Origin of the sequence: Calothrix anomala FACHB-343, assembly GCF_014696435.1 — a bacterium.
GTDB lineage: Bacteria > Cyanobacteriota > Cyanobacteriia > Cyanobacteriales > Nostocaceae > Aulosira > Aulosira anomala_A.
Window position 1 is genome coordinate 1 of record NZ_JACJQG010000068.1, and the last position, 56,661, is coordinate 56,661.

The window sequence follows — 56,661 nt, forward strand, 5'->3', positions numbered from 1 at the left end:
AAATGAATTTATAATCACAATCAAACTAATATATTTTAATCCTTCGCCCAAAAATAACATATTTTGGGCTATTTTTATCAGACTTTTCTTAACATTCAACATTTCTGATGATGGGTATATAATTCTCTAGTCAGTTCTTTCGCCTAAGATTAGATAAAAATAAATTGCTGACTACTGACTCATCATCATTAATAATGAAGGAAAAATCAATTAACTAGACTCGCTTTCTACATTTATTGTATTAGAACCAGATTTGTCGTAGGAGCACGGCATCGACAATCTTTTGGTACATACAATAATTTTACTGGTGCCGTGCCCCTACAGCGTTGTCTAAATTACATAACTACTTATATGGGCTGTTAACAGTCAACAGTCAACTGTCAACAGCCCTCACGATTGATTATGCAACTTAAAAGCAGAATAATTTATTTATTCTTCACCTGACTTTTCGCCTGTTCTAAAGCGATTTCTTTAATTGCTTGATAAGAATTGACATTAGCAGTACCTTCAATGGCTTTAACCGCTAAATCTTGGACTTGTTTAAGCGCAGATTCCAGTTGTTTAGAAAGATTTTGTAGCCGATTATCTTGATTACTGATAGTCTGTTCTAAAGACTGTAATCTCTGTTCATAAAAACGCTTTTGTCCTTCAACTTCCTTATTGTATAAATCTGATTTAACCTTAGCTTGATAGTAAGCAATTCCCTTACCTTCTTCTGTGGCTTTTTTAATTGCGGCTTCTTTCTCTTTAGGAAATGCTTCTACTTTTGCTTTAGACTCTTCAAATTGCTTTTCTCGTTCTGCAATGGTTTTTTCCTTTTCCGCCCAAGCTTTCTCTGTTTCTTGCTGAAATTCTTCTAATTGTTTATTTAGCCCTTTTTGCTGTTGTTCATATTCATCTTGCGTCAACTTTCGCTGAAGTTCTAAATTATATTTATATTCTGCTTCATCTCTTTGGCGAGTTTTCTTGAGATTTTCATCTCGTTCTTTGACTAATCGATGATTTTCATCTTGTTCTTTAAGCCAAGTCTTTCTTTGTTCATCTAACTCTTGAAATAAAACTTCCTTCTGTTGGCTAAATTCTTCTTGATAATTCTTAGAATTATCTTCATAACTAGCAATCAGATTATCCAAAATATCTGCGGTAATTTCTAAATTATGTAGTTGCTTTAATTCTTGGACTTCTTTCTCTACATTTTCTCTAATTTCTCCTAATTTCGATGCTTGTGTCGTTAGCTGTTCAGATAATTCATTTGCCGCACTACCAAAGCCCAATTGAATTTTAGCCAAGCTTTCAATGGTATAATTCATTTTTTGTTGTACAGTAGATGGCTGATTCATAGTAGTTTTTGGTTCTATTTTTGGCTTATCTTTGCTAGGAGATTGGCTAAGAGATTGGTTTTCTTTTAAAGCTTGATTCAGTTGCGTTTTTACAGATGCTGCTTCTTTGGCTAACTCTTCATAAGCCTGAAGAATTTCCGCTTTAGTACTCTTATCAGTTGGTTTTTTCGCTACCACAACAACCCTCCATTATTTACAAAAGCACTTTTCAATTAATTTCTATTTAGCATTAGAACTATCAAAAGCTCTCATCGCTAAGTCTTGAGCCTGTTTTAATGCAGTTTGCAATTGAGTAGTAATACCTTCAATTTGCTCTGTTTGTTTTTTAATTGTTTCTTCTAAAGACTGAATTTTGAGTTCGTAACTCTGTTTGCTAGATTCCCACTCTTTCTCAAACAAATCAGCTTCAACTTTAGCTTTTTGGTTCGTTTCTTTAATGGCTTCTTCTCTGGCTTTCTTAATAGCCTCTTCCAACTCTGTCGGGAAAGCCGCAATTTTTTTCTGGTTTTCTGCAAATAGAGACTGGTTTGCATTCAGGACTTTTTCTCGTTCCGTCCAATTTTTCTCTTTCTGTTGAGTGCTTTCTTGAATTTCTCTTTCCAAATTGCGTTTTCTGGCTTCATAAGCATCTGTAGTTAGCTTTCTTGTAGTTTCTAACTTATATTGATATTCTTCCGTTTCGGTATTGCGTTGTTTCGCTATTAATTCATTGTATGCTTGTAGGGCTTCTTCATATTCTGCTTGTTCTTTTTGCCATTCTTTACGCCTAATGGTAATTTCTTTTTCTAAAGCTTCACGCTTACTAGATATTTCTTGTTCTAAAAACTTTAACTTTTCTTGATGCTCTTGAGTTAAAATATCTAAAGCATCGGCAACAATTCTGATTTGTTGCAGTTCTTGTAAATGCTGAGTTTCAATTTCTATAGCTCGATTTAATTCATCTAATTTAGCGGTTTCTTTTGCTAACTTTTCTGATAGAGAAGTGACAATGCTACCAAATTCTAATTGTAAATCAGCTAAACCTTTAACAATACTATCTACTGTATATGTAGAAGCCGCAGCTAAGATTTCTTGATTTTTTGCCTTTTCTGCTTCCTCTTGTTTCGTAGCTATTTTTAAATCTAATTTTTTTCGTTCGGCGAGAATTTGTTGAAAAGCTTGTACTATCTGTTGTTTGCTGTCTTTGACTGCAACTGTAGTCATACTTCAACTCCTTTCAAGATGGAACAATGTAGCGAGTAGCAAGTCATACCAAAAACTACCCTATGCAGACATCAGAATAGCCTGAAAATAAGGGTTTTCAGCGCAGTGTAAATACTGAAAGGTAGAATCAAAAATCACTTGTTATTTCTTCAAGCGATCTGAAACCTTTCTCTTGCTAGGTAAAGCCTTTTTTACTTTGTAATACTTTAATAGTACTATTGTACTAAATTAAATTTGTTCTTGTCAAGATGCAAATCTAGTTATAGATAAACTTCCAGATATAAATTTACTGCAAACATTCTTGGCAGCATGTAGCGTTAATACTTATAATAAATTGGGTAATGTTACCGATGTAAAGTTTTATAAACTAAGTCAGCAAATGTAGGTTTGCAGCTACATTCAGGCAAGATAATCGATTTAATTGCCATAGCGATCGCAGAACAGACCCAATATTTTGTGATATCAATCAAATGTATACCAGTGAATCAGCCAAGTTTTCTGCCAAAGCAGACATAGGGCAAACTAGCCGCATTCTCATAGTCGAAGATGAAGAACTGATCCGAGAAATGGTAGTAGTAGCCTTGGAGGAAGAAGGCTATGAGGTGGTGACTTCTACAGATGGGCGATCGGCTGTAGAATACCTCAAAAGCTCTGAACCCAACTCAGGGGAAGATTCCTTTGACTTGGTAATCCTTGATTTAATGCTGCCACAGATTAATGGATTAGATATTTGTCGCTTGCTGCGTCATCAAGGTAACCCAGTACCAATTTTGATGATTAGTGCCAAGGGTAGCGAAACTGACCGGGTTCTGGGTTTAGAGGTGGGTGCAGATGATTATCTCACCAAACCCTTTAGTATGCGGGAATTAGTAGCTCGCTGTCGGGCTTTATTGCGTCGTCAACGGTTTAGTACTGTCACCCAACTACCAATTTTAAAGTACAAGGATGTCAGCTTAAATCCCCAAGAGTGTCGCGTACTAGTACGCGGTCAAGAAGTCAATCTTTCTCCCAAGGAGTTTCGCCTTCTGGAACTGTTTATGAGTTACGCGCGCCGAGTCTGGTCGCGGGAACAACTGCTAGATCAAGTCTGGGGGCCAGATTTTGTGGGAGATAGTAAAACTGTTGATGTTCACATCCGTTGGTTGCGGGAAAAATTAGAGTTAGATCCTAGTCGTCCCGAATATATTGTCACTGTCCGAGGATTTGGTTATCGTTTTGGATAAAAGGGGACGATACTTGTTAGTTTTTAGTTGTGATCGAGCAACTAAATAACTTCAATGTTCTTATTGGGATTTTCTCTGGGTTTAGGGTTAGGTATTGGGTTTTGGATGTGGCAACAGGTACAGCTAGAGCATTACCTGAAGCGAATCTTCAAACCTTTAAATTCTCATTATACTGAGGTAGCGCTGCCGTTGATGCCTCGTCTGCGGGAGCAAATTTCCGTGCTAATGCAAAAACGGCAGAATTTACAAGATTCACTAGAAACTTACCAAGAACTACTGAATGTTGCACCATTGGGATATTTGCAGGTAGATGAAGAAAATCAACTGCTGTGGTGCAACAAGCTGGCTAAGGAGATGTTGTATTTGGAGCGGTGGCAACCAGGACAAGTAAGATTGTTACTGGAGTTAGTCCGGTCTTATGAACTTGACCGCTTAATTGAGCAAACTCGCGATTGTCAACAACCAAGGGTGAAAGAGTGGGTGTTTCACCCCTCTTTTGAGAATGCGGCAGCAATGTTAGAAGTAAAGTCTCTGGCTTTACGTGCATCTAGTTTCCCTTTACCTCAGGGACAAGTGGGGGTATTTTTGGAAAATCGCCAACCACTGCTAGATATGAATCAAGCTAGAGAGCGTTCTTTTTCCGATTTAGCGCACGAACTGAGAACACCCTTAACTTCGATTCGTTTGGTTGTGGAAACTTTACAAAACCGCTTAGAACCACCGTTAAATCGTTGGGTTAACCGCCTAATGCAAGAAGTCGATCGCTTGATTAACTTAGTACAAGGTTGGTTAGATCTAACTCAGATGGAAACAGATCCAACCATTCAATTAAATCCGGAAACGGTGGAAGTGCGATCGCTCATTGCTTCTGTTTGGGAAACTTTAGAACCTTTAGCGCAACAACAAAACCTGAATCTGAGCTATTCGGGAATAGAATCTGTTTTCATCAAAGCAGATCGTTCCCGCATATACCAAGTTTTTCTGAATTTGCTAGACAACTGCATTAAATACAGTCTTGCTGACACAACTATTCAAGTTAACGCCAAAATCGTACCAGCAGAAGCTACTGAAATTCACAATTCTACTTCTTCTAGTTTAGAAATCGATATCATCGACGCTGGCGTTGGTTTTTCATCAGCAGATTTACCCCATGTTTTTGAGCGGTTCTACAGAGGGGATAAAGCAAGAGCGCGTAACCAAGTACCAGATTCTCATTCCACACCTACAACTATAGGTAGTGGTTTAGGCTTGGCAATAGTTAAACAAATTATTCTCGCTCACGGTGGTTGGATCAAAGCTATGAATCACCCCGAAACCGGTGGCGCTTGGATACAATTCCAACTACCAGAAGTCATGGCAAATAACTCTAGCCAAGATTATAGTTAAAAAAATAACATCCAGTTTAACAAGATAAGTGTGAACGCTGCCCTTGATAGCCATAATTCCGATGGAAACCAGCTAGCACGCGCTATGCGGCGCTTGGAGCGGGATGTATTACGCATGGGTGCTTTGGTGGAACAATCGTTTCGTCTCAGCCACCAAGCCTTATTTTCCCGCAATCTCACAGCAGCTGAAGCACTTCCGCAATTAGATAAAAAAATCGATCGCTTTTACAGACAGATAGAGTCAGACTGTACAGCGATTATGACAACGCAAGAGCCTACACCACAAGATTTGCGCTGTTTGAGTGCTTTTATGCAATTAGTGCGAGATTTAGAAAGAATTGGGGATTATGCGGAAGATATTGCCGAAATTGCCATTAAAATCTTTCCTTATCCCCCTCATCCATCTTTACCAGAGATTGCAGTTATGTCCCATCACGCGCAAGCGATGTTAGCTACTAGCTTAGTGGCTTTAGCTGATTTAGATGAAGCTGGTGGACGCAGTATTAAGCGTTTGGATGATACTGTTGATAATGCTTATGAACGTCTCTATCAAACTTTAGCGTTTCAAAAAGATGTTCAGGGTGTGGTAGAACCGATTGTGCTGTTAGCTTTAGCTATTCGCTACCTAGAGCGCATGGCAGATCACGCTACTAATATTGGACAAAGAGTGGCATATATTGTGACTGGTCAACATTATTGATTCAAGGTACTAAAATTTAGATTTGGATGGTCAAAACTTTATAGTCAATAGTCAATTTAGCCTTGTTTAGATCTAGCCACAACTAAAAATCAAATATGAAAATTTTGTGAACTAGCATACATTTCACTAAAAGCTTACCTCTTCTTAAACTTGCAAATTTAAAATTAAGGCAACAATAAAAAGTGATACTTTCAAGATTTAAAACTAAAAAGTATCACTTTTTTGATGTTTATTTGATGTTTAGAGGGGAAAGTAAAAAAATGCAGTATAAAACAGGGCTAGCATTATGCTGAAATCAAGCTATTAAATATTTACAAATTAAAGTTTCGAGAGAAAAATTACGCAAAACCTAATTGTATAAAAAACAATGTTATTATACTTAAGCTTTCAGTATAAAAATGTATGGAGCATAACAGATTTCTCTAGGAGGAAATTCAAAAATATTGTCAAACCTCATAATTAAGCCATGATGTAGTCAAAAATATCCTTCAGATATTTCTATGTTTTTCAAATCCCTATAAATTAAAAATGTGATGAGTAAAATATGGCAAACAGTCAAATTTAAATTAAATTACACACCTATAAATAAATTATATATTTTCATAATAGATATGAATTAAAAATCAGCATTAAACATAGATAAAGTCTGATTGTTTTTTAAACTAGAGCAAATTATTGCCTCTACTCTATACAGATAATTAGATATTTAAATATATATATGCTGGGATATCTATAATTTTAGGCTCAAGGATGTAATGCAAGAATGTAATATAAATATTACTTAGCGATCGCACATTTAATTGGAGTTACCTCCAACAACATCAAAGTGTAAGGTTAATTAAATATTCTGCGCAAATTATTGTTGAAAATATGTAAAATTTACCAGTTATCAGTATCTTGTATAAACCAAACTCAGTACCAAAAAATTTTCAGCCTTTATTCCAGTATTTATTCAGTATTTTTACAGTATTCCCCTATCCCTATTCTACTAAACTTACCTCTGAATGTATTTCACAAGTCCTACCACAGAATCTGCTAGTACATTGAATCATGCTCTGATCAATGGACAGTTACCTCAAAGAATATTTGCTCGTGGGGAAATAATTCCCCCACGCAATGAAGTACTTTGGCGCATTGAACAGGGAGCGGTTCGTACTTTAACTTGGAGTGAAGATGGAACATATATTACTCTAGGTTATTGGGGGCCAGGAGATATCATTGGCTATCCCTTATCTAGAGTTAAACCTTATCAAATTGAATCGTTAACTAAAGTAGAAGTCAGTGTTGTTCCACCTCATCTTTGGTCAGAAGATATCGGTGCTTTATTAGCGCATATTCAACAGGCTGAGGAATTACTAAGTATAGTTCATCGTAAACCAATGTCAGTACGCCTGTGGTATTTTCTGTTGTGGTTAAGTGAAAAATTTGGTATTGATGTAGAACAGGGCAAATTGCTCGATCTAAATATCACTCATCAGGAAATAGCAGAAGTTTTAAATACTACAAGGGTGACGATTACAAGACTTTTACAGCAGTTTGAAGAAGAGGGAAAGCTGTTGCGTCAAAAAAGACGAATGATAATTTGTTTACCTCAGAAAATTTTCAAAGAATAGGGTAAAATAATTTTGGTTTATTCGTGAAAACTGCCAACTAACCTTGGTAAAATCATGGATAAATTCATGTAAGTAAATTCCTTAATGAAAAAAATTATTTAGGGAAAATTTACTTAGGACTTAACTAATTTAGGTGTGTGTGAGAGTAAAAGTAATGAAAAAAGCATTGTGGGAGCTAGTAAAGATTGGCCCTTTGGTTGTTGCTGCTACATTTTTGGCTGCTAACAGCACCTTAGCGGGTGAAACCAATGAGAAGGTAACTGGTGTAAGCCAGTTGGCGCAAGACTCTGACAGTATGGGTCAGGTGACATCTGTTTCCCAATTTTCGGATGTACAGCCTACAGATTGGGCATTCCAGGCATTACAATCTCTAGTTGAGCGTTATGGCTGTATTGCAGGTTATCCAAATGGTACTTATCGGGGTAACCGTGCTTTAACCCGTTATGAATTTGCTGCTGGGTTGAATGCTTGTTTAGATCGAGTTAACGAACTGATTGCTACAGCTACAGCTGATTTAGTAACCAAGCAAGATTTAGCGACTTTACAGCGCTTACAAGAAGAATTTTCTGCGGAATTAGCAACTTTGCGCGGTCGTGTTGATTCTTTAGAAGCACGTACTGCCGAATTAGAAGCAAATCAATTCTCTACTACTACCAAGCTACAAGGGGAAGCGATTTTCAACGTTTCTCAAGCTTTTGGTGATACGAGAGCTGACAATGGCGCTAACTTAGAATCTAATACTGTTTTTTCCGATCGCGTTCGCTTAACCTTAAATAGCAGTTTTACAGGGAAAGATCAGTTACAAATCCGGTTACAAGGTCGCAACACGATCTCGAATTCAAGTGTAACTGGTACCAACATGTCCCGTTTGGGCTATGACGGTGGCACTAATAATAGTGTTGAAATTGATAAAATTAACTATGCTTTCAACTTCGGCGATGCAATTAGGGTTAAAGTTGATGCGACTGGTGCTGAGTTGAACGAAAACGTTTATACCTTTAACCCTGACTTTGCTAGTTCTGGTAGAGGTGCGTTATCTCGTTACGGACGTTTCAGCCCTATCTATCGTCAAGGTGGTGACGGTGCTGGTGTAACTGTGAATGTCAATCCTAACGGGCCTTTAACCTTTAGTGCCGCTTACTTAGCACCATCAACCTCCAGAACTACTGCTGGCGTTACTACTAACTTTGGCGCTAGTAATCCTAGTGAAGGGACAGGGTTGTTTAATGGCGATAGTACTATTTTCGGACAGATAGCGTTTAAGCCAAACAAAGCTTTAAATATTGGTTTTTCCTATGCCCGCACTTATCTAGTTGACCCTACTGCAAGTAATTCTGGCTTATTCAAAAGTACAGGTAGTACATTTGCTAACAGGCCCTTTGGAAATGCGCGTACTGAAGCCGACCACTATGGTCTACAAGCTACCTTCCAACCCAGTTCTCAGTTGGCTCTGAGCGGTTGGGTAGGTTACACTAACGCCGATGCTGTAACTGGGCCTAGCAGAAGTGCAGATGCTTGGTATTGGGCTGCTTCACTGGGCGTGAGAGACTTAGGTGCAAAAGGTAACGTTCTCGGTGTAATTTTTGGTCAACCACCAAAAATCACTGGTGGTAGCGGTATTGCTTCTGAAACTGGCACATCCTACCATTTAGAAGGTCTATACAAAGTCAGAGTTTCTGATAATATTCAGGTTACCCCTGGTTTGTTAGTGATTTTCAATCCCGAACACAACGACAATAATAACAGTATCTACGTAGGTACTTTACGTACTACCTTCAGTTTCTAAAGTCGGTAATTAGGTTGTCAAGGGTGGGAAAATCCTGCCCTGACTGACTGATTTTTGAATTTCTATAAATGGCAAGATTTAACCCGCTTCAAGGCGGGTTTTTGTTTGTGTATAAATAGTTATAAAGGATTAATATTTTGTTGACTAGATAGATCGGTTGGCGGGCGATCGCTACTCCAAGCCCACCAAGCACAACTACAGTGACAATTGTAGAATTCTTGCCATTTACGGCGACGGTCTTCTGTAATTACAGGCGATCGCCTATTTAGCCAAACTTCTGTAGCTTCTCGGCTACTGGCTTTGCAGTTAGGACAGCAAAACTGATAAGCATGAATTGCTTTGTTTGTCCATTCAGGCGGAGTAGGAGCGAAAGCGTCCATGTATCTGGGAGATTATCACACATCAAAGGGTAGCATGAAAAGTGATTTTTTTGTCAATGGTCAATGGTCAATAGTCAATGGTCAATAGTCATTTGTCCTCCTTGTCTTCCTTGTCTTACTTGTCCTCCTTCCCTTGTCATTGCTCATTTGCAGGAGATAATCAGATAACCAACTATTTAAGCGAATAATAGATTAATTTTATGGAGCCTATTGTTGAGATTCGCCGTTTATTAGATGTTATGCCGGCTGCGGCTAGAATGCTGACAAAAATAGTTAGCAAACCGGAACAGCCAAGGGTGATTGACGTATCTTTCCCGCTTCCCTGGAATCAAGAACGACCGATATATATTAATTTTGATTTATGGTTTCGTCTGTCGAAATCGCAAAGAGATTTACTACTGTTACAAAAAGTTAGCTGGTTAACAGGGGTGAAGTGGTTTAAACCGGATATTTATCAAGGGGTAGTGCTACTCGGTTTACTGGGTGGTGTAGTGGAATCAGCACAGTCAGATGTGGTAGGTGTAGCTATTGGTTTAGGCTTAAGTGCGATCGCCTGCTTTCGGATTTGGCGTCATAATCAATCTCCAGAGTTAGAATTAACTGCTGATGCTGCTGCAATTCGGATTGCGGGGAGAAGGGGTTATTCTGAAGCTGAAGCAGCAGAGTATTTGTTATCTGCTATCGAAGCTACTGCTAAGATTGAGGGACGTAGTGGGTTAAATTTTAGCGAGTTAATTCGTTGTCAAAATTTACGAGCGATCGCGGGTTTGTCACCTGTGGGTGTACCGGAAAGTTATATCAAGTTGGAATAAGTTGGAATTTGATTTTTATCAATTACTAGAAGATACCATCCAAACTAAAATTCCTAATATTAAATCAACCGGAGGTAGAGGGTAATCTGTCAATTCAATATTCACAGTTTGCCCGGTTAATTTTAGAAATCTCCAATTATTACCGTTGGATACACTTCCATAAATCGTAGAAATAGCTTGCTGATTAGCTTCATTAAATTTCTGAGCCGCAACCATTTCTGCAATACATTGTCCAATTCCCGAATTTAAATCCGCTTTTTTTGCTTCAATAATCACAATTGCAGGTGCTTCTATTTCTAATTGTTCGGGGGAACGGCTAATAATAAAATCACAGATTCCAGTTAATCCAGAAGCAATATCTACAGTAAATTCTGCACCAGAAAAAAGACTAATTTTTCTCTGTAAAATCTTGCGTACTTCTAGCAATACTGGACTGATAATCAACTCAGAACGAGCTTTTTCACTGCCTGTAGCTATTGCCAATGGTAAACTTTCTTCTAAAAAACCACTGAGAATGTTACTAGGAGTAATTGGTTCTATCTCTGGAATAAATTTTTCTCCTTCAATAGTATTCAAGCCAAATGTTTGTTTAACTTTTTTCAGGGTAAATTCGCTATAGGGCATGGGTAATTAAGTCATGGGTGATTCTTATTCAAATTTATAACGACAAAAATTATGATAAATTACTTAGACGCACAAATTACGGTTTGTTTTTCGCTGTCAGCCTTCCCAAGAGTTTGTGTATTAGTAATTACGAATTACCTGAGCTATTTCACATCAGTGACTCGCCAGCTAAGTTTGAGGTTTACCCAAAAATTCCAGATGGTAGCAACTGCGATCGCAATTAGGTTGGCAATGTAGCGGTTGGGAATGAGAAAATTAAATACTAGGTTTAAAATCAGCACATTTAATATCAATCCCGCCAAACAAATTAAATTGAATTTGAGAAAGCGCTTCAAGCGTTGACGCCATTCTTGCTGCTTCATGGAGACATCAGCAAAAGTCCAAGCGTCATTCCATAAAAAATTATTGAAAATGGCAATTTCCCCGGCAATTATTTTACTACGAGTTAAAGGTAAAGCTAAGGTTGTGGGGTCACTCAGTAAATAAAGTATTGCCATATCTACAAATACTCCACTGAGTCCGACTAATCCAAACCGGAGAAATCTACCAAGGGGAAAACCTATGTTTTGACTCAATTGTTCTAATTGTCCTGTAGCTTGGCTAACTCTTCGCCAACCGCCTGTAGTTAGCCGCAAGCGCAGAAGGTGGTGGATATAATCGACATATTGCTTCCATGTCACCTTGCTTTCGCCTTCTTTGCGTTCGCAGAATACATAGCCGACTTCCGCAATTTCATCGACATTTCCCCGTCCAATTACCTCTAGGAGAATTTTATAGCCTACGGGATTGAGAATTGCCCCGGCGATCGCATTTCGCCGTACCATAAAATAACCGCTCATGGGGTCAGAAACTCTTCCCAAGACTCTGGGTAAGATAATTAATCCTAAAACTTGCGCCCCACGGGATAGAAAACGTCTGATAACACTCCAACTGCTGACACCACCGCCTTCTACGTGACGACTGGCTACTGCTAAATCTGCACCCTGTTGGATTTGGGTTAACAATTGTGTTAATACTTCTGGCGGATGCTGTAAATCTCCATCAATAACGCCTAAAATACTACCTCTTGCGACTTGCCAGCCCCGAATTACTGCTGAAGATAGCCCTCGCTCCTGTTTTCGCCGCATTACTTGCAATTGTGGGTATTCTTCTGTTAAAGATTGTGCTACTTCCCAAGTGCGATCGGGACTATCATCATCTACTACAATTAGTTCATATTGTCCAGGAATCGACTCATCTAACAACTGACTCAAAATCTTGACAACTTGATGAATATTGTCACGTTCTTTATAAGTGGGAATTACTAGGGAAAGGATAATATTTTCTTTTGTTATGGATGTAATTTGCGGCGGAAATTCTGGTATTTGTAATTCACCAGTTGGTACGGGTAATAATGACATGGGTTGGCGTTGAATCATTAGTGTAAACTTCCAATGAATTGATTTAGGATTTTCATTATTTTTCTGAATTTAGTTGGCGGTTAAATTATGTTTATATTTTAAATTTTGTTTGCCGGAATCTTCGGGTTGTAAAATTCCCCAACATAAAAGTATAGCAATCCTCTTTGACATATGAACAAAAATTACAAGTTAGATATGTATTTGTAACTCCTTTGCAGATTACTATATGGCAAATAGCTTCATCATGGAATCAATTAATACTATTTTATTTCGGTAATTTCACTAATTCAAGACTATCACCTTGATTCTTATATAAGGAATTAACATCATAATTTTTTTGCATATTTTTTTCTAAATCTGCTGATGGTTTAAACAAAAATATATTTTCTCTCTGCTTGGTAATAACAAGTTGACTAGGCTGCTGTGTTAGTTGAAAATCAGTCTCTGACTTGAGCAGATGTATTAATCCTAAAATAGTAGTGAATTCAGCATCACTAACTATCAGAGGCTCGGCAGTTTTATTAATGATACTTGCTATTTGATGCAAATTTCCATTATTTGCATCTCCTTTATTCCACCACATTGCAGCAGAAGATATAATTACGTTAGATATCACACCATTCGCTAGTAAGAAAATAGTTACTCCTGTCCAGATTTTTTGACTGATTTTTCCTGGTTTATCAATTAGTTTACTAGAAAGCAAGTAAGCAATCATTAATTGAATTCCTAAAAAAGTAGGTATCATATACCTGGGTACTCCTGAACGTCTGCCACCAGATATGACATCAGGTATGATTAGGAATATTGCTGTAGTCAGAGTTAAAGTTAAGATAAACAACCAAGAAGATTTAGGAGTTGAACGACAGAGATAGTCAATTGAATAACCGATTAAAATGAGTAAAGCTAGAGCAAAAGGGAAAATTAAAAAAAATGCTTTTAGCGGTGCTTGCTCGTTAATATTTATCCAATCTATAAAAATCCGAGTTATGTTCAGTATCCACTTCCCCACAAGGGCGGTTAAACTAGTTGATTTTTCAATCCAATCTAATCTTTGGATTCTACCTTCAGCTTTACCTTTGCTAACAATTATCAGCCAAGGTATAAAGATGATAATTGCGGAAATTAAAGATGTGAAATAAGCAATAACCACAGGAGTTAATCGCCAACGCTGCATTAGCCATACATAAATCCCATGTCCGATGGCTATAAATATTGATAGTAAAAAGGTATAGAAGCTGAGAGCTATAGTAATTGTATAAATCACCCAACTCAAAAATGATTTTTTTCTTAAAGCTATCAGGAGAGCATAACTAGAAATTAAAATAGTCAATATCCACAGGCTATATTGTCTAGCTTCCTGAGCATATAAGATATGAAAAGGTGAAATTGCCATTAAAGAAACGGCTATTAAACTTGTCAACGGCAGTGCAAATAACTCTTGGCACAAGTAATATATGCTAACTAAAGATATTAGACTAATTGCAGCAGAAAGACTTCTAATTGCAGCTACAGAATTACCAAATAACTGCGACCAAAACCAAGCAATAACATAATAAAGTGGCGGATGTTGGGGATCTTCTAATGCTAGCCGCTCAATTGTACTGCTTACTCCCTTTTCCTGATTAGGTTGTTGATATTTCTTGAGTTGATTGATACTAATAACTTGACCGTTGTAAACTTGATTTACAACTTCTGAACTTGAATGTCCAGAAAGCCAGAGTGATGTATAAACTTCATCTGACCAATAAACTTTACCATTGAGATTAGTAAATCGAAAATATATTCCGAGTAATAAAACAGTAACTATAATAATTTTGAGCCATCTGGGGTATACCTGCCGACGTTTCTGATGAAGAGTTTCCATGTTTAGGGAGTTTTGAGAACGTCTGTTATTTTAAGTAGGTAATTTAATTTCACCAACCAGTAACTAACTCAACCACAGTACTTGGTCAAAGTAGACAGTAAAATCTACCCTAATATAGATTAAAGATAAATTTTAAATGTAAATTAAGTAACAATTATCACTTATAATTGGTCGCTGAGATCCCTATTCAGATTCCTGGCAAAATAAAAGAAGTAACTTGATTTTCACTCCTGTGAAGCATAAAACTGTTGATGATATTCTCGACCGTGCCTTACTGGGATACGATATATCCCCAGTCGAGGGAGTGGTGTTATTAAAACAAACACAAGAAGACGCGATCGCTCTGATTCAAAATACAGCCGATAAACTCCGCCAGCGTCAAGTTGGTGATGTCGTCACCTACGTCATCAACCGTAATATTAACTTTACTAACATTTGCGAGCAGCATTGTAGTTTTTGTGCATTCCGGCGCGACGATGGGGATAATGGTGCTTACTGGTTAGATTGGGCACAAGTGTTAGAAAAAGCTACAGATGGGGTAAAACGAGGTGCTACAGAAATCTGTATGCAAGGGGGATTGAACCCACAAGCCTTGATTAATGGCAAATCCCTGCCTTATTATCTCAAATTAGTAGAAACTATTAAGCAGGAGTTTCCCCAGCTACACTTGCACGCTTTCTCGCCCCAAGAAGTACAATTTATCGCCAGACTTGATGGACTGGAATATGCTGATGTGATTGCGGCTTTGCGCGATGCGGGTGTTGGTTCTATGCCAGGAACAGCCGCCGAAGTGTTAGATGATGAAGTGAGACGGGTACTATGTCCCGAAAAAATAGATACAGCAACTTGGTTAGAAATTGTTAGTAAAGCCCATCAATTAGGCTTGCATACCACAAGTACCATGCTGTCAGGACATATTGAGAGCAAAGAACAGCAAATCGCACATTTAGAGAAATTGCGATCGCTACAAATGACAGCCATGAAAAACGGCTATCCAGCAAAAATTACTGAGTTTATTTTATTACCTTTTGTTGGGCAAGAAGCACCCAAACCTCTACGGCGGCGGGTGGGACGCGATCAACCGATTTTAAGTGATAGCTTACTGTTAACTGCTGTAGCGCGGATTTATTTGGGAAATTGGATACCTAACCATCAACCAAGTTGGGTAAAGCTGGGGTTAGATGGAGCGACAACAGCTTTATTGTGGGGTTGTAACGATATTGGCGGCACATTGATGGAAGAACATATTACCTCAATGGCGGGTGCGGTAGGCGGTACATCGATGGAAGCAGAAACCCTGCAAAATGCGATCGCTTCTTTAGATAGACCTTATCAACAAAGAGACACTCTCTATCAAAAACATTGAATTCAGTTGACTGTTGTACAGACAAGGGTTATCGCGTCTCTACTGACTATTGACTGATCCCCCGGATACCAATCCAAGATACTATGGACGTTGATTTATGCATTATTTCAGTACATGCTTATGAAGCGCTATTGGTCGCGTCTGCTTGCCCTGGTTTTAGTTGTAACCATCGGCTTAATGGGCTGTTCTAGCCCTGATAGTTTGACAGGAGATTATCGCCAAGACACCTTAACGGTAATCCAAACTTTAAGAAACGTCTTAGAGTTATCAGATGATTCACCAAGTAAAGCAGCAGTTCAAGCAGAAGCGCGTCAAAAAATAAATGACTTTTCAGCCCGCTACCAAAGAGCTAACTCTGTTTCTGGACTTAGCTCCTTTACTACCATGCGTACAGCCTTAAATTCCCTAGCAGGACATTACAGTTCTTACCCCAATCGTCCTGTACCAGAAAAACTCAAAAATCGTCTAGAACAAGAGTTTAGTCAGGTAGAGGCGGCGCTAAGACGCGGTGCGTAACTGTCAATAAAATACAGTCAGACAATTTTGGATTTTGCGAACAGCTGCAAAATCTAAAAATTGGCACAGTCAAGAGTCTTATTAAATTGGGACTCTTGGCAAATTTGTTTAGCTTAGTAGACTCACTAAACACTTTTTAAATTTTGCATTTTAATTCACCAATAAGAAAATAGCATTTTCTCTGCTATCATCTCCAGCGCCTAGATTTGTTGATGAGGATTAACTTATGTCCTCTACCTGATGCCATAAACGGGTAATATCTTGGATGACAAGCAAATAACTAAAAGTTGGGTAATTACCTGAATCTGTTTTAAAAATCCAATTAATAACAAAATCCGGCAACAGAAATAGGGGTTTGAAAGTCTGGAAAAATAGGCTTCAAAGCCCCTATTTACTCAATAGAGAATTTGACATCCATCAATCTCAGTTATGTAATTGAAAGTTGATGGTCAGACTGCTTGTATAAAAGCTTTTAGCTCAAAAATCTGGAAAAGAGCAATCAATCAAAGATTGTTAAATTCCAGCCTGTGCCCAGCTTTTACAGCAAGTCTACTTTTCCTGCTACCTTGAAGTATGTTTAACCTTCCCTTGAACGTTACGAAATCAAAGTCATTTACCCGAAGCCTCTTAGCTGCGATTTTCACTAGTAGTTTATTGACTCCTTATTTGGGAAATCAACCAGCACAGGCGCAAGTGCAACAATATTGCCAATTATCGCCAAAAGCTGTCAAAGAAAAAGAAAACTTACGTTTGGCAGCACTAAGAGGTAATTCAGAAGCGCAAAAGCGTTACCAGCAGATATTAAAACAACATGCACAGGAAATGCAGGCTTGTCGTAATCGCACCTGGCCGCAAAATCAAGCTATTTGGTTGCGCTTGTATCCTTGTGATATCCAGCCGGGGTTACTCGATCGCATGATGGATCGGATTGTTAACCTGGGCTATAACCAAGTTTATGTGGAAACCTTTTATGATGGGCGGGTATTATTACCAGCCGCCAGTAACCCGACAGCTTGGCCTTCTGTGATTCGCAATCCAGGTGCAGAGAAAGTAGATTTGCTAGCAACGGCAATTCAAAAAGGGCGACAACGGGGTTTAAAAGTTTACTCGTGGATGTATACGATCAATTTTGGCTATAGCTATGCCTTGCGTCGAGATCGAGAAGGAGCGATCGCGCGTAATGGCAAAGGTCAAACTAGCTTGTATGTTGTAGATGTGGGTACTCATGTCTTTATCGACCCCTACAACGAACGAGCAAAACGCGATTACTATCAAATGGTACAGGAAGTACTGCGCCGTCGCCCCGATGGGATTTTATTTGACTATGTACGCTATCCCAGACAAGGGGGAAGCAATTCTATCGCCACCAAAGTTACAGATTTATGGCTATTTACTGCTGCAACTCAAGAAGCTTTATTTCGACGGGCACAAAATAATAAAGGTTTAGATTTAATTCGCCGCTTTTTAGGTAAAGGATATATTACCCCCGCCGATATTTCCGAAGTCGATCAACTTTATCCCCAAGAGGGAGAACCTCTGTGGCAAGGACGAACTGTATCCTCAGCGCAAAAATCCCTAATCAATCCTACTCAAAGACAACCGCTTTTACAATGGGATTTGTGGCAACTCGCTGTTGCTCATGCCATGCAAGGTATCTTAGATTTTGTCGCCTTAGCAACTCATCCCGCCCAAGAATTAAATATTCCCGCCGGGGTGGTATTTTTCCCTGAAGGTAACCAAAGTGTCGGACAAGGCTATGATTCGCGCTTACAGCCTTGGGATAGGTTCCCTAATTCTTTAGAATGGCATCCTATGGCTTACGCGACTTGTGGTGATGTTAGTTGTATTGTGCCGCAAATACAAAGGGTTTTAAGTATGGCGAAACCAGGTACCCAGGTAATTCCGGCTTTAGCTGGTAAATGGGGAGGTTCAATTAGTAATCGTCCATCTTTAGAAGCCCAAATGCAAGCACTGCGACAATTTGCGCCCCAAATCAAAGGGGTAAGCCATTTTGCTTATTCTTGGCAATATCCTGACCATGATAGCGATCGCAAATTATGCCGCGCTCAGTAATTTAAAATAATATTTTTTACATTTTTTACTCTGTTGGGCTGAATACATCAGTTCAACAGCAAATTCTCATACCAATTTAAAAAGACAATGCGACAGATACACAAGCCTAAACCCTGATCCTGTCCGGATTCTTAATTTTGAATTTTGAATTTTGAATTTTGAATTGGTATCAATTACACCAATCTCCTAATTGCGTAGCCAGAAAATAGCGTACATGGTCAACAAATGTAGCCCCCCACTGTCTAGTTCCATGTCCCATCCCCGGAACGACATAACAAGCACCGTCAGGAAATTTTTGGGCACAAGCACGGGTATCTTTAATTCTGACAATGGGGTCGTTAGCACCCACTAAAAAGCGCACTCTACGCGGTAACTGCACTTGCTCAACATAATTCATGGGATTGCAGTTCCAAGCATATTCATCGTGATATTTCAGATTTTTGGCTAACTGTAAAAGCTTGACTACAGGTTGTAAATCTGGCTGTACTCTTTGTAACACTGCTGTTGCTAATCCACCTAGAGGTGAAGCTGCTAAATCTGGTAACAACCCATAACCCCAACTATTAGCAAAGGACTGGAGGTCAGTATGACCAATCGTTCCTAGTAACCTCTCTCCCAAACCTTGAGCGGTAAAGGCGTAACCAGATAGCAAAACACCCATACTCACGCCAAATAAAGCGAGTTTGGAATTACTCAACCCATAGCGATCGCTACAAAATTTACTAATGCTATCAATATTACTAGCTGTATTGCGGAATATACTTAAAAAGAATGCCGTATCAAAGGCAATACCTTGGTTAATTAATGGCTGAATCTCATTTTGTACAACAGCCGTAAAGGTGCGTACTAAACTGCGTTCTCCCGCCAAAGGCGTATCAAATAAAGCAACTGCAATACCCATTTGTGTCAGTGTTGGCACAATAAAAGCATTCCAGCCATAAGGCGCACTCATCCCTTGTAAACCAATAACTAGCGGTGTTTCCCTGGTAGGTCGATGTGGTAAAAAGACAGCTACAGGAAAGCCGCTTAACCGTTCGTCAATCTCCTTTATAGCAGTATAAGGATAAGGCTGATAGAACCAATAGCGATCGCCATTCACACCGTCAAAATTAATTGTATCTGGCCCGTAAATCCGCATATTTTCAATGGCAGAGTGTTGATGGTTAACTGTTGACTGTTGACTGTTGACTGGGAACAGTGAATTATTCTGCCTTAATTGCCTACCCAGGATATAAGTGTTTATAGCCTGCCTAAGCAGACTTTACTAGTGGTTCATCGCATTAATTATGTGGGATAAGTTTCTTCTTCTTTTCTCTTCCTTCGCGGACTTCGCGTCTTTGCGGTTCGTTTTTTTACTCCTCGTAATTAATGCGATGAAACAATAAAAGGGTATTGATTAAGGAAGTGAGATGTTCCCTATCATCACTTTGTTTCCATCCAATTATCACCTGCGCGAACATCTACTAATAACGGCACAGATAACTCAACTGCATTTTCCATCACAGACTTAATTTGTGGTTGCAATTCATCCCATTCTGGCGGCGGAACTTCAAACACTAATTCATCGTGAACTTGTAATAATAACCTCGCCTGATATTTACTCAAAACCTCATGCAATCTCACCATTGCAATTTTGATAATATCTGCACTAGAACCTTGAATTGGTGCATTCGCAGCCGAACGCAGTAAGCCAGCATCGTAAGCACCTAGATTTTTTAATTTACTCAAATCAATCTCTTCTGGATTGCTACCTTTTAATTGACGTAAATTATTGCTGGTAAACTCAAAATACCGCCGACGGCCGAGAATTGTTTCTACATAACCTTTGGCGATCGCTTCTTTTTTTACTCGCTCTAAATATGTAAATACTTGTGCGTAACGTTCGTTAAATCGCTTGATAAATTCATTCGCAATATTTTTATCAACCCCAGTAGAACGGGCAAATTTTAGCGAACCCATACCATAAATTACACCAAAGTTAATCGTTTTGGCTAATCTTCTTTCATCGGCTGTGACATCTTCTTTTTCAAATACTAACTTTGCTGTCACAGTATGAATATCTTCATTTTGCTTATAGGCTTGCACTAAAACGGGTTCTTGGCTTAAATGCGCTAAAATTCTTAACTCAATTTGTGAGTAATCAGCAGCTACCATTAAAAAGTCTGGTTCAGGTAAAAACGCTTTGCGAATTTGACGACTAAAAGCTGTCCGAATAGGAATATTTTGTAAATTGGGATTAGAAGAAGATAACCTGCCAGTTGATGTTGCAGCTTGGTTAAAATCTGTATGTACTCTTTGCGTATCGGGACGTACCAATGCTGGTAATGCATCAACATAAGTAGACTTTAATTTAGATAAAGTCCGGTATTCAATAATCGCATCAACAAAACCAGTTTGGTCAATTTCTTGGAGTTTTTCTAATGTTGCTGCATCTGTAGAGTAACCTGTTTGAATTTTCCGCGAATACTTAGTACTTAACCCTAATTTTTCAAATAAAATATGGCTTAATTGTTTAGGAGAACCTAATTTAAATTTTTCGCCAGCGATTTCTGTCGCTTTTTCTTCCAACTTAGCCAAATCAATTTCTAACTGCTGCGAAAGTTCTTTTAAGTAATCAGAATTAATTCGCACACCTGTATATTCCATTTCCGCTAAAACTGCTTCTAGCGGTTGTTCCACATCTACAAATAGCTGATATAACTCGGTAAATTGTTTTAATTCTTCACGCAGTTTTGCTACTAAGCCAAATGTCGAATAAACATCCATACCGCAGTAATCAGCTACTGTAGGAATGTCTAAATCAGCAATAGTTTTACCTTTAGGAACTAAATCTACATAACTTTTAGCTGTTAAACCCAAATATTTCTGCGCTAAATCGCTTAAATTATGGCTAGCATCGGGATTTAATAAATAACTCGCTAGCATGGTATCAAATACCACCCCTGCCAATTTTATGCCTTGACACCGCAGAACTAAACGGTCAAATTTGGCATTTTGCAAAGATTTGGGATAATCGGTACTTTCTAAAATTGGACGTAATGCTGTTAATACCAAATCTAATTCTAGATTTTTCTCATTTTTGTGCCCAAGGGGAATATAAGCCATTTCATCGATTTTTGTCCCCCAACAGCAACCAATTCCTACTAAAGCTGCGTCTCGTGGTTCTAAATCTGTGGTTTCTGTATCCCAAGCAACGGGTATTTCTGGATTAGTAAATTTTTGTAATAATTTAACTAACTTTGTCAGTTTCGCTTCACTATCAATAATTTGTGGTTGAATTGCAGAAGCTGGCTTTTGTTGTGCTGCGGCTGTATCATCTGCACTAAAAAACCACAAATCTGGATCTTTATCGTCAATATTTGGTTGTGCTGTGGTAGTTTCGGGAACTTCTGCAACTTCTCCGCCAAATTTTTGCTGAAGTTCGTTGATTTGCTTGAGAAAGCGATTAAACTCTAATTTTTCTAAAATTGGTACAAGTAAATCTCTATCGAAACCTTTTAATTTACAATCTTCTAAATTTACTTCTAAAGGCACATCAGTCACAATTTTCGCTAAATATTGCGACTTTTTCGCATCTTCTTCCCCTTCTACCAGTTTTTTCTGAGTTGCGCCTTTAATTTCATCTATTTTTGCATAAATATTCTCTAACGAAGCGTAAGTACTGAGTAACTGAACTGCGGTTTTTTCACCAATACCCTTGACACCAGGAATATTATCTGATTTATCGCCACAAAGAGCTTTAAAATCAACAATTTGTTCTGGTAACACACCCAGCTTTTGTTGAACTTGTTCCGGGCCGAATTCGCTGATACCATTTGTAGATCGCTTCCAGGCATCAGGTGTAAAATTAAGCACAGTGATTTGCTTTTCCAGGTCGATCAGTTGAAATAAATCGCGATCGCCTGTGAGAATTTTCACTTTATACCCAGTCCCTGTTGCAAGCTGTGCTAAAGTACCCAACACATCATCAGCTTCAAAACCAGGAGCCGTAAAAATCGGTAAATTGAACCCTGCAAGCAGTTCATGTAAATTTTTTAAATCTGGGACAAAATCTTCTGGCGTACCGGGGCGATCGGCTTTATAGGTATCATCAGCTTCATGACGGAAAGTAGGTAAACCCAAATCAAAAGCAATAGCCATTGCTTGAGGCTGTTCTGTAGTCATCACTTCCAGCAGACACTTAATAAAGCCAAAACACACGCTGGTAGGAATCCCCGTTTTTGTCCGTAATCCCCCATCTCGTCCCTTAATAAAAGCAAAATAAGAACGGAACGCCAGGGAATGTCCATCTACGAGGATGAAGGTAGGGCGTGTTGCGATTGTAGAAGAAGAAATTTGCGACATAGGCTTATTGTAGCTAGAAGCGGAAAATAGGGGCTAGGGGCTAGGGACTAGGGGCTAGCGGAGAGATATTTTTATATTTAGGTGTAAAATTTTTGCGTGATTAACTAACTTAAAGTTCTCTTTCTCTATTAACGTGCGTCTATTTCTCCTCTGATCTTCTTTCTTGGCGTCTTGGCGTACTTGGCGGTTCATTTTTTCCAAAATTTATCCTAATTCACGAAATTACTGATAAAAATCACTTCCTCTGCTTCCTCTGCATACACAGCGATGGAATATTTTTTTAGTTGGAAGTTCCTAAAACTGCGATCGCTCCCCATTCAACCCTAGAGCCTGTTAACCTCTTACTGGAAGCCAAAAAATTAGGGAATTTATGGATCTAGCAGCTACTACTCATCTACCATCGATGGAAAATCAGGCTCAAGCTTCAGCAGAAATTAAATTACTGGTTTTAGATATCGATGGCACAATTTCCGGTAAATCTAACAAAATCAGTAAACCCGTAAAAAAAGCGATCGCCGCAGCACAAGCAAAAGGAATTCAAATAGCGATCGCCACTGGACGCATGTACCGTTCAGCATTACGCTTTCATCAAGCAATTGGCTCTACATTACCATTAGCAGCATATCAAGGCGCTTGGATTCAAGACCCAGCCACCGACAAAATTCATCGCCATTTAACAGTTCCGCGAGAAATCGCATCCCAGCTACTAGATTATTTTGAACAACCACAACTGCGATCGCTTCTCTCCGTTCACTTCTATATCAACGATCAACTTTACGTGCGAGAGTTAACCCCAGAAACCAAACTCTACGCCAAACGTTCCGGAATTACAGCCATTCCCGTCGGTGATTTACGCCAAGCTTTAGATAACGAACCCACAAAAGTCCTAGCTTTATCTGACGACAGCGAAGTGATTGAGAAAATATTAGGCAATTTACGCCTTCAATACACACCCGCAGAACTTTACCTCACCACCTCTGTTGCTACCTTCTTTGAGGCGACTCACCCTTCTGTCAACAAAGGAACTGCGGTGCGTTACCTCGCCGAAGAATTACTCGGCTTACAAAGCAGTAACGTTATGACTATTGGCGATAACTTCAATGATGTAGAAATGCTAGAATACGCTGGCATTGGTGTAGCTATGGGTAATGCGCCAGCAGATGTCCAGGCTATAGCAAATTGGGTAGCGCCTCCCGTTGAAGCAGACGGAGTTGCAGCCGCAATAGAACAATTTTTACTAACTTGAAAATAGGGGCTAGGGGCTAGAGACTAGGTGTGAGGGGAGAAAGAACTTCATGCCCTCGCCGTGTAATTTATCACATGACCGTCTAGCATGAACAGCTATCTTAAAAATTCACTTAGTACACATTAATTCCTAGCTCATTCTCTGCGTACCTCTGCGCTTCCCTTTGCGCGCCTTTGCGTTAAAAATTTAACCCTCAATAAACCACAACTTTATGCAAAGCTGCACTTAGTCAACATTCTAAAAAATCAGAAAGGACACCGACGACTGGCCGTGTTTCGTCTCGGTGCCCCTGCTGGTTCGCTCCTCACACACCAGATAATATATATCACGTGTTCAATTGAGTCAACACTTGTTATATAAATTTATATTTACTTTCTCAGAGGCTTTACGGAAATGGGGCATTGGTTAACAGTCAACAGTCAACAGTCAACAGTCAACCGTCAACCGTCAACAGCTATTTTTCCCCCTGCTCCCTGCTCCCTGCCCCCTTGCCTCTACTTCCTAGCCCCTTAGAGTTCTAAAGGCGCAACAACCCCAAGTTTTTCCTCTAGCAACATCCTCAATACAGACTGTGTAACCATCACTAATCCCAGTCTGGCCTGAGCTAGTTCCCGCGCCGCGATTTTTACTTTGCCCCAAATGCGGCACTGGCTCCAAAAATTTTCAAAAGCTTGGCTTAAATTCAAAGCAGCTTTTTCCCAGTTCAGTGAACTTTTAACATCATCGCCTTGCAAATCATCGACAACCTGCACTAACTCGCCTATGAGTTGACTTTCCGGCAGATGATAGCAACGCAGTTTTCCATCACTGTTCAGCCAAGGTATCGGGTGAGGAAACAAAACCTGCCATAAAGTTGTCCCTGAACTGCTAAGTGCTTGATTTTGCACTGCCCCCAGTTGAATTAATTCTTCTCGGTGAGCTTGTTGCAATAGCGAGCAGCAACGCGCATGGGCATATTGCACCGTAAATAAGCGCTGGGAATTGTTAATGTTAAGATTTGCTGTTTTCCCGCTCCTTCCTGCTCGCCCTAAATTGCCATCTGTAATATTTTGTAACCAAGCCCCTAAGATTGGCTGAGACAATTCTAAATAAATCCAACCAGGGGGAACAATTGCCACCTGAAAAACGTCGCCACAGGACGCTAATAGGTCGTTAGCGATCGCCTCAGCCATTGCCATCGCTTCATAATTCTGAGATTTTTCTAGCCACAGAGCAATACCAGAAATATATAAAATTCTTTTTTCATCTCTACCTTTATATAGAGGAAATTTCCCTTCTTTTATGCATAAATTTTCTGACTGAGAAGTACAAACACCTAGAGATTTTTCGATTTGGCTGTATATTAACCGCTTAAATGCTGTGTATTTACTCACTAGTACCTGAAAATGCACGTAGTTCTCAATGAAGACAGCCTCATCTCCAAAATGTTGATTCTCTGTCATCTATCTAAAGTTGTAAGTTTCTTCTAGATAAAGAAAAATGAGAGTAGAATAAAATTTGATGAATATTCAATGAATAGAGGGTAAACTTTACTACCATCATTGTACAGTAAGAAGTATAACAAAAGAGTAGGGAGTAAAATGCTTTCTATTCTTTGGATGGCTGGCGCTGTTAGGCGTTAAGCCGGACTCGCCAACACAAAGACACTCCTTGCACCTTTTTTTGTCGTCTTTGTCTTCAGCCGAACGCTCTTTGTTACCTATGCAATCTCCATCCTCTTTTTCCGAGGCTTCTCGTCCGTTTTTAACTTGGCAACGCATTCTTGACTGGGCTCAAGAACACTATCGCTGCCGTACCTTCAGCAAAGATGAGCGCATTCCAGCTCGCCCTGGATTGCTATATTTGGTGCAAAGGGGTGCGATCCGCATGGTAGGAACCGCCCAAGTTAGCGCTACTGCCAGTCAGTTAACCTCTCGTCGCATCAACAGAACTCCAGAAGAAGCTTTCTTGGGTTTTGTGGGTGCAGGACAACCATTTGAAATTGTTGCTCAGTCACCATTCACACTCCAGGCTTACGCTCACGTCGATCAAACTGCGGTGCTGTGGATGTACTGGCACGATTTGGATAACTGGCCTCACTTCCGTCGCGAAGTTATGGACGCCTTTAGATATCAGCACCAACGTAAATTGTTGTGGCTGAGTGCTTTGGGACAACGCCGCACCATTGACCGTCTGTTAGGATTCCTCACTTTGTTAATTGAGGAATATGGCGAGCCAGCAATGAGCGAAACCGATCCCGATGTAATTCGCGGCTATTGTTTGCCCTTCCCCTTGACCCATGCTCAAATTGGTAGTGCAATCGGTTCAACTCGTGTAACCGTCACCCGCTTAATGGGCAAATTACGTCAACGTGGTTTAATTTTGACCCAAGGGGACAATCTCATTTGCTTACCAGCAGAATCGATTAATAGAGCTAGCTAAGGTTAAGTTCAGATCTGCTATCAATAGCAGGTGTCAGCGAATTTGAACAAACATAGTTTGGGCGATCGGTTCCTGCTCCTGCTTAGTAAAAAGTAAGTTGGCATCAGCAACCACAGTTTGCTGCTCGGTTTGACCAGTCTGTTTGACCACCACAAACAGATTGCGTGTAATCGGGAATTTCCGATAGGTAAGCCTCAATGTTCAATGTGTTTCATTTACCAAAACATGCAAATGGGAGAGCAATTGTTTGCGGTAAAGAGCAACGTACTACCTTTGTATTTACCCCAACAGCAAAGGTGAAATTGAGCATTGAGGAATCACCTCTGGGGCAAAAAATTATTAATACAATCAGGACTAACAGCTAATTGCTGTCAGCCTTGGGCATTGGTGGAAACCAATTCCATCAACAATCCAGCAGGCTTAACTAATTAAGATGTCTGGGACAAACATTGCTGCCGCTAGATTTTTATCCAAATCTAGGGGTCACTTTGGTATCGGTAATTATTTAGATTAATTACGATCTCTAACTAGGGTAGGTAAAATCTTACCCATAATATTTTGTGACTTGCTAGTCTCAATCATAAAATTTCTCACTATAGCAATCCCTTTAAGAGTTACAAATACTTATCTCCCTTGTCTCCCTTGTCTCCCTTGTCTCCCTTGTCCCCCTTGTCCCTTTCGTTAATCTATTGCCATATCTATAAAGGGGGATAAGGAGATGCACAATCCTTCATCAAAAAATCTCTAGAAAATAGAATTTTCTAGCCCCTAGATTCTCGGCTTTATGTTCGTGCCAAAATTGTTGCTAAAACACCAGTAATTACAGATGGGGAATTAGCGGAGTCTGACGAATCCGGCTTTAGCGATTAATTCTTGACCTTGGTTAGTTAGTAGCCAGTTGGCATAAGCTTCTCCGGCTAGCTGATCGCTTTGTCCATTTTGTTTAATTATGATAAATAACCGCCTGGTAATTGGGTATTCACCTGTTTGAAAAGCAACTGCATTGATTTGGTTACGCTGTTGCGGACAGTTTTGCAGGGGGACAAAAGGTTGTTTGTAAGGTGGAATCAGTTGATCGGGTTTCCGCCCTAATGGTAAGGGCTTGACACTACATTGCCCAACTATTTCCGGAGCAGAACTATAGTAAATTCCCCCTGGATTTTTTGCTACTTCTCGTAAAGCTTGGGTTGTAGTCGGAATAAATTTGACATTGGAGCCAAATTTTTCTCCTGCCATAATATTTTCATCGAAAAATTCGATGGTACCCCCCTCCTCTAAACGGCGAGAGTAGGCTGTAATTGGTAAATTAGGGCCGTTTACCTGTTTCCAGTTGGTAATTTTACCTATGTAGATATCTTTAAGCTGTGCCAGAGTTAAACCAGGAATTTGTAGATTGGGATGAACTGCGATCGCAATTCCGTCAATCGCTACAGGAATTTCTTTGAGTGTCAACCCCCGTTGTTGTGCCTTTTGAAACTCATCATCTTTCAGTGAGCGAGATGACTGGGAAAAAGATAGTTGGTTCTCCAAAAGCATTTTAATCCCCGTACCCGAACCAGGTGCGCCTGTGGTGGGATTGGTATAACGTAATTGAAACTTCGGCCACAACTGTTGCATTGCTGGCTCGACTTCTTTGCGAATCGGGGCCCAGGTAGTGCTACCCCCATAACTAAACAAGCCGGAAGGAAGATCAATTTTGTGGGTATATGTATCTTGTGATGGGCGAGATTGATTAGGTGTCAAATTATCAATTACACCAGAATTATTGGCTAACCACCAAAAGACACTACCAACCAATCCTAGCGTCACCACCAAAGTTAAAACCAAAACCCCAGTTTCATTAGTTTCGTTTTTTGGCGACATAATTATTATTTTGATTGTTACTTATCCACGCTGGCAATTTTCCATTGTGCGTGTTGTCGGGTTAAGAATTGGTAAAATTAAGTTTACGCAGCGCTCGGTAATTAAAAAATTAATTACTGATTTCTCTGAAGATGCCCCTGTGAAAATTTTCTTAAATTTTACTAAAAACTTGAATTTTGATTTGTTACGCAGAACCAGCTTAAAGAATTAAAGAAAGTAATTTATAAATCAGACGAAATAGAGCCGTTAATGCAATACTTACTAAAGCAGAGACAAATGCTAAGATTAATATCTGTTGAATTCCCAGTTGTGCGCGCAAGAGTGGGATAAAAAAAATAATAGCAAAAGAAATAGCCGAAATAATTAATAAATCTAACTTCTCAATCCATCTTCTTGCTTGAGCGAAAATCAGTATTCCTAAAATAGCAAATGAAATACTTAGGGTAATTATTGGGTTACGGAGCAAACTAAAACAAGCAATACCAATTAACGCCCCTTCAAACCCACTAAAAGCAGCGCCTCCTAACAATTCCCATGTAGAAAAAGCTGGTATAGCTGTTGGTAATTGTGATGTCACACCTATATAACCTGGTGCAGCATTTTGCAGTTTGGGTTTAACCTGCGTAGATGGTATCAAGTGTGGTTGATCGAGCCTTGCTAATGCGTCTAACACTTCTTGGGCTGACTGAAAGCGTTGATTAGCAGCCGGGAGGAGCATTTTGTCTAAAATATCCGCCAAGTGAGGATTAATATTAACTTGGGTGCGCCATTTCCACTGGTTACTGTAGCCATCAAACAGCTTAGTTGCTTCTTGACCAGTAAGTAAAGCGATCGCGGTTACAGCTAAGGCATATAAATCTGTAGATGGGAATACCTGATTGCCTGCTACCTGCTCCGGCGGTGCATAGCCTATAGAATAAATACCTGTAGAAGAAATTGCTGGGGAATTGGTTACTTGCTTCACTGCACCAAAATCTAGCAAAAAAATTTTGCCATCGCGACGGCGCATGATATTAGAAGGTTTGATATCTCTGTGAATAATGCCGCGATTGTGAACAAATTTCAGGACTTTGAGTATTTCTTGCAGTACTTCTAAAATTTCTACTTCCGAAAACTTACCCTTGGTAATTAATTCTTCTTCCAGATTTTGTCCATTAATATATTCTTGGACTAAGTAAAAAAACTGGTCTTGCTGTCCTGGTTGTAAGCTGGGAACTGCGATCGGAAAGAACGCGAACAAGTCAGGAATTTGTTCGTGTTCGTTACCGATTTCTGCCAGAACTTCTGCTTCTCTTTCAAATAGTTGTTGGGCTATTTGCTGTTGATGAAAGCCTAAGTTACCTGTAGGTTGAAACTGCTTCACTACACATTGACGCATTCCAGGAATTCGGCGATCGCGCGCGAGAAATGCGGCTCCAAATCCTCCCCTACCTAAAAGCCTGATGGGAACATAGCGACCATCTAGCATTAATGGCATTCCACAGGTAGTGCAGTATTTTTGCTGGACTGTTTTTAGGGTTGTGTTATCATCTAACTCCGCAAAATAGTTTTGTGGACGGGGACAGCGTGGACGAGTGCAGTAAACTTCCATTTTAGTTATTCGTCAATAGTCCATAGTCAAGAGTCCATCATCAGTAGTCCATCGTACAGCTTGGTTTAAATCAATAACTCCTACCCTAGTATTTTTTTGGAGTCAGTCAATTAGAAACAGGCTGATAACAGACGCAATTAACTGCTTTGTGTAACTAAACTAACTCAAAGCCAAGAATTTTTAGGTGCGTTACTAACCTTGACAAGCAGTAAAGCCAAAAAAGCGCAATAGCTACTATGACTACCGTACCGCAGTCATAGTCTGTTTAACTCATGACATGTGACCCTTGAGGTTAGCTAGTTGCTCATGGGGAAGCCCACAGCACTTGCTTCCTGTCAAGTGACCGCAGCAAGTGATTCCCCAAGACTTTACTAGTACAGCACGGCGTAAATAAACAGACCATTCAAAATCGACAAAACCCTTATTCTGTCTTAATTTTGAATTTTGAATTTTGAATTTTGAATTCCGCCTTGCGGTACTAGCCTGCTCATGACTAAATAACTAGTGATGGGAATTCAATCGTCGTCAGTAATGGCAGGTGCCACTATATCCAGGGTATTGAGCATTAAGTTTTTTTGCGACAATTTTAATACATTATGGTTCCATCCTGGGGTAGCAAACTGGGGAAGAATTTCTTGACTAAAAGCTTCTGCTGCTTTGGAGCGATAGCGATTAGGATTAAAAATCAGCCACAGGGTGCGTTTGACAACTACGCCTTCTATTGGCGCACAGTGCAATACGCCCATTTGTAACTCTTTAGCAATGGCAGAAGTAGAAACAAAAGCCGCCCCTAAACCAGATTGCACGGCATTTTTAATAGCTTCAATGGAATTTAATTCCATTTCGACTTTAAAACGCCGCGTATCGATTTCACAGCGAGCTAGTACTTGGTCTATGACTTTGCGAATAGTTGATTGTGAATCTAAAGTGATGAATTGAAGTTTATAAAGGTCTTCTTTTTGGATAGTGTCGAGCTTACTAAAGGGATGGAAGACGGGTAGAATTAGCACCAGTTCATCTTCAGCATAGGGAATAATTTCTAAAGATTCTGCTAATTCACCAGGAATTTCGCCACCAATGATTGCTAAATCTACTTGTCCGTTAGCGACACTCCAGGCTGTGCGGCGAGTCGAATGGACATGTAATTGTACGGCGACATCGGGATATTTTTGCCGAAACATACCGATCATTTTCGGTAGCAGATAAGTGCCGGTAGTTTGGGAAGCACCGACAATCAAAGTACCGCCTTGGAGATTTTGTAAATCCTCGATCGCGCGACAAGTTTCTTGACAGAGACTGAGAATTTTCTCCCCATAACTCAGTAGTAGGTGTCCGGCTTCGGTTAATTGGGCACGGCGTCCTCCACGGTCAAATAATGGGACATCGAGCTGCCGTTCTAAGTTTTGCACTTGTAAACTGACAGCAGGCTGGGATACGTAAAGACTATCAGCGGCGCGCTTGAAGCTCCCTTCTACAGCGATCGCTTTGAGAATACGTAACTGATCTAAAGTGAAAGGAAGGTCAGACATAGGCTAAACCCACAAACAAGAAAGGAGCGGCTTTGACAAGAAATCAGCATTTCACACCCAGGTTTCTCGGTATGATTAATCGCATCTTAAACTTGGAAGCTTGACTCGGAAAAGACAGTAGTACAACATCTTGACTAAAGTCCCCGTTTAAATACTTTGTGGTATTGGTTGTACTGTACTAAGTTTTCTTTAATTTACTTCACTTACGTATAAGTTATGATGCTGATTTCTTGGTTAACCCCCAGTCATTTTGTCATATTGGGGCTACAGTTAGTTTTTGCGATCGCTCACAGTGGAGGAGCCGCATTGCGTCCTTGGGCAGAAAAACTAATTGGGCCAAGGCTTTACCGAATTTTATTTGCCTTAGTCAGTCTGCCCTTGGCTGTAATCTTAATTATTTACTTTTTTAATCATCGTTATGATGGTTTGCAACTTTGGCAGGTGCAAGATGTAGTCGGTATCCAAATTTTAGTTTGGGTGCTGTCAGCAATTTCTTTTTTATTTTTGTATCCTGCCACATTCAATCTCCTAGAGATTGCGGCGATTCAAAAGCCCCAGGTTCATTTGTATGAAACGGGCATTATTCGCATTACCCGTCATCCGCAAATGGTAGGGCAAATCATTTGGTGTGTTGCCCATACTCTCTGGTTGGGTACCACCTTTACTCTAGTGACCTCAATTGGCTTGGTATTGCATCATTTATTTGGTGTCTGGCACGGGGATCGCCGTCTAGCTCAACGTTATGGCGAAGCCTTTGAAAGCGTGAAACAGCGAACTTCTATTATTCCCTTCGCGGCAATTATTGACGGTCGTCAATCTCTGAAATTGTCAGAATTTCTCCGTCCTGCTTATTTAGGAGTTGCCATTTTTGTGTGTTTACTTTGGTGGTCGCACCCCCTGTTATTATCCGCAACTAGTAAGTTAACATGGTAGTTTTAGGCGATCCCCACTATCAGCAGATACTAATCAAATTGATGAAAATTCCCACTTATCAATTGTTACCAAATCAATGTAGGATAAATTCAAATAGCTACCAGTGGGGGTGCATGTAGTCGGTTTGAGATTTTATGTTATTACTCGCTGCTCAATCATTTTCGCTAGGTATTAAACCTCCTCACGCCAATTACGGCAGGAAGATTTTATCCAGAGTCAATAGTTCAGAGTTAGTGGCTAATAAATCTGCAAGCGCCTGTTTCAGGGCTTAAAGGGAAATTAAGCCACAAAACCACTGACAGATGACTAGCTTAGTTTGCATACCTCAGTAGCAGTGAATACCAACAGTTGAGCATTTCCCAAAGCCAAAGCGATATCTACGGTGGCTTTTTGATCGGTGCCCCAATCAACGCGATCGATTTTTGTCTAAACTATTTGTGCCCACAGAGCGTCTATCGGTGGTCAATGGCTTGCCAATATAATCTGCCGATAGTTAGTTTGATATAAAAACCCTATAAATTTAGAGGCGTCATGGTGTTGTCGGTTAGTGAGCGGACATTTACTCAAGAAGTTTTAGAATCTCCTATTCCGGTTTTAGTGAATTTTGAAGCCCCTTGGTGTGGTTTGTGCCGCATTATCCACCCTTTGTTATTGCAATTTCAGAGCCAATGTGGCGACCAAATTAAATTAGTCACAGTTAACGCTGACCAAAATTTTAAATTGTCTACAACATATCGCCTGAAGTCACTGCCAACTTTACTGTTAATTGAAAATGGCACCATCCAATACCGTCTTGAGAGTTTTCGTGGCAGAGACGACTTACGTTTAGCCTTAGAAGAGATAAAACTTAACTACAACAAGCGTTACTCCTCCTACAGTAGCGCTAAAACAGTGGATGTAGGACGTAAATAACATAAAGAGTGTCAAAAGTCAATACACAAAATTAAGCATTAGATCTCTTGACCATCGATAATTAACTATCAATTTACTAAAGCAAATCTAAAACCAAGCTTAACACCCCACCCAAAGACCCCCTGGTGGGGTATTTTATGCTAAAGGGAGTGTGTCACAATTATTAACAGTTCGACATAGACAGTTGCTTGAGGACGGATAATTGACTGCAATGGAGATTGCTTTAAAGTGAAGATGCGAAGATCGCCGTCGCCTATGACCTAGAACCGCGATTTTTTGCGGCTTCTCCCAAGGAAAACAAGACTGGCGACCAAATCCACAAAAGCAGTGTCTACACACTTGTCTGTCTGTCCCAGTCTGCTGAAGACCTTTGGCAGCGCTGTTCTAACTTAGTCAAGAATCCTAAAAGTAAGCGTCAGTGATGGAAGTAATCTATCAATATGCCTGGCTGATTCCTGTATTGCCTTTGTTTGGGGCAATGCTGGTCGGTCTAGGGTTAATTTCGATAAATCAGGTGACCAATCGCCTACGACAGCTGAACGCTGCGGTAATTATCTCCCTAATGGGAGCAGCGATGGGGCTGTCGTTAACCTTGCTGTGGAGCCAAATTCAAGGACATCCCACCTATGTCCGCACCCTAGAATGGGCAGCAGCAGGGAATTTTCATTTGAGTATGGGCTACACAATCGACCACCTCACAGCCGTGATGCTGGTGATTGTTACTACCGTAGCTTTCTTGGTCATGGTTTATACCGATGGCTATATGTCCCATGACCCAGGCTACGTCAGGTTTTATGCCTATCTGAGTTTGTTTGGTTCCTCGATGTTGGGTCTGGTAGTCAGTTCCAACCTCGTGCAAGTTTACGTATTCTGGGAATTAGTAGGGATGTGCTCCTACTTGCTGGTCGGCTTTTGGTACGATCGCAAGTCAGCAGCAGATGCAGCCCAAAAAGCATTTGTGACTAACCGTGTAGGAGACTTCGGTCTCTTACTTGGTATTTTGGGGCTATTTTGGGCAACAGGCAGCTTTGATTTTGGTGTAATGGGCGATCGCCTAGCTGAACTTGTACAATCAGGTTCTATCAGCAATTTCCTGGCTGTGCTGTTTGCGATTTTAGTGTTCCTGGGCCCGGTGGCAAAATCCGCTCAGTTTCCTCTCCATGTCTGGCTACCAGATGCGATGGAAGGCCCTACCCCCATTTCCGCCTTAATCCACGCGGCGACAATGGTGGCGGCTGGGGTGTTCTTAATCGCCCGCATGTACCCCGTTTTTGAACATGTCCCCGCCGCCATGAACGTCATTGCCTTTACTGGGGCATTTACGGCGTTTTTAGGGGCAACAATTGCCATTACCCAAAATGACATCAAAAAGGGTTTAGCTTACTCCACGATCTCCCAGTTAGGCTACATGGTGATGGCTATGGGCGTAGGTTCCTATAGCGCCGGCTTATTCCACCTAATGACCCACGCCTATTTCAAGGCGATGCTATTCTTGGGTTCTGGTTCAGTAATTCACGGGATGGAAGGAGTCGTCGGTCACGACCCCGCATTAGCCCAGGATATGCGCTTAATGGGTGGATTGCGGAAGTATATGCCAGTTACCGGGATTACCTTCTTAATCGGTTGCTTGGCAATTTCTGGTATCCCTCCCTTCGCTGGTTTCTGGTCAAAAGACGAAATTCTCGGCAAGGCTTTTGAAGCTAACCCATTTTTGTGGTTAATTGGCTGGTTAACTGCCGGTATTACCGCCTTTTACATGTTTAGAATGTATTTCTCGACATTTGAAGGTAAATTCCGGGGCACTGACGAGAAAATCAAAGACAAGCTGAAAAAAGCTTCGACAATTATCCTGGAATTAGAATCCGGGGAACCAGCGCCGACCTTTGGCCCTGGGGCGATGAAGAAAGGCGAATTAGCTGCAACTGGCGGTCATCACGGTGACTCCCACGGTCATCACAGCGATACTCCCCATGAATCGCCTTGGACAATGACTCTACCTTTGGCAGTTTTAGCCGTACCTTCGATTTTGATTGGTTTAGTCGGCACACCATACGCCAATTACTTTGAGGAATTTATTTTCCCACCCACAGAAACTTTGAGTGAAGTCCTGGAAAAAGCCGCCGAGTTTAACCCGACGGAATTTTACATTATGGCAGGGGCTTCTGTAGGTATTTCCTTGATCGGGATTACCTTGGCTTCCTTAATGTATTTGCGCGGTAAAATTGACCCAGCTGCGATCGCGGCGAAAATCAAACCACTTTATGAGCTTTCCCTCAACAAGTGGTATTTTGATGACATTTACCATCGCGTCTTCGTCATGGGCTTGCGTCGCATCGCCAGACAAGTTATGGAAGTTGACTTCCGCGTCGTTGATGGTGCTGTTAACCTCACAGGCTTCTTCACCCTTGTGAGTGGCGAAGGACTGAAATATCTAGAAAACGGTCGCGCTCAATTCTATGCCTTAATTATCTTTGGGGCTGTTTTGGGTTTGGTGATTTTCTTCGGAATTACCTAATTTCAGTGCTGAGTCATAGAGATTAACTTTGATAGCTCAGTGTCTACTAAATCTGGAAATAGTGTGTTTAATAGAGATGAAGGCGGGCTAATCCATTTACCTACCTTCATCTTTCTTCATTTTTGTTAAATCAACCTAACAAGGGAGACTTAATCGCGAAAAAGCTGCTACTTAATAGCTAGTGACTTTTTGCCCAACATGATTTTGATTGCAGGCGAATGGCGGTCAGCAACCCCCAACTAAAAGTTGAGTGGCTCTCAGGCGAAAGTCAACAAGCCCTAGCTGACCAGACTAAGTTCTTAACTGAACTACGTTATTGGCAAGAGTTAAAGACCTACCCTGGAATGCGTAGCCAGTTCCAGGCTCTAGAACTGGGGGATTAAACAGGTGTATGGGTGAAGCCAGTGTCTCTCGGATAGTACCGACCAATAACATTGTCGAGGCTAACTTTACTGGAGTAGCAAGGCTTTCTCCGGCATACAGGAGAGTTGGATAAGCACTACTCCTCTGCTTGTCCAACCCCTTTTGGGGACGCTCTTTAAAAGAGGCGTGTCGTGTTTCATCCGTGTTCTAAAAATGCACGGTTTCCGCACTCCCGGAGGATTGTAGATGAATACAGCTAACTTCCCGTGGCTGACGACGATTATCTTGTTACCGATAGCCGCGTCGCTACTGATTCCCATCATCCCTGATAAGGACGGCAAAACCATACGCTGGTACGCCTTAATTGTGGGATTGATTGATTTTGCACTGATTGTTTACACTTTTTACACTGGGTATGACTTCTCCAACCCCGATTTGCAGTTGGTGGAGAGTTACGCCTGGGTACCGCAACTAGACTTGAAATGGTCGGTAGGGGCAGATGGCTTATCTATGCCCCTAATTATTTTGACCGGATTTATCACCACCTTGGCGACTTTAGCAGCTTGGCCTGTGACTCTTAAACCCAGGCTATTTTACTTTTTGCTGCTGGCGATGTATGGCGGTCAAATCGCCGTGTTCGCCGTCCAGGATATGCTGTTGTTTTTCCTGGTGTGGGAACTGGAATTGATTCCGGTTTACCTATTGCTGGCGATTTGGGGTGGTAAAAAACGCCAATATGCAGCCACCAAATTTATTTTGTATACAGCTGGCGGTTCGCTGTTTATCTTGCTAGGCGCTTTGACAATGGCCTTTTATGGCGATACAGTCACATTTGATATGCGATCGCTCGCTGCAAAAGACATCGCCCTGAATTTCCAACTTTTACTGTATGCTGGCTTCTTGATTGCCTACGCTGTTAAGTTGCCCATCATTCCCCTGCACACCTGGCTACCAGATGCCCACGGTGAAGCAACAGCGCCCGTACACATGTTACTGGCAGGTATTCTGCTGAAAATGGGCGGTTACGCCTTAATTCGCATGAATGCCCAAATGCTACCCGATGCCCATGCTTATTTTGCGCCGGTGTTAGTGATTTTGGGGGTAGTAAATATCATCTACGCCGCTTTAACATCCTTTGCCCAGCGCAACTTGAAGCGGAAAATTGCTTACTCCTCAATTTCTCACATGGGCTTTGTCACCATTGGTATCGCCTCCTTCACCGATTTGGGATTAAGTGGGGCAGTATTACAAATGGTGTCTCACGGTTTAATTGGGGCGAGTTTATTCTTCCTTGTCGGTGCAACTTATGACCGCACACACACCCTGATGTTAGATGAAATGGGTGGTGTAGGTAAGAGAATGCAGAAGATTTTCGCCATGTTTACCGCCTGTTCAATGGCTTCTTTAGCATTGCCTGGAATGAGCGGTTTCGTAGCAGAATTAATGGTGTTTGTAGGCTTTGCTACCAGCGATGCATATAGCTCTACATTTAAAGTCATCGTGGTATTCTTGATGGCAGTTGGGGTAATTTTAACTCCAATTTATTTGCTTTCAATGTTACGTGAAATTTTCTACGGTCAAGAGAACGAAGAATTAGTTTCTCACCAAGCATTGATTGATGCTGAACCGCGCGAAGTCTTTATCATTGCTTGTTTGTTAGTGCCAATTATTGGTATTGGTTTCTATCCCAAGCTGTTAACTCAAATGTATGACTCTACAACCGTGCAGTTAACAGCAAGGTTGCGCGATTCAGTGCCAACATTAGCACAGCAAAAAGAAGCACCAAAAGTTTCGTTAGTTGCGCCGGAAATTGGTAATTAGAAATAGATTAATAGTTGATATGACTATTAATTTGAAGACGGGTATAAAACCCGTCTTTTTTGTTATTTGTCAATTCATAATTCATAATTTAATAAAACTACTTAAGATTCCTAAAATTTTACCTACATCATTGAGAAAATATTCATTTAAATCAATCTCAATTATTTTCCCAGTAAGCCGGATAAATTTCCAATTAGTTCCTGTAGTGACACTACCATAAATAGTGTCAATTTCATTGCCTTTTTGTTGATTAAATAATTGTGCAGCAATCATTTCTGCTATGCATTGCCCTAAACCAGATTGAATATTATCATTTTTAGCTTCTACTAAAGCCATAACTGGTGCTTTAATGATTATTTGTTCTGGAGATTGACTAATAATATAATCACAAAATCCTGTTAATCCTTTTTCTGGACTAACATTAAATTCTCTCCCAGAAAATAAACTGATTTTATTTTGAAATATTTCTTTTAATTCTACTAGTATTGGTGTCAAAATTAATTCAGAACGTGATTTTTCAGTACCAATAGCTAACGCCAAGGGTATATACTTCTTAAGTGTTTGTGCTAAAAAACTGCTGTATTCTACAGGGGGTGTATCAGCAAAAATCCCTACAGATTCTTGAATAGTGATGTCAAAAGTAGTTTCTATAGTTTCTAAACTGAATTGACTGTATGACATTTGACAATCTTTTTATAAAATTAGATATTACTGCTATAGGAATCCTAAATTATTTGTGAAATTTACTAATTCTCATTTTTCCCTCTTGTCCTTGGCGTACTTGGCGTCTTCTCTGCGAGACGCTGCGCGTTCACGTAGTGTCTCGTAGAGAAGGCGGTTCATTAAAAAAATATTTTCACAACTTAGATGAGATTGCTATATCTAGCTTAATTTTAACGAAAACATCAAATTGACTGAAGATATCAACAATAAAATTTTGGCTGTTTTACAAGCCTTACTAAATTTTGTTGGCAACAATCTATTTAGAGTCAGCATTTACCATAACGATTATGTTAAACTACAACCCGTTACACTGTTTACCATCTTCCGAAGAATTACCCAACTCTGATGACAATCCTGTGGATAATCAATTACAGCATCTCATTTCGGCATTGCTCGAAAATACCTTGGCGATAAACTGGTCAGAACGTTGGGATTGGTTTTTTGGGGTGAATATGGGTATTTATTATGACCCTAAGCAGCCAGCCCTTGTCCCTCATGGATTTCTTAGCTTGGGAGTGAAGCGCGTTGTTGATGAAAGTTTACGCTTAAGTTATGTTTTATGGGAAGAAGAGCGATCGCCAATTTTGGTTTTAGAAGTTGTCTCCCAAATTCATCAAGGAGAATACAGCAGTAAAAAAGAATTTTATGCGCAAAAATTAGGCGTTTTATACTACGTTATTTACAATCCTTTCCGTCGCAAGAAGCCAGCTTTGGAAGTTTATCAACTTGTAGACGGTGAATATTTATTAATGTCTGGTAGTCCTGTTTGGTTACCACAAATCGGTTTAGGAATTGGGCGAGAAAGGGGAATTTATCAAGGAATTGTACGAGAGTGGTTGTACTGGTATGACGAAAAAGGGGAAAAATTACTCACACCAGATGAACGCATTCAAGAAGCAGAAGAACAAGCCAATTTTCAAGCACAGCAACGGTTAGTAGCAGAGCAACAGGTGCTATTATTAACAGCGAGATTGAAAGATTTAGGTATAGAGCCAGAAATTTAATTTAAAATTGGCATTATTTGCTGTTAATTGGCTGGATGATGCGGGAATTATAGCAGTAAAGGAAACGATCGCTAAACGGCGCAATTTATCCAAAATTGCTGCCAAATTCTCTTTACCAAAACATCATCACAGCTATGAAAGTAAAATTAGGGTTTGGTTCTATTCCTAAACCTCAGTATGTTTTTGTCAGCAAAGAAAATGACTATTGTTGGTATATGTTATCTGATGAGCAAAAACAAATACCAATTTATGACAAAGCATTAACTGGGTTAATTACAGGAATAGAAGTTAATAAGAAAGTGGAAACTTCTTATGGAGAAGCTGAAAAAACTGATTTGCATATTTTGGCGGATAAGCCTTATATTGTCAGGTCAGGAAGCGAATCTTATTTTTCCAAAAGTTTGTTACTTTCACTTGATGTTTTGACTTATGAACAGTTAATTAAACCACTGACTATTGCTGTTAGTCCTGGAGAAAAAACCATTGTATTTTGTACAATTTATAATCCCGTCACTTTTCGTTCTGTAGGCGTGAGTTGGGATGGACATCGAGAAATAGATTGGCAAGCTTTAGGGCAAAAAGTTAGTCTGAAAATTAATAATTTGCAACATAAAAATAAACAGCATCAGGAAATATCTAATAATATAGATATGTCAGAAATTCGTGCGAGTTTTATTGCTCAAAGCGATCTATATTTAGACCAATTAAATTGGTCACCAGAGCAGGGAAGAGAATATTTACAGCAGAGATATGGAAAGCGATCGCGTTATCATCTCTCTGATACAGAATTGCTGGAATTTATTGATTTTTTGAGGCTACAATTAACTTAAGGAATGGTTTTCTTTGACCGTGGATATTGTTAAGGGCGGGAAAACCCCGCCCCTACTGTCGCCCTATTTTTTAATTGCTATGAACCTGTATTTGCTAAGGGTTAGGATCATCCAAATCAGCAAGAGCTATCTTGACACAGGCACGAACGCCTTGCCAATCACGTTCAGACAAATGGCCAATTAAAACTAAATTGGCTGAACGGGGTAAAGTAACGATATAACTTCGGAAAATAGACGCAACCCGCAAACCTGCTGCTGACCAATCTTGAAGCGCATAGTCAGTAACTCCCAGTACGCTTGTCTGAGTAGTGATCAGTCCAACAATCACATCAGGGCGAATGGAGTTATAAGTAGTGGACGACAGAACTACAGAAGGACGACGCTTTATACCAGTGACACCTGGAAAATCGACTGTAACTACATCACCAGGATTAAATGTCACTCCGCTATCTCCTCATTGTCAGGAAAAATCGAAGCAGCATATTGTAATGAGAAAGATGCTAAATCCAGCTGATCTTGCTCAGTCCATGTATCACTGTAGTCAATAACAGACAGGTTTTGCTGAACTAGATCGTTAAGAATCATCGTTGCCAAGCGTAAGCGTTCAATTGGTGACAGGTTAGTTATCACTTGGCTATATATTTCTTGAGCATTACTAGACATAATCAATTCTTTAGCCTTAATTTTATTTATCTGGATCGTGTGTAGGCGATCGCTATTTCATTTTCCAATGCGCTCTAATTCCTCTCGCAAAACTCGCCGTAATATTTCTTCTAATGGTTCACGGCGCTGCTGAATATACTCATGCAATGCATTGTTAATTAAAGTTTGGTAATTTCCACCGCCTAATGCGTTAACTTGGTCACGAAACCATGTCAGTATTTCATCATCTAAGCAAATTGTAATTCTAGTTTTTCCAGGTGTTATAGGTTCAATTGCACCTCGCTTACCTTGAATAAAATCATACTCAGGTTCCATATTATGCTTTCCAAGTTAGTCTAATACAGTGTCAAAACTCCCAAACTTGGGTTTTTTTCAAAGGCTTGAATATCCTCTAAATGCGATCGCAAAATTTCTTCAATCTGATTTGTCGAACAATTACCCCGACGAATCCAAATTACTTTGGGTGGAAATCCTCGCAAAACACTCAATTCATTAAAATCAGCATCTCTGGTAACAACAGTAAATCCTGTTTGTTGCGCATATTCCCACACAATTCTATCGTCTGCTCGATCCAAACCCAAGACAACAACATGCTGAGAATTTGGGTAAATATCAGCAAGTTTATCTACTAAGGAAGGTGATAAGTTATGGTCAAATAGTAACTTCATGCTTGCATTATCAGCATTTTCTGTTCTCTATCAGCTGCATAGCTTAAGCAAGCTAAAATATCTTCTTGTGTTAAATAAGGAAAGTCATTCAGTACTTCCTCGTATGTCATACCAGATGCAAGATATGACAACACATCATATACAGTAATTCTCATACCTCGAATACAAGGCTTACCACCGCGTTTTCCTGGTTCAATCGTAATAATTTCTTGGTAATTTACAGTCATAGGACTGAACAGACTTAGTTAATTGGACAATTTTTAACCTAGCACTACTTGACGGTGAAATTCAGCGATCGCTTTTAGCTTATCTGGTTATGTGTAGGCGATCGCCAATTATCAACTTGTATTTCAGAGATTCTCGAATTTTTGCTTCCTAAATGGTGATTAGCTGGTATGTCAGGGAAATATATGTATAAGGCGATGCCTTTGTTTGACTTTTAACCCTTAGAGGCATCTTCACCAAATACGAATCACAATCAGGAGTATTAAATTGATTCCAATTATCTTAGGTGCTGCTGCTTTGGCTACTGGAGCCGTCGGAGCGATCAAAGGTGCTGAAGGTATCGGCAATATGAATCAAGCAAAAGAAATTGGTGAACGCTCTCAAAAACTATATGAGAGTCACATCAGACAATTAAAAATAGTTTGGGAGAATACAAACAAAGTAGCAGAAGAATATGGTGAACTCCAAATAGATATTAAAGTGCGAACTATTGGGAGATTCGTTGCTTTTATTGAGCGAATTGGTCAGCGTGGTTCTCAAACGGATAGGCAGTTTTTAGCTGGACTAAAGGAAATTTCCGTTCAACAACTTCAAGATTATAAAGCTACTGTTGTTGAAGCTGAAGAATTTTATAAGGGATTTGCTTCAGCAGCTGGGGCCGGAGTAACAGCTGGTGCTGGTGCAGTAGGTTTGGCTTATTCGTTTGGAACAGTTGCTGTTCCACAATTATTTGGATTGTTTAGTACACAGGTAGCTATTTCTCAACTTAGTGGTGTTGCGGCTTTGCAAGGTACAGTATCGTTTCTTGGAGGTGGTGGAATGGCAGTTGGTGGTGCTGTACTTGGGGGTGTTGCACTTGGCCCGACTCTAGCTGTTGGTGGATTTATTCTTGCTGGTAAAGGCGAGGAGGCTTTAACGAAAGCAAGGGAATATGAAGCTAAGATTAACACTGAAATTGCCAAAATCGAAATTGTTAGAGATTTTTTGCCACAGGTGAGACGACGGATTACTGAGTTAAGCGCGTTAGTAGAAAACTTGAATTATTATGCAGTTGTAAGTCTCAACGATTTAGAATCTCGTCCATTTGACCGCAACCGCGATGCTAAAAATTTTCAACAAGTAGCACTTGTGATTAAGGCACTAGCAGAAATTATGAAAACTCCTATTTTAGATAGTCAAGGGCAGTTAAATCCTGCTAGTGCGGCTATCCAGGCTAAGTATCGTACTCTAGGAGACTATTAAGCGTGTCAGCAAAGATGATGATAGTTGTAGAGGCTGTGCAGCAGATAGTTTCAGCCGGTAGAGATTATATGAAGTGTGCCCAACAAGAAAAAACTAAACGAGCTGAGATTGATGCTTGGGAAAAAGCAACAATCGCCAAAATTCATACCCAGCGAGATTTGCTGATGGCTTATTTGGATCGCTCTTTTGATGAACGTGCAGAAAACTTTCGCGCTTTGTTTGCTGTGGTTGATAGCGCGATCGCATCTGGTAATAATGAACAATTAGCGCTTACCTTAAATTCAATCACGGAAATAGCTAAATCAAGCCCATTCAAAGACCTTGCTAATATAGCTTCTGTCCGTGCTGCTCTTGACGATCCAAACCACGAATGGACATTTTAAGTTTATAACAGTGCGATCGCCTTCCTAAAAACTCTAAAAGCTGGGTCAGCAGCTAGTTATTATTTCCCTAGGCTTGCAGTCTGGGGAATTATTGATTTATTATAAGGTTTGTTGGCTAGTGTTTGATGCTATCAATAACTCGCTGAAAAGATTTGTTCAGCAGTTAAATTTAAATCTGGAAATGTTGGTGAAGTTAAACTTTCATTTCCTCTAAACTTTTGACCACGATATTCACCTTCATCACTTAAAGAGTAAATTGTGATTGTTGGCTGTTTGGGATCGCCTATCAACTCTTTGCTACCCAAAGCAGCATAATCTACAATCCAATATTCTTGGATACCCATTTCTTCATAGTCAGCAAACTTTTTATGATAGTCATCTCTCCAGTTAGTACTGACTACTTCAATAACTAATGGAATTGAATCTGGTTGACTAACAGTCGATGCTTGCTCCCATAAAGGTTCGTTTTTTAAGTTAGAAATATTCAGTAAGAGAATATCTGGATAATAACCAGATTGTTTATATTCAGGCTTAACTAAAACATTTTTACTGCTTATATCATAAGGAAGTTGGAGTTCGACTATTTTTAACAGTAGCATCCTGGCTAAAAACATAATTCTTTGTTCATGTGTTCCTAAAGGTTGAGGTATTTTAACGATATCTCCATCGTGCAACTCGTAACGAATGTTTTCCGGTTGTGTTGCTAAAAATTGTAAAAATTCATCAAACGTAAATACTTTTTGTAGCGATTGTGTCATGATTTTTACCTTTGTTTGAGTTCATCATCATTAGTCAACCGTCAATCACCACCACGAGTTTTAACCTTGGTAAATTTAGTTTTGTAAATCACTTAATGTTATTGAGGTGTTTTCGTCAGAATATCTGCAAAATGTCAATATCAGCAGTGAATTTATTGTATTACATTCATTAGCATGGCATTGCATTGCAAAATAATGCAATATAATATTATGCAATACAAATTGATCTGATAGGACAATGAGCAAAGAAAATATAACCTTTCGCATAGACAGCGATAAGAAGGCTATGCTTGATGTCATTGCCGCAGGCATAAACCGCGATCGCAGTTACGTATTAAATGAAGCTATAGAAGCTTATCTAGAGATGCATCAATGGCAAATTGAGGAGATTGAAAAGGGAATTGCAGAAGCGGATGCTGGAGACTTTGCCAATGATGATGAAGTAAAGGCAACTTTTACCAGACTCACTAATGCACATTAGGTGGCTGCGTCGTGCGCTGCGTAATTTGGAACAAGCGCATAGCTATATCCAAAAGGACAATCCAGAAGCAGCACAGGAATTAATCTTGAGGATTCAAGCTGCTGTAAGTCAACTGGAGAATTATCCTTTTATCGGGCGACTTGGACGTGTGGAAGGTACAAGGGAGCTTGTAATACCTAACACACCATACATTATTATTTATCGAATAAAAGAAGAGTCTGTAGAAATTCTTCGCGTACTTCACACGTCAAAGCGCTATCCAGATTGAAAATCTTCAAGTAGATAGGCGTAAAATTATACGCCTCAAAAATCTTCATCATCGACAAAAAACTCGGCATCTTCATCAAACCGAGAATTACCTTTTCTTGAATCAGCAATACCCCATAAAGGTTGCAGGACTGTAACGCCAACTAATCCCACACCTACACAAAAAGCTAGTACTAAACCTACTGGTATTTGAATTGATTGGAATGATAAAAATTTTAATCTTACTGGTGTAGCATTTTGTACTGAGATAAGCGCGATCGCTATTACCCAGACAGCTATTACTACAGATATCAAAAATTTACTAATACTCTTCATAATTATTTACACCCCTCTCCATTGTAGAAGAGGGGTTAAGGATGGGGTTCTATTTCAGTTTAGCGATCGCACTTTCCATTTCTTGAGCGATGGTTTTGAGTTTTTCCGGTGAGTTGGTTTCTAAATAAACCCGTACCAGGGGTTCTGTACCGGAGGGACGCAGTAATACCCAACTTCCTTCTTCTAAGTAAAGTTTAATGCCGTCTTTGCGACCGACTTCTTTAACTTTAATTCCCGCCACTTCTGTGGGTGGGTTTTTGGTGAAGGAGTCGATAACGGCGGTTTTATGGGCTTCGGTGAGGTGTAAGTCCAGACGATTATTGTAAAGCGGGCCGTCGGCTTCGGCGATCGCTTCTTTGACTAGTTGACTTAAAGGCTTACCTTCATAGGCGATCGCTTCGGCGACTAGCATATCGGCTAAAACACCGTCTTTTTCAGGAATATGCCCGATTACGCTTAAACCGCCGGATTCTTCACCACCAATTAATACGGTGGTTTCTCGCATTTTCTCACCAATGTATTTAAAGCCTACTGCTGTTTCATAAATTTGCAGCCCGTATTTCGCGGCAAAATTATCTAAAAGGTGGGTTGTGGCGACAGTGCGGACAATTGCGCCTGTTTTGCCTTTATTTTTGATTAAATGGCGTGCTAGCAACAGCAGCACAGTGTTAGGGGTAAGGACGTTACCTTGTTCATCGACAATTCCAAAGCGATCGCTATCGCCATCGGTGGCTAAACCTAAATCTGCTTTATCGGCGCGTACAGCTTCAACTAACTCAACGAGTTGTTCACCTTTAGGTTCTGGCATTCCACCACCAAACAAAACATCTCGCCAAGTGTGGAAACTTTCTAGCTGCACGCCACTTTGTTGCAAAACTTCATCTAAATAGCCGCGAGAAGTAGAATACAAAGCGTCGTATTTTACCTTTAATTGGGCTTTTTTGATAGTTTCGACATCAATTAAGGTGTAGATAAATTGCAGATAATCTGGTTTCGGATCGAAAATAGAGATAGAACCCGATGGGCTATCACTAGGTGGCGCATCTGATGCACTTTCGATATTTGCCACAATAGTATCAGTTATCTCTGGTGTGGCAGGGCCAGCATAGTCAGGGATATATTTAATCCCACAATAGGGTGCAGGATTATGGCTTGCCGTAAACATTAGCGCCCCTGCTGAGTTTAGGTGACGGGCGTTGTAAGCAATTACTGGTGTGGGGCAATCCCGATCGGTAACTTTTACCGTCCAGCCTAAGTCTGCTAGGACTTCGGCGGCTGTTTGGGCAAACTTATCAGCTAAAAACCGAGTATCGTAGGCAACCAAAACCGGTCTGTCTTTGCTATAGGCCGTTTCGAGGTAGCTAGCGATCGCTCTTGTTACTTTCCGCACATTGGGGAAAGTAAAATCGTCGGCGATGATTCCTCGCCAACCATCAGTACCAAATTGAATCTTGCTGGATTTGCTACTAGCGCTCATGGATGCCACAGACTCCCTTCCAACTTCGTTACTATAGGAAGCTTCGCGCAAAGCGTGCGTAGCCGCAAGTATCTTCATCGTTATTTTTTTTTCACACTGCTTGTTAGCGATGTCAATCCCCGATCGACCTTTTGCCAGTTACCACCTTTGGTCTTTAGTTGCCCCAGCGACAGGGCAAGAACGCTGGCATTGCCAGATGAGACGGGGGTTTGTCAAAGCGCGTCAGCATGAACCACAAGTGAAGGCACTGCTAGGTAAAGCAACTCCACCGCAACGCATTGGTATCCTCGCCCAAAAGGGGGTTTATGAATTTCACCATCACCGCCATTTATTAAAGCAATCTGATGGTGTAGATCAAGTCGCCAAACTACTGCAATTAAGCCATACCGATCGTGAAGTTCAACAGCGAGTGCGGCAAATTTTGCAAAAATACCATAACGCGCCTTTGCTGTTGAATAAAAACATCCTCCAATTAACACCAGGGGATGAAGGCTTCCCGAAACCAATTTTAATTGACCAGGATGATTATTGCTTCCGTTTATATGCGGCTATGGATTGTGTCTTTATTGATAGCGATCGCACTTTACATATCCTTGATTTTAAAACGGGTAAAGCTGCCTTCGATCAGCGTCAGGCCTTAGTTTATCTCCTCGCTGCCCGTTATCTCTACCCAGGACGGGAAGCTGTGGCATCGTTCTATAATTTAGAACTTTGTAAAAAGTCCGAGTTAATCCGCATTAATCATCACGAGTTAGCATCCTTAGAATTTGAATTAGCTCACATAGCCCAGCAACATCAGCGAGATTTACAAAAATATCATCAAGAAACCGGGGATTTTAGTAAAATTTTCCCCCCAAATCCCGGTTCTCACTGTCGCTTCTGCCCATTCCGTACCATCTGTGATTTTGCGGACTTGAAACAGCCTCAAGGTCATTCTATGCCTATTTTAAAGGGGTTAGGGGCTAGGGGCTAGGGGCTAGGGGGCAGGGGGGACAAGGGAGAAAAACGGACTGATCTACAAAAACATAAATAGCGATGTCTACGACGGGCTACGCCTAAGCACTTTTGTCTGTGTTGATAAAGAGCGATCGCTATTTTATAAACCCTACCAGCTATTGATAGCTATTGCACCGAACTTTATTACCCTAAGCCGTTGATAGTTTTTTGTAGAGTCAATGGGTATCTTAGTACTTGTATGCACTTTATGGCGTATTAGAGGTAATAAAATGGCTGAAACCTTTTCATATCAAGGAGTAACTGTAAAAATATTTGAAACTCAGGCAGGCGATAATATAGCTTTAAAGTTTCAGCTTTTCGATAAACAAGACAAAGAAATAAAATTCCTTCCTACTGGCTCTACTGTAAGTTCTTACAAGAGAATGCACAAAGACTTACTAGTTCAAGATGCCAAACGTGAGATCGACAGACTTATGAGCGAAGGTCTAATTGGTTAATGTTGAGTAACTAAAATTAAAAATTTTCTACTGCTACTGTAGAAAAACTCCTATCAGCCGTAATGGTTGGTAGGAGTTTATTTTTGTTTATCTGATTATTCGAGATAATATTGATTTTGCTTTATAGTAAAGGTCTTTATCATTAGGATTACCTACCAATAAGCGAAAAACTTCCCATTCATCGGGAGTTATTCGTACATAATCTTTATAATCGTCAGCAGTTGCTCGTATTTGTTGAGAGCTATTCGTTTTTGAATCAATTTTAAGATATCTCCCACGGTCGCCTGTGTGACGTACTCTTATTTTCCATAAATTACCTGAAATGTCTTGTACACAAACATCTCCAAAGTATTCCTTACCACTGTGCATTACTTCGTTAAATACACTGTCAAAATCTTTACCAAATTCCTTGACTTCCTTGAATATATCGAAAATTCCCATTATTTTTAATAACCAATAACCGCTTATATGAGTATTCCCAGATTCTTAAGCGAAATTAATAGTGATAAAACAAAGTTAAACAATAGGTTTTACTACTGGGGGCGGCATAGCGACATTTATTATCTTTGACTGGATTGAGTGTGATTACTGTTCTGATATCAATTTAACTGGTTTAAAACAACTCGACCGCGTTGGATAAGGTGATTATTCTTAATTAAGACCTCTAAAAACCGGGGTCTTTTATATGGGGAAATTATTAACTATTAAGAGTAAGTGAAATGTTTAAATACCATTACGCTATTGCAGTCAATCTATATCCTCTCGATGACGAGTTAGCAGAACGACTTTATGGCAAAACATATTCTACTGTACTTTACTTAGATACAAACAATAGACTGGTCAATGATGAAATTTTATCAATCCGTACCCCTAGAGGATCTTTGTCATGGTTAAAAATAACGAAAATAGTTAGATATCAATTTTATATGACAGATGACAATAGACTTGTTGAAATGGACATGACGCAAAAATCCCACCAAGAGAATAGACCATTCAATACAACAGATGAAGTCTGGTTTGATTGCAAGGCTGATGCTTTGCAGTATTGGGATGAGTAAGAGCTATCGCGGTGTTAATATTTCAAAAAATATTACCAAATTATGATGACTTGATTAAGTATTAATCCTGAGTTTTCCTGGTGGTTATGCGATCGCTAAAGTGGTGTCTTAGTCTTTGGCTACCAAAATTACTCAAGCTTCAGAACCTAAAACATTAAAATATGACGTTTTAACGAGGGCGATTTTCTAAACCATGATAAACCCGTAAAATCAGAACAGTATCGTCCTCCAAAGAGTAGTGAATCACATAACCGTATTTGCCAAATGGAACAACCAACTTCCGCCGTCCTGAACCATCGCCGAAAGCAGTTCCTTTGTAAGGCACAATAGCCAGACTAAAACCTGCCTCTCGAATTGCCTGTGCAGCTTGAAAAGCAATACTTTCGTTCTTCAATTTCAAAAAATCAAACAGCCGCACAAGGTCAGCGAGTGCTTCTGGTAGCCAAATTACCTTGGACATGGAGACTCATTATCTGTGCCGATACTTGCCAACCACGCAGCCACCTGTTCATGTGGGATACCTTCACCTGTTTGTCGGTATCGCTGCAATCGACGCATATCTTCTTCTGTGGTTGTGTCATCATCGATGAAAGTCAAATCTTGTTTCTGGAGTTGCTGCCAATCCTCGCTGCTGAGGTTGTAATCTTCATCAAGGTGTGTATCCAAAACTTTTTTTAAAGTATCCAAGCTAGCATCTGAGGTGTTAACCCATTCCCTAACAGCCGCTTTCAGGGCTTCTAAAGTACTGTAAGCATCCAGTTGTGTGGCAATTTGCTGCCGAATATCTGTCATGGCTGTGCTTTCTTAAAGCCTTATATTATGAACATTATATAGGATGAATCTCTGGAGTTGAAGCGCAGTCGAGGTTAAATCCCCGACTGCGACCGTGATAACTGTTAACTGTTTTCAAACGGCGGCAATTCTTTAAGAATTGTAAAGCGAATATGATTGATTGCTAGGTCGCCAATGGCAATTTCTTCTTTGGTTAAGCGTTCGCCTTGGCTGGATATAGTTTCAAAGGAGACTCCTTTGCCAATTTCGATGTGGTACCAGCATAAACCCATAAAAAATCTGGTGGGATATGGCCCGGAATCGCCGATGTCATCGGGGTTAGATTCCATTGGTAGCCAGCCAATATTGGGAATGTAAAATTCTAACCAAACATGGTTAAAGTCTGGCTGTAAGGGTATACCTTTTAGTTCGCCGTTTGGTGGACATTTATACCTGCCTACTGTGCGGCAGGGAATACCATTCAAGCGACACAGAGCGAGTAAAACGCCGACGTATTCACCACAAGAACCTACTCCCCGCTCTAAAACTACATCGGGTGTATCAATGTATGGTTTGATACCGTAAGATAATTCATCGTAAACATAATTACGGATACTGTACATTTTCCGCAATAAATTGCTTTCCGAACCTGCGGCATCTCTAGCAGCGCGACGGACAATGTTAGAGTCCATTGCTAGATCGTCATCATCCACAAGGTAGCGGCTTTCAAATTCTGATGAAAGTGCGGGAATATCTTCTACATCTTTGGGGGTAATGCGATATTTAATTCCTCTGACTTCTAAAGTCGCTTTCCAGCCAAAAATATGACGTTCGCCGGGGGTGAGGGTATCAAATTTAAAGACTGCTACTCGTTGTCCATCAATTACTTCTTCTGTAAAAGGTAAACCGATGGGTTCAACATGCTTGATTTTTTGGCGTTCTGTTTCCGATGGTAAAGCGATGCGCCATTCTAAATTGGTTAAATATACCTCTTCTAAAGGCGCTATTTCCTCTGCATAAGACATTTCAATCAGATAGCCATTAGAAAGGGCGTAGCGCTTTTCTGGCTCGTAATGATAATACAGGGGATGAATGAAAGTGCGATCGCGGTATGTTAGCTCATGATTGGGGTCAGCATTAGGATTATCGCGAATATAAGGCTCTTCGGAAGCATAAGCGACATACAAGGTTTCTTTGCCTGTTTCCCCATCTTTATGGACAGCAATTCCTGTAGGCGATTCAAAAGGCGTGAGGACAGTAAATTGAATTTCTCCCGTACCCCGATCTAAAGAAAAAACCGTTTGTTCTGTGCGATCGCTCACCCAAAGGGTATCTTGAGTTACCACCAAATTCTCGACACCGACCCCCGGCGCGTGAAATCTGGTAATTTCTTTGCGAGTTTCAGACTCATAAATCAAGATATAGCCTAACTTGTGGCAGCTAACATAAACAGTTGACTCCCAAACAGCCACGCCATCAGCCGGATAAGGCAATGTAACAAAATGCTCTAGACCTAAAGAATTGATTTGGCAGCGATATACACTGTTACCACGGGTTACCCACAGGGTATCTTCCCATACTGCTAGACCAGTAACTTCTGTAAATTCCTTAACTTGGTGGGGATTGAGAATTTTGCTGTTGTCTGTAATGGGATCAATTTCTAGCAGATGTCCTTTAATAGTATCAATAGCAATGAGTCTATCTTTAATAAAAGCAATACCACCCAAGGCGGCAGCAGTTAACGGTCGAATTGTTCTTTGCCCAAACATCTCGCTAACGGTCATACTGGGAAGTGGGAAACTCGTATTAAGCATATTCATTTAATCGGTTAGCACGCCTAAAATAATTGGTGGTAGTACGTCCCATGTGACCAAGTTGCAGATTTGTCTTGCTTACTATTATGAGTGCAATGTGTTCTAAAACAACTCTGACCCAGGAAATAACACATACTAATCCCCGGATGAGAAAGTGACAAATACCAGGAATCACATCTACACTATTACAATTTGGCGAGAGCCTGTATGTAACTTTAGTGGATGGTTTTTCCAGCCATCACTAAATTATGATCGAATTCTGTAACCTTTTCCTGTGACTTACACGATGTCTGCTAATTCTCTGCCTGAAGGTGCCACTGTTTGGCATAGTTTAGAAGTTGATAAAGCGCTAGACCTGCTTGATAGCAATGCAGACAATGGCTTAACACCCCAAGAAGTTGAACAACGGCTGCAAAAATACGGCCCCAACGAACTTGAAGAACAGGGTGGCCGCAGCGCTTGGGAAATTTTGTTAGATCAGTTCAAGAACATTATGTTATTGATGCTGATCGCGGTAGCTATCATTTCTGGGGGTTTAGATTTGGTGGCATGGCAAGGCGGTACCCTTAAACCTGGGGAAGTGCCATTTAAAGATACGATCGCAATTATGGCGATTGTCATTCTCAATGGTATCTTGGGCTATGTGCAAGAAAGCCGTGCTGAACAAGCCCTTGCAGCTTTGAAAAAATTATCTTCGCCCCTAGTGCGCGTCATTCGCGATCGCAAACTCTTGGATGTCGCCGCCAAGGAAATAGTTCCTGGGGATGTAATGCTGCTGGAAGCAGGGGTACAAATAGCCGCCGATGGACGCTTGATTGAACAATCGAATTTACAAGTCCGGGAATCGGCGCTGACTGGTGAAGCCGAAGCTGTCAATAAACAAGCAACATTACAATTACCAGAAGACACATCATTAGGCGATCGCATTAATGTCGTCTATCAAGGAACAGAAGTTGTTCAAGGACGTGGCAAGGTTCTAGTTACTAACACTGGAATGAAAACAGAGTTAGGCAAAATTGCTACCTTGTTGCAATCAGTAGAGAGCGAACCAACGCCTTTACAGCAACGGATGACCCAACTTGGTAACGTCCTGGTAAGCGGTTCTTTGATACTTGTCGCCATTGTCGTGATTGGTGGTGTCATCCAAGCCAGGGGTTTTAGCAACTTACAAGAACTGCTGGAAGTTTCTTTAAGTATGGCGGTGGCTGTGGTTCCCGAAGGTTTACCCGCCGTCATTACAGTTACCTTGGCTTTGGGAACTCAGCGCATGGTCAAGCAAAACGCCTTGATTCGCAAACTTCCCGCCGTAGAAACCTTAGGTTCTGTCACTACCATCTGTTCTGATAAAACTGGTACCCTGACTCAGAACAAAATGGTCGTGCAATCAGTTTATACAAATAATTCTACATTCCGAGTCACAGGACAAGGTTATGCGCCTACAGGGGATTTTCAATTAAATGAACAAAAAATAGCTGTAGAAGAATATCCGGAAATCTCCGCTTTACTAGTTGCTTGTGCTGTTTGTAATGATTCGGTATTACAAAAAGAAGCAGGGGAATGGGCGATTTTAGGCGACCCCACCGAAGGCGCATTAATGACCCTAGCGGGGAAAGCTGGTATTGAAAAAGACCAATGGGAGAGTAAATTACCCAGAGTCAGCGAATTTCCCTTTTCCTCAGAACGTAAGCGCATGAGCGTCATTTCTCAGGTTAAGGCGGTGGCTACCGGGGATGCTTCCGGCACAGATATTGACCCCGCGATCGCCGGTTTTCTACAATCGGAACAGTATTTAATGTTTACGAAGGGTTCCCCAGAGTTAATTTTGGCGCGTTGTAGCCAACTTTACTTAGGTAGACATGCTGCCCCCTTAACCGAAGCACAACGCCAACAAATTTTGGCAGAAAATGACCAAATGGCGAGTAAAGGGTTACGGGTACTAGGTTTCGCTTATAAACCCTTTAGCGAAATTCCCCCAGAAGGCTCCGATGAAACCTCAGAACAAGAGTTAGTCTGGCTGGGATTAGTGGGAATGCTCGATGCGCCACGCCCAGAAGTCAGGGCGGCTGTGCAAGAATGTCGAGAAGCGGGGATTCGCCCAGTGATGATTACCGGCGATCACCAGTTAACAGCAAAAGCGATCGCATCTGATTTAGGGATAGCCGAAGAAGGTGCGCGTGTCCTTACCGGACAAGAATTACAGCGCATGGACGATGAGGAACTGAAGCAAAATGTAGACTTAGTCAGCATTTATGCGCGAGTTTCTCCAGAACACAAACTGCGAATTGTTAAAGCCCTGCAAGCCCGTGGTAGATTTGTCGCCATGACTGGGGATGGTGTTAACGATGCTCCCGCCTTAAAACAAGCCGATATCGGCATTGCAATGGGGATTACAGGTACAGATGTGAGTAAAGAAGCTAGCGACATGGTACTGCTAGATGACAACTTTGCCACCATTGTCTCAGCTACAAAAGAGGGTAGAGTAGTTTATACCAATATCCGCCGATTTATTAAGTATATTCTCGGTAGTAACATCGGCGAAGTATTAACCATTGCGGCTGCACCATTAATCGGTTTGGGCGGCGTTCCCCTCACCCCCTTACAAATTCTCTGGATGAACTTAGTCACAGATGGTTTACCAGCCTTAGCTTTAGCTGTAGAACCCCCAGAACCAGATGTGATGAAACGTCCCCCCTTCAGCCCCCGCGAAAGTATCTTTGCTAGGGGATTGGGTGCTTACATGGTGCGGATTGGGATTGTCTTTGCGATCATTTCCATTGCTTTAATGGCTTGGGCTTACAACCATACCCATACACCAGGTTATCAAGGCGATCCAGACTCTTGGAAAACAATGGTATTCACTACCCTGTGTATTGCCCAAATGGGTCATGCTATAGCTATTCGCTCAAATAACCAACTAACCATAGAAATGAATCCCTTATCGAATAAGTTTGTCTTGGGTGCGGTGGTTGTCACCACAATTTTGCAACTCATGTTAGTTTATGTTCCACCCCTGCGAGCTTTCTTTGGTACTCACTTCATAAATGGTACAGAATTAGCTATTTGTATTGGTTTTAGTGCCTTAATGTTTGTCTGGGTGGAATTGGAGAAGATATTCTTCCGCGTTATGGGTAAAAAAGCTGTGTGATGGGCATGGGGCATGGGGCATGGGGCATTGGGGCATTGGGCATGGGAAGCAATAGTTATATTCTCCCCAACCTCCCACAGCCCCCACAATCTCTCCCTCATCTCCCCCCTCTCCTTCATCTTCCTCATCTCTCCACTATGTACCTCAAATCAATTCACCTGAGACAATTTCGCAACTACACAGACCAAAAAGTGGAGTTTAAAGCTGCCAAAACAATTTTGGTAGGTAATAATGCTCAGGGAAAATCTAATTTATTGGAGGCGGTGGAGTTATTAGCGACATTGCGATCGCATCGGTTAGCACGCGATCGCGATTTAGTGCAAGATGGAGAAGCGATCGCGCAAATTAGCGCATCTCTAGAAAGAAAAACAGGTATTAGCGATCTCACCTTAACTCTTCGCCGTCAAGCAAGGCGCACTGTTGCACTTAATGGCGAAGCTGTGCGGCGTCAAATGGATTTTTTGGGAGTTCTCAATGCGGTAGAATTTTCCAGCTTAGATTTAGACTTAGTGCGTGGCGGGCCAGAAGGTCGGCGTAGTTGGTTAGATACTTTATTAATCCAACTTGAACCTGTATATGCCCATATTTTACAGCAATATAATCAAGTTTTACGCCAGCGTAATGCCTTTTTAAAACATACCCAAGACATAGCATTTACTAGTCAACAATCAGAACAGTTAGCTGTTTGGGATGCCCAATTAGCTACCACAGGTACAAGAGTAATTAGAAGGCGCGAACGAGCTTTACAAAGATTAGCGCCCATTGCAATTAATTGGCACTCAAGTATTAGTGGAAGTACCGAAAATCTCCAAATCAAATATGCGCCGAGCGTACCTTTAGGGGAAAACTATCCACAACAAGTACAACAAGCTTTTTTAGATAAAATCCAGCAACGTGCTGTAGCCGAACTCCGCCAAGGTACTACCTTAGTAGGGCCTCATCGCGACGAAATAGAATTAATTATTAACCAAACACCAGCCCGTCAATATGGTTCTCAAGGTCAACAGCGCACCTTAGTATTAGCTCTTAAATTAGCCGAATTACAATTAATTGAAGAAGTTGTTGGCGAACCACCCCTGCTCTTATTAGATGATGTTTTAGCAGAATTAGATCCATATCGGCAAAATCAATTACTTGATGCCATTCAAGATAGATTCCAAACTTTAATTACCACAACTCATCTCGGTTCATTTGATTCACAATGGTTAGATTCATCGCAAATTCTCCATGTAAAAGCAGGAGAAATATCATTAACCAACGCTATTTATTAACGCGATGAAACAATCAGGTGTACTCGTAGGGGCGGGGTTTCCCCGCCCTTGCGAGGGTTTCCCCGCCCTTGCGAGGGTTTCCCCGCCCTAGTGAGAGCGCTTCAGGGCATGGCAGTGCCAGTGCCCCTACAATCAACGATCATCTGTACCTCAGCAACTGGCAATCTGCTGTATGTTTTAGACCTTCCTTCCGTACCCAGCACTGTCACAATCGGTTATTACTGAGGTTGATTCATCAATAGAGAATAAAAGAACACATTAAATGAGTAAAAAAGATATTTTAAGAAGT

General features: G+C 40.6%; 51 protein-coding genes. 26 read left to right on the forward strand and 25 right to left on the reverse strand.

Annotation, left to right across the window (positions count from 1 at the left end):
• Window positions 1-425: 425 nt before the first annotated feature.
• On the reverse strand, window positions 426-1,517 hold the full coding sequence (locus H6G08_RS29085; RefSeq protein ID WP_190549449.1) for a coiled-coil domain-containing protein: 1,092 nt from the start codon (window positions 1,515-1,517) through the stop codon (window positions 426-428).
• A 42-nt stretch (window positions 1,518-1,559) separates the two neighbouring features.
• Entirely contained in the window at window positions 1,560-2,543 is a 984-nt protein-coding gene (locus tag H6G08_RS29090) for a coiled-coil domain-containing protein (RefSeq protein ID WP_190549450.1), read from the reverse strand.
• Window positions 2,544-3,013: 470 nt separating this feature from the next.
• On the opposite strand from H6G08_RS29090, the gene H6G08_RS29095 reads away from it, so the two are divergent.
• The 5 genes from H6G08_RS29095 (at window position 3,014) to H6G08_RS29115 (ending at window position 9,250) form a co-directional block, all read left to right on the forward strand.
• Window positions 3,014-3,766 (forward strand): winged helix-turn-helix domain-containing protein, encoded by a 753-nt coding sequence (locus H6G08_RS29095; RefSeq protein ID WP_190549452.1) that lies wholly within the window; start codon window positions 3,014-3,016, stop codon window positions 3,764-3,766.
• A 54-nt stretch (window positions 3,767-3,820) separates the two neighbouring features.
• A complete protein-coding gene (locus H6G08_RS29100; protein ID WP_190549454.1) occupies window positions 3,821-5,152 on the forward strand; it encodes a sensor histidine kinase in 1,332 nt (443 codons plus the stop codon).
• Between the two features lie 30 nt (window positions 5,153-5,182).
• A complete protein-coding gene (phoU, locus tag H6G08_RS29105) occupies window positions 5,183-5,851 on the forward strand; it encodes a phosphate signaling complex protein PhoU (protein WP_313943110.1) in 669 nt (222 codons plus the stop codon).
• Between the two features lie 1,004 nt (window positions 5,852-6,855).
• Window positions 6,856-7,464, forward strand: coding sequence for a Crp/Fnr family transcriptional regulator (locus H6G08_RS29110; RefSeq protein ID WP_190549456.1), 609 nt, complete (start codon window positions 6,856-6,858; stop codon window positions 7,462-7,464).
• Window positions 7,465-7,618: 154 nt separating this feature from the next.
• Window positions 7,619-9,250, forward strand: coding sequence for an iron uptake porin (locus tag H6G08_RS29115; RefSeq protein ID WP_190549458.1), 1,632 nt, complete (start codon window positions 7,619-7,621; stop codon window positions 9,248-9,250).
• A gap of 119 nt (window positions 9,251-9,369) precedes the next feature.
• Here H6G08_RS29115 and H6G08_RS29120 read toward each other — a convergent pair whose 3' ends face one another.
• Complete coding sequence (locus H6G08_RS29120; RefSeq protein ID WP_096644353.1) at window positions 9,370-9,630, reverse strand: hypothetical protein; 261 nt, start codon at window positions 9,628-9,630, stop codon at window positions 9,370-9,372.
• A 200-nt stretch (window positions 9,631-9,830) separates the two neighbouring features.
• On the opposite strand from H6G08_RS29120, the gene H6G08_RS29125 reads away from it, so the two are divergent.
• Entirely contained in the window at window positions 9,831-10,442 is a 612-nt protein-coding gene (locus H6G08_RS29125; RefSeq protein WP_190549460.1) for a DUF3318 domain-containing protein, read from the forward strand.
• An 18-nt stretch (window positions 10,443-10,460) separates the two neighbouring features.
• Here the strand turns inward: H6G08_RS29125 and H6G08_RS29130 are convergent, their stop codons facing one another.
• The 3 genes from H6G08_RS29130 to H6G08_RS29140 all read right to left on the reverse strand — a co-directional run bounded on the left by H6G08_RS29130 (window position 10,461) and on the right by H6G08_RS29140 (window position 14,330).
• On the reverse strand, window positions 10,461-11,066 hold the full coding sequence (locus H6G08_RS29130) for a hypothetical protein (RefSeq protein WP_190549462.1): 606 nt from the start codon (window positions 11,064-11,066) through the stop codon (window positions 10,461-10,463).
• 143 nt (window positions 11,067-11,209) lie between these two features.
• Window positions 11,210-12,484: a glycosyltransferase gene (locus H6G08_RS29135; protein WP_190549463.1), complete on the reverse strand. Its 1,275-nt coding sequence runs from the start codon at window positions 12,482-12,484 to the stop codon at window positions 11,210-11,212.
• A gap of 247 nt (window positions 12,485-12,731) precedes the next feature.
• Window positions 12,732-14,330, reverse strand: a complete 1,599-nt coding sequence (locus tag H6G08_RS29140; protein ID WP_190549465.1) for a glycosyltransferase family 39 protein — start codon at window positions 14,328-14,330, stop codon at window positions 12,732-12,734.
• A 232-nt stretch (window positions 14,331-14,562) separates the two neighbouring features.
• On the opposite strand from H6G08_RS29140, the gene cofH reads away from it, so the two are divergent.
• From cofH to H6G08_RS29155, 3 genes are all read left to right on the forward strand, one after another.
• Window positions 14,563-15,696 carry a 7,8-didemethyl-8-hydroxy-5-deazariboflavin synthase subunit CofH gene (gene cofH / locus H6G08_RS29145; RefSeq protein WP_190549467.1) on the forward strand — a complete coding sequence of 378 codons (1,134 nt, stop codon included), beginning with the start codon at window positions 14,563-14,565 and terminating at the stop codon, window positions 15,694-15,696.
• Window positions 15,697-15,810: 114 nt separating this feature from the next.
• On the forward strand, window positions 15,811-16,212 hold the full coding sequence (gene psb27, locus H6G08_RS29150) for a photosystem II protein Psb27 (protein WP_190549469.1): 402 nt from the start codon (window positions 15,811-15,813) through the stop codon (window positions 16,210-16,212).
• Window positions 16,213-16,785: 573 nt separating this feature from the next.
• Window positions 16,786-18,285, forward strand: a complete 1,500-nt coding sequence (locus H6G08_RS29155; RefSeq protein WP_190549471.1) for a family 10 glycosylhydrolase — start codon at window positions 16,786-16,788, stop codon at window positions 18,283-18,285.
• A gap of 169 nt (window positions 18,286-18,454) precedes the next feature.
• Here the strand turns inward: H6G08_RS29155 and H6G08_RS29160 are convergent, their stop codons facing one another.
• Window positions 18,455-19,423 (reverse strand): alpha/beta fold hydrolase, encoded by a 969-nt coding sequence (locus H6G08_RS29160; RefSeq protein WP_190549473.1) that lies wholly within the window; start codon window positions 19,421-19,423, stop codon window positions 18,455-18,457.
• A gap of 284 nt (window positions 19,424-19,707) precedes the next feature.
• On the reverse strand, window positions 19,708-22,629 hold the full coding sequence (gene polA, locus H6G08_RS29165) for a DNA polymerase I (RefSeq protein ID WP_190549474.1): 2,922 nt from the start codon (window positions 22,627-22,629) through the stop codon (window positions 19,708-19,710).
• A gap of 370 nt (window positions 22,630-22,999) precedes the next feature.
• Here polA and H6G08_RS29170 point away from each other — a divergent pair, with 370 nt between their 5' ends.
• Window positions 23,000-23,875: a Cof-type HAD-IIB family hydrolase gene (locus tag H6G08_RS29170; RefSeq protein WP_190549476.1), complete on the forward strand. Its 876-nt coding sequence runs from the start codon at window positions 23,000-23,002 to the stop codon at window positions 23,873-23,875.
• 509 nt (window positions 23,876-24,384) lie between these two features.
• Here the strand turns inward: H6G08_RS29170 and H6G08_RS29175 are convergent.
• On the reverse strand, window positions 24,385-25,317 hold the full coding sequence (locus H6G08_RS29175; RefSeq protein WP_199322786.1) for a DALR anticodon-binding domain-containing protein: 933 nt from the start codon (window positions 25,315-25,317) through the stop codon (window positions 24,385-24,387).
• Between the two features lie 259 nt (window positions 25,318-25,576).
• Here H6G08_RS29175 and H6G08_RS29180 point away from each other — a divergent pair, with 259 nt between their 5' ends.
• Window positions 25,577-26,296 carry a Crp/Fnr family transcriptional regulator gene (locus H6G08_RS29180; RefSeq protein ID WP_015114387.1) on the forward strand — a complete coding sequence of 240 codons (720 nt, stop codon included), beginning with the start codon at window positions 25,577-25,579 and terminating at the stop codon, window positions 26,294-26,296.
• Between the two features lie 834 nt (window positions 26,297-27,130).
• On the opposite strand, the gene H6G08_RS29185 is transcribed toward H6G08_RS29180, so the two are convergent.
• The 3 genes from H6G08_RS29185 to H6G08_RS29195 all read right to left on the reverse strand — a co-directional run bounded on the left by H6G08_RS29185 (window position 27,131) and on the right by H6G08_RS29195 (window position 31,279).
• A complete protein-coding gene (locus H6G08_RS29185; RefSeq protein ID WP_190549478.1) occupies window positions 27,131-28,159 on the reverse strand; it encodes a PstS family phosphate ABC transporter substrate-binding protein in 1,029 nt (342 codons plus the stop codon).
• 199 nt (window positions 28,160-28,358) lie between these two features.
• Window positions 28,359-29,750 carry a serine/threonine-protein kinase gene (locus H6G08_RS29190; protein ID WP_190549480.1) on the reverse strand — a complete coding sequence of 464 codons (1,392 nt, stop codon included), beginning with the start codon at window positions 29,748-29,750 and terminating at the stop codon, window positions 28,359-28,361.
• Between the two features lie 515 nt (window positions 29,751-30,265).
• On the reverse strand, window positions 30,266-31,279 hold the full coding sequence (locus tag H6G08_RS29195; RefSeq protein WP_190549482.1) for a LysR family transcriptional regulator: 1,014 nt from the start codon (window positions 31,277-31,279) through the stop codon (window positions 30,266-30,268).
• 216 nt (window positions 31,280-31,495) lie between these two features.
• On the opposite strand from H6G08_RS29195, the gene H6G08_RS29200 reads away from it, so the two are divergent.
• From H6G08_RS29200 to ndhD1, 4 genes are all read left to right on the forward strand, one after another.
• Window positions 31,496-32,212, forward strand: coding sequence for an NnrU family protein (locus tag H6G08_RS29200; RefSeq protein WP_190549484.1), 717 nt, complete (start codon window positions 31,496-31,498; stop codon window positions 32,210-32,212).
• A 531-nt stretch (window positions 32,213-32,743) separates the two neighbouring features.
• Entirely contained in the window at window positions 32,744-33,124 is a 381-nt protein-coding gene (locus H6G08_RS29205) for a thioredoxin family protein (RefSeq protein WP_190549486.1), read from the forward strand.
• 421 nt (window positions 33,125-33,545) lie between these two features.
• Window positions 33,546-35,639 (forward strand): NAD(P)H-quinone oxidoreductase subunit 5, encoded by a 2,094-nt coding sequence (locus H6G08_RS29210; RefSeq protein WP_190549488.1) that lies wholly within the window; start codon window positions 33,546-33,548, stop codon window positions 35,637-35,639.
• A 609-nt stretch (window positions 35,640-36,248) separates the two neighbouring features.
• Window positions 36,249-37,823: a photosynthetic/respiratory NAD(P)H-quinone oxidoreductase subunit D1 gene (ndhD1, locus tag H6G08_RS29220; protein WP_190549492.1), complete on the forward strand. Its 1,575-nt coding sequence runs from the start codon at window positions 36,249-36,251 to the stop codon at window positions 37,821-37,823.
• Between the two features lie 81 nt (window positions 37,824-37,904).
• Here the strand turns inward: ndhD1 and H6G08_RS29225 are convergent, their stop codons facing one another.
• Window positions 37,905-38,504 (reverse strand): hypothetical protein, encoded by a 600-nt coding sequence (locus H6G08_RS29225; RefSeq protein WP_190549494.1) that lies wholly within the window; start codon window positions 38,502-38,504, stop codon window positions 37,905-37,907.
• A 329-nt stretch (window positions 38,505-38,833) separates the two neighbouring features.
• Here H6G08_RS29225 and H6G08_RS29230 point away from each other — a divergent pair, with 329 nt between their 5' ends.
• On the forward strand, window positions 38,834-39,550 hold the full coding sequence (locus H6G08_RS29230; RefSeq protein WP_190549496.1) for a Uma2 family endonuclease: 717 nt from the start codon (window positions 38,834-38,836) through the stop codon (window positions 39,548-39,550).
• A 134-nt stretch (window positions 39,551-39,684) separates the two neighbouring features.
• On the forward strand, window positions 39,685-40,380 hold the full coding sequence (locus H6G08_RS29235; protein WP_190549498.1) for a hypothetical protein: 696 nt from the start codon (window positions 39,685-39,687) through the stop codon (window positions 40,378-40,380).
• Between the two features lie 94 nt (window positions 40,381-40,474).
• On the opposite strand, the gene H6G08_RS29240 is transcribed toward H6G08_RS29235, so the two are convergent.
• From H6G08_RS29240 to H6G08_RS29260, 5 genes are read right to left on the reverse strand one after another with little or no spacing between them, the layout of a single operon-like run.
• Window positions 40,475-40,822, reverse strand: coding sequence for a type II toxin-antitoxin system PemK/MazF family toxin (locus H6G08_RS29240; protein WP_190549500.1), 348 nt, complete (start codon window positions 40,820-40,822; stop codon window positions 40,475-40,477).
• Window positions 40,819-41,043, reverse strand: a complete 225-nt coding sequence (locus tag H6G08_RS29245; RefSeq protein WP_190549503.1) for a hypothetical protein — start codon at window positions 41,041-41,043, stop codon at window positions 40,819-40,821. Before H6G08_RS29245 ends, H6G08_RS29240 begins: the two co-directional genes overlap by 4 nt.
• Window positions 41,044-41,100: 57 nt before the next feature.
• The gene (locus H6G08_RS29250) at window positions 41,101-41,358 is read right to left on the reverse strand and encodes a BrnA antitoxin family protein (RefSeq protein WP_190549504.1); all 258 of its coding nucleotides are present in this window, start codon (window positions 41,356-41,358) and stop codon (window positions 41,101-41,103) included.
• Between the two features lie 20 nt (window positions 41,359-41,378).
• A complete protein-coding gene (locus tag H6G08_RS29255; protein WP_190549507.1) occupies window positions 41,379-41,711 on the reverse strand; it encodes a DUF5615 family PIN-like protein in 333 nt (110 codons plus the stop codon).
• A complete protein-coding gene (locus H6G08_RS29260) occupies window positions 41,708-41,938 on the reverse strand; it encodes a DUF433 domain-containing protein (protein ID WP_190549509.1) in 231 nt (76 codons plus the stop codon). The genes H6G08_RS29255 and H6G08_RS29260 overlap by 4 nt, the downstream gene beginning before the upstream one ends.
• A gap of 265 nt (window positions 41,939-42,203) precedes the next feature.
• Here H6G08_RS29260 and H6G08_RS29265 point away from each other — a divergent pair, with 265 nt between their 5' ends.
• A complete protein-coding gene (locus H6G08_RS29265) occupies window positions 42,204-43,178 on the forward strand; it encodes a hypothetical protein (protein WP_190549511.1) in 975 nt (324 codons plus the stop codon).
• A gap of 2 nt (window positions 43,179-43,180) precedes the next feature.
• Window positions 43,181-43,561, forward strand: a complete 381-nt coding sequence (locus H6G08_RS37775; RefSeq protein ID WP_313943123.1) for a hypothetical protein — start codon at window positions 43,181-43,183, stop codon at window positions 43,559-43,561.
• Window positions 43,562-43,692: 131 nt separating this feature from the next.
• On the opposite strand, the gene H6G08_RS29275 is transcribed toward H6G08_RS37775, so the two are convergent.
• A complete protein-coding gene (locus H6G08_RS29275) occupies window positions 43,693-44,319 on the reverse strand; it encodes a Uma2 family endonuclease (protein WP_190549513.1) in 627 nt (208 codons plus the stop codon).
• Window positions 44,320-44,557: 238 nt separating this feature from the next.
• Here H6G08_RS29275 and H6G08_RS29280 point away from each other — a divergent pair, with 238 nt between their 5' ends.
• Both H6G08_RS29280 and H6G08_RS29285 read left to right on the forward strand, forming a co-directional pair.
• A complete protein-coding gene (locus tag H6G08_RS29280) occupies window positions 44,558-44,800 on the forward strand; it encodes a CopG family ribbon-helix-helix protein (RefSeq protein ID WP_190549514.1) in 243 nt (80 codons plus the stop codon).
• A complete protein-coding gene (locus H6G08_RS29285) occupies window positions 44,790-45,068 on the forward strand; it encodes a type II toxin-antitoxin system RelE/ParE family toxin (RefSeq protein ID WP_190549517.1) in 279 nt (92 codons plus the stop codon). The genes H6G08_RS29280 and H6G08_RS29285 overlap by 11 nt, the downstream gene beginning before the upstream one ends.
• 35 nt (window positions 45,069-45,103) lie before the next feature.
• Here H6G08_RS29285 and H6G08_RS29290 read toward each other — a convergent pair whose 3' ends face one another.
• Window positions 45,104-45,382 (reverse strand): lipopolysaccharide assembly protein LapA domain-containing protein, encoded by a 279-nt coding sequence (locus tag H6G08_RS29290; protein WP_096644478.1) that lies wholly within the window; start codon window positions 45,380-45,382, stop codon window positions 45,104-45,106.
• 49 nt (window positions 45,383-45,431) lie between these two features.
• Window positions 45,432-46,859: a phosphoglucomutase/phosphomannomutase family protein gene (locus H6G08_RS29295; protein WP_096647769.1), complete on the reverse strand. Its 1,428-nt coding sequence runs from the start codon at window positions 46,857-46,859 to the stop codon at window positions 45,432-45,434.
• A gap of 109 nt (window positions 46,860-46,968) precedes the next feature.
• Here H6G08_RS29295 and H6G08_RS29300 point away from each other — a divergent pair, with 109 nt between their 5' ends.
• Both H6G08_RS29300 and H6G08_RS29305 read left to right on the forward strand, forming a co-directional pair.
• Window positions 46,969-47,832: a PD-(D/E)XK nuclease family protein gene (locus H6G08_RS29300; protein WP_190549519.1), complete on the forward strand. Its 864-nt coding sequence runs from the start codon at window positions 46,969-46,971 to the stop codon at window positions 47,830-47,832.
• A 253-nt stretch (window positions 47,833-48,085) separates the two neighbouring features.
• Window positions 48,086-48,313 carry a hypothetical protein gene (locus tag H6G08_RS29305; protein WP_190549520.1) on the forward strand — a complete coding sequence of 76 codons (228 nt, stop codon included), beginning with the start codon at window positions 48,086-48,088 and terminating at the stop codon, window positions 48,311-48,313.
• Between the two features lie 87 nt (window positions 48,314-48,400).
• Here H6G08_RS29305 and H6G08_RS29310 read toward each other — a convergent pair whose 3' ends face one another.
• On the reverse strand, window positions 48,401-48,754 hold the full coding sequence (locus H6G08_RS29310; protein ID WP_190549521.1) for a hypothetical protein: 354 nt from the start codon (window positions 48,752-48,754) through the stop codon (window positions 48,401-48,403).
• Window positions 48,755-49,032: 278 nt separating this feature from the next.
• On the opposite strand from H6G08_RS29310, the gene H6G08_RS29315 reads away from it, so the two are divergent.
• Window positions 49,033-49,371 (forward strand): hypothetical protein, encoded by a 339-nt coding sequence (locus tag H6G08_RS29315; protein ID WP_190549522.1) that lies wholly within the window; start codon window positions 49,033-49,035, stop codon window positions 49,369-49,371.
• A 169-nt stretch (window positions 49,372-49,540) separates the two neighbouring features.
• Here H6G08_RS29315 and H6G08_RS29320 read toward each other — a convergent pair whose 3' ends face one another.
• The 3 genes from H6G08_RS29320 to H6G08_RS29330 all read right to left on the reverse strand — a co-directional run bounded on the left by H6G08_RS29320 (window position 49,541) and on the right by H6G08_RS29330 (window position 51,956).
• The gene (locus H6G08_RS29320) at window positions 49,541-49,831 is read right to left on the reverse strand and encodes a type II toxin-antitoxin system RelE/ParE family toxin (protein ID WP_190549523.1); all 291 of its coding nucleotides are present in this window, start codon (window positions 49,829-49,831) and stop codon (window positions 49,541-49,543) included.
• Window positions 49,819-50,163: a hypothetical protein gene (locus H6G08_RS29325; RefSeq protein WP_190549524.1), complete on the reverse strand. Its 345-nt coding sequence runs from the start codon at window positions 50,161-50,163 to the stop codon at window positions 49,819-49,821. The genes H6G08_RS29320 and H6G08_RS29325 overlap by 13 nt, the downstream gene beginning before the upstream one ends.
• 104 nt (window positions 50,164-50,267) lie before the next feature.
• Entirely contained in the window at window positions 50,268-51,956 is a 1,689-nt protein-coding gene (locus tag H6G08_RS29330) for a transglutaminase domain-containing protein (RefSeq protein WP_190549525.1), read from the reverse strand.
• Window positions 51,957-52,242: 286 nt separating this feature from the next.
• Between H6G08_RS29330 and H6G08_RS29335 the strand changes: the two genes are divergently transcribed.
• Window positions 52,243-55,101: a cation-translocating P-type ATPase gene (locus H6G08_RS29335; RefSeq protein WP_190549531.1), complete on the forward strand. Its 2,859-nt coding sequence runs from the start codon at window positions 52,243-52,245 to the stop codon at window positions 55,099-55,101.
• A gap of 137 nt (window positions 55,102-55,238) precedes the next feature.
• Window positions 55,239-56,372 (forward strand): DNA replication/repair protein RecF, encoded by a 1,134-nt coding sequence (recF, locus tag H6G08_RS29340; protein WP_096644475.1) that lies wholly within the window; start codon window positions 55,239-55,241, stop codon window positions 56,370-56,372.
• The last annotated feature ends 289 nt before the right edge of the window (window positions 56,373-56,661 follow it).

Bases quoted from the DNA above. Each gene is read 5' to 3' on its own strand.
- H6G08_RS29190 (WP_190549480.1), bottom strand. From the start codon at position 29,750: ATGGAAGTTTACTGCACTCGTCCACGCTGTCCCCGTCCACAAAACTAT.
- H6G08_RS29130 (WP_190549462.1), bottom strand. From the start codon at position 11,066: ATGCCCTATAGCGAATTTACCCTGAAAAAAGTTAAACAAACATTTGGC.
- H6G08_RS29155 (WP_190549471.1), top strand. From the start codon at position 16,786: ATGTTTAACCTTCCCTTGAACGTTACGAAATCAAAGTCATTTACCCGA.
- H6G08_RS29250 (WP_190549504.1), bottom strand. From the start codon at position 41,358: ATGGAACCTGAGTATGATTTTATTCAAGGTAAGCGAGGTGCAATTGAA.
- H6G08_RS29280 (WP_190549514.1), top strand. From the start codon at position 44,558: ATGAGCAAAGAAAATATAACCTTTCGCATAGACAGCGATAAGAAGGCT.
- H6G08_RS29095 (WP_190549452.1), top strand. From the start codon at position 3,014: ATGTATACCAGTGAATCAGCCAAGTTTTCTGCCAAAGCAGACATAGGG.
- H6G08_RS29090 (WP_190549450.1), bottom strand. From the start codon at position 2,543: ATGACTACAGTTGCAGTCAAAGACAGCAAACAACAGATAGTACAAGCT.
- H6G08_RS29310 (WP_190549521.1), bottom strand. From the start codon at position 48,754: ATGGGAATTTTCGATATATTCAAGGAAGTCAAGGAATTTGGTAAAGAT.
- H6G08_RS29125 (WP_190549460.1), top strand. From the start codon at position 9,831: ATGGAGCCTATTGTTGAGATTCGCCGTTTATTAGATGTTATGCCGGCT.
- H6G08_RS29315 (WP_190549522.1), top strand. From the start codon at position 49,033: ATGTTTAAATACCATTACGCTATTGCAGTCAATCTATATCCTCTCGAT.
- H6G08_RS29200 (WP_190549484.1), top strand. From the start codon at position 31,496: ATGATGCTGATTTCTTGGTTAACCCCCAGTCATTTTGTCATATTGGGG.
- H6G08_RS29255 (WP_190549507.1), bottom strand. From the start codon at position 41,711: ATGAAGTTACTATTTGACCATAACTTATCACCTTCCTTAGTAGATAAA.
- psb27 (WP_190549469.1), top strand. From the start codon at position 15,811: ATGCTTATGAAGCGCTATTGGTCGCGTCTGCTTGCCCTGGTTTTAGTT.
- H6G08_RS29275 (WP_190549513.1), bottom strand. From the start codon at position 44,319: ATGACACAATCGCTACAAAAAGTATTTACGTTTGATGAATTTTTACAA.
- H6G08_RS29225 (WP_190549494.1), bottom strand. From the start codon at position 38,504: ATGTCATACAGTCAATTCAGTTTAGAAACTATAGAAACTACTTTTGAC.
- H6G08_RS29230 (WP_190549496.1), top strand. From the start codon at position 38,834: ATGTTAAACTACAACCCGTTACACTGTTTACCATCTTCCGAAGAATTA.
- H6G08_RS29115 (WP_190549458.1), top strand. From the start codon at position 7,619: ATGAAAAAAGCATTGTGGGAGCTAGTAAAGATTGGCCCTTTGGTTGTT.
- H6G08_RS29290 (WP_096644478.1), bottom strand. From the start codon at position 45,382: ATGAAGAGTATTAGTAAATTTTTGATATCTGTAGTAATAGCTGTCTGG.
- H6G08_RS29195 (WP_190549482.1), bottom strand. From the start codon at position 31,279: ATGTCTGACCTTCCTTTCACTTTAGATCAGTTACGTATTCTCAAAGCG.
- H6G08_RS29175 (WP_199322786.1), bottom strand. From the start codon at position 25,317: ATGACAGAGAATCAACATTTTGGAGATGAGGCTGTCTTCATTGAGAAC.
- H6G08_RS29320 (WP_190549523.1), bottom strand. From the start codon at position 49,831: ATGTCCAAGGTAATTTGGCTACCAGAAGCACTCGCTGACCTTGTGCGG.
- H6G08_RS29330 (WP_190549525.1), bottom strand. From the start codon at position 51,956: ATGCTTAATACGAGTTTCCCACTTCCCAGTATGACCGTTAGCGAGATG.
- polA (WP_190549474.1), bottom strand. From the start codon at position 22,629: ATGTCGCAAATTTCTTCTTCTACAATCGCAACACGCCCTACCTTCATC.
- H6G08_RS29305 (WP_190549520.1), top strand. From the start codon at position 48,086: ATGGCTGAAACCTTTTCATATCAAGGAGTAACTGTAAAAATATTTGAA.
- H6G08_RS29260 (WP_190549509.1), bottom strand. From the start codon at position 41,938: ATGACTGTAAATTACCAAGAAATTATTACGATTGAACCAGGAAAACGC.
- H6G08_RS29210 (WP_190549488.1), top strand. From the start codon at position 33,546: ATGGAAGTAATCTATCAATATGCCTGGCTGATTCCTGTATTGCCTTTG.
- ndhD1 (WP_190549492.1), top strand. From the start codon at position 36,249: ATGAATACAGCTAACTTCCCGTGGCTGACGACGATTATCTTGTTACCG.
- H6G08_RS29235 (WP_190549498.1), top strand. From the start codon at position 39,685: ATGAAAGTAAAATTAGGGTTTGGTTCTATTCCTAAACCTCAGTATGTT.
- H6G08_RS29300 (WP_190549519.1), top strand. From the start codon at position 46,969: ATGTCAATCCCCGATCGACCTTTTGCCAGTTACCACCTTTGGTCTTTA.
- H6G08_RS29135 (WP_190549463.1), bottom strand. From the start codon at position 12,484: ATGATTCAACGCCAACCCATGTCATTATTACCCGTACCAACTGGTGAA.
- H6G08_RS29205 (WP_190549486.1), top strand. From the start codon at position 32,744: ATGGTGTTGTCGGTTAGTGAGCGGACATTTACTCAAGAAGTTTTAGAA.
- H6G08_RS29170 (WP_190549476.1), top strand. From the start codon at position 23,000: ATGGATCTAGCAGCTACTACTCATCTACCATCGATGGAAAATCAGGCT.
- H6G08_RS29245 (WP_190549503.1), bottom strand. From the start codon at position 41,043: ATGTCTAGTAATGCTCAAGAAATATATAGCCAAGTGATAACTAACCTG.
- H6G08_RS29160 (WP_190549473.1), bottom strand. From the start codon at position 19,423: ATGCGGATTTACGGGCCAGATACAATTAATTTTGACGGTGTGAATGGC.
- H6G08_RS29120 (WP_096644353.1), bottom strand. From the start codon at position 9,630: ATGGACGCTTTCGCTCCTACTCCGCCTGAATGGACAAACAAAGCAATT.
- H6G08_RS29110 (WP_190549456.1), top strand. From the start codon at position 6,856: ATGTATTTCACAAGTCCTACCACAGAATCTGCTAGTACATTGAATCAT.
- H6G08_RS29185 (WP_190549478.1), bottom strand. From the start codon at position 28,159: ATGTCGCCAAAAAACGAAACTAATGAAACTGGGGTTTTGGTTTTAACT.
- H6G08_RS29180 (WP_015114387.1), top strand. From the start codon at position 25,577: ATGCAATCTCCATCCTCTTTTTCCGAGGCTTCTCGTCCGTTTTTAACT.
- H6G08_RS29285 (WP_190549517.1), top strand. From the start codon at position 44,790: ATGCACATTAGGTGGCTGCGTCGTGCGCTGCGTAATTTGGAACAAGCG.
- H6G08_RS29140 (WP_190549465.1), bottom strand. From the start codon at position 14,330: ATGGAAACTCTTCATCAGAAACGTCGGCAGGTATACCCCAGATGGCTC.
- H6G08_RS29100 (WP_190549454.1), top strand. From the start codon at position 3,821: ATGTTCTTATTGGGATTTTCTCTGGGTTTAGGGTTAGGTATTGGGTTT.
- H6G08_RS29325 (WP_190549524.1), bottom strand. From the start codon at position 50,163: ATGACAGATATTCGGCAGCAAATTGCCACACAACTGGATGCTTACAGT.
- H6G08_RS29295 (WP_096647769.1), bottom strand. From the start codon at position 46,859: ATGAGCGCTAGTAGCAAATCCAGCAAGATTCAATTTGGTACTGATGGT.
- recF (WP_096644475.1), top strand. From the start codon at position 55,239: ATGTACCTCAAATCAATTCACCTGAGACAATTTCGCAACTACACAGAC.
- H6G08_RS29335 (WP_190549531.1), top strand. From the start codon at position 52,243: ATGTCTGCTAATTCTCTGCCTGAAGGTGCCACTGTTTGGCATAGTTTA.